The following is a 57,378-nucleotide window of genomic DNA, read 5'->3' as shown; positions in this document are numbered from 1 at the left end:
TCGAAATCCCCGCGGTTCAGCTCAGGGATGATCAGTTCATAGAGTTTCAGGCGTCGCGCGGCGATCACCTTCTCGCGCAGGCCGCCGATGGGCAACACCAGGCCGGTCAGGGTCAGCTCGCCGGTCATCGCCACGCCCTTTTTCGGCGCCTGATTACGCGCAAGCGACAGCAATGCGCTGGCCATGCTGATGCCGGCGCTGGGGCCGTCCTTCGGTGTCGCGCCTTCGGGCACATGCATATGCACGAAAGCTTGATCGAAGAACTTCGGATCGCCTTTGAATTCCTTCAAGTGCGCGTTCACATAGCTGAAGGCGATTTCGGCCGACTCCTTCATCACATCGCCGAGCTTGCCGGTGAGTTTGAACCCGCGGTTCAGCGTATGGATGCGTGTCGCCTCGATCGGCAGTGTGGCGCCTCCCATGCTGTTCCAGGCCAGCCCCGTGACCACGCCTACACCGGTGAGCAATTGTTCGGGATGCCAGAACGGCATGCCCAGATAGCTTTCGACGTTTTTCGGGCCGATCTTGATCTTGCTGTCTGGCTCGTCGAGCAGCTTGACCACCGCCTTGCGCACCATCTTGCCAAGCTGCTTGTCGAGTTGGCGCACTCCTGCTTCCCGCGCGTACCCCTCGATCAAATGGCGCAATGCACTGTCGCTGATGGACAGGCGATTTTTAGGTACGCCGGCCCGCTCCAGTTGCCGCGGCCAGAGATGGCGCTTGGCGATGGCGAGCTTTTCTTCGGTGATGTAGCCGGACAGCCGAATGATTTCCATCCGGTCGAGCAGCGGTCCGGGAATCGAATAGAGGCTGTTGGCTGTGCAAACGAACAGCACCTTGGACAGATCGAGACGCAGATCCAGGTAATGGTCGAGGAAGCCAACGTTCTGCTCGGGGTCGAGGGTTTCCAGCAGCGCCGAGGCCGGGTCGCCCTGATGGCTGTTGCCGAGCTTGTCGACCTCATCGAGCATGATGACTGGGTTCATCACCTCGACTTCCTTCAGCGCCTGCACCAGCTTGCCGGGCAGGGCGCCGATATAGGTCCGGCGATGGCCTTTGATTTCCGCTTCGTCGCGCATGCCGCCGACGCTGAAACGATAGAAGGGCCGCCCCAGCGATTCGGCGATGGACTTGCCGATGCTGGTCTTGCCTACGCCTGGCGGGCCGACCAGCAGCACGATGGACCCGGCGATCTCGCCGCGGAACGCACCGACCGCGAGAAACTCGATGATGCGGCTCTTGATGTCGTCCAGCCCGGCGTGGTGATCGTTGAGTATTTTCCGTGCGCGTTCGAGGTCGAGCTTGTCCTCGCTGTACAGGCCCCAGGGCATCGAGGTTGCCCAGTCCAGATAATTGCGCGTCACCGCGTACTCCGGCGAGCCAGTTTCCAACACGGACAGCTTGGTCAGCTCATCGTCGATGCGCTTCTGCGCGGCGGGCGGCAACACCTTGCCTTCCAGTCGCGAGCGGAATTCGTCGGCGTCGGCGCTGCGATCGTCCTTGGTGATGCCCAATTCCTGCTGGATGATTTTCAGCTGTTCCTTAAGGAAGAACTCGCGCTGACGCTCGCCGATCTTGCGATTGACCTCGCCGGTCAGTTCCTTCTGCAGCTTGGCGACCTCGACCTCCTTGCGCAGCAGTGGCAGCACCTTTTCCATGCGCTTGAGCACGGGTACGGTGTCGAGCACTTCCTGCAATTCCAGGCCGGGCGCCGTAGTCAGGGCCGCGGCGAAGTCGGTCAGGGGCGACGGCGCGTTCGGGCTGAAGCGGTTGAGGTAGTTCTTCAGCTCCTCGCTGTATAGCGGGTTGAGCGGTAGCAGCTCTTTGATCGCGTTGATCAGGGCCATGCCGTACGCCTTGACCTCATCGCGCGGGTCCTCGTCGCTCTGCGGGTAATCCACCTCGACCAGGTAGGGAGGCTTGCGCCGCAACCAGCCGCGAATGCGCACGCGAGCCATGCCTTGGGCGACGAACTGCAGCTTGCCGCCTTCCTTCGATGCGTGGTGCACGCGGACCATGGTGCCGTGCTCGGGCAGGCTGTCCGGGTCGAAACTGGCGGCGTCCTGCGCCGGCGTGTCCATATAAAAGAGGGCCAGGCCCTGGTGCGGCGTCTTGCCAACCAGTTCCAGCGTGTCGGCCCAAGGGTCTTCATTGACGATGACCGGCAAGACTTGAGCGGGAAAGAAAGGCCGGTTATGTACCGGAATGATGTACAGCTTGTCCGGCAGGTTCTGATCCGGCAGTACCAGTCCAGTGGATGAATCGTCCTGCTCGAATTGGTGATTGATGTCGTCGTTCATGCGGCACCTGTTGCGAGTACGTGCTCTTTAGATGGGTCTGCGGCAAATGATTTCAATCCAATTGGCCGCGCATCCCCGTCAACTGTAAAAAACCGGTCGGCTCCGGTAGAGTGCGGCGACAAGCCAGGTACCCCGCCATGCTCAACGCACGTCTGCTTCGCCTCGATGATCAGGCCCACGAACACGCACACGATTACCACCAATTGGTGCTGTCGCTGTCCGGCAGTGCGGAGTTCGAAGTGGATGGTTCTGGTGGGGAAGTCTGCCGCATGCGCGCCTGCCTGGTGCCGGGTCATGCCGAGCATGAGTTCGCCGGCAAGGGTGACAACCGCATGCTGATCATCGATCTCGACGAGCAGGACCTGAGCGCCGATGATCCTTGGCTGCTGGCCCAGCTGTTCGAGACCCCGCGTTATCCGGCGCTGGATGCCGATTTTCAGAATCTGCTCAATTACGCCGGTGCCGAACTGGCCCGCTACGGCAGCGATCCATTGCTGGCGCGTGCCCTGGGTGGCGTGCTGCTGCGGGCATTGCATCTGCGAGTGTTCGGTGAATCGACGCGTCGGCCGACCGGCGCAATGGACATCGCCCGCCTGGATGCCCATATCGAAACCAACTTGGCGCGCCGCATTACCGTCGCCGAACTGGCCCAGATCGCGTGCCTGAGCCCCAGCCACTTCCACGCGCAGTTCAAAGACAGCGTAGGCCTCACGCCGCATCAATACCTGCTGAAAAGCCGTCTGGATCGCGCCGCTCGGCTGCTGCGCGAGAGTCCGCTGCCATTGGTACGGATTGCGGAGGAGTGCGGTTTTTCCAGCCAGAGTGCGCTGACTACCGCGACCCGGCGCTATCTTGGACTCACGCCAAAGCGCCTGCGTAGCAGCGAACGCTGAAGTTTTCTGGCTAACGCTGAGACGTGCGGTGCAGTCTTGAAATCCCGTAGTTTTTTGCAAAAGTTCAGTAGCTTCGCGCAACAACACAAAACCCTCTCGCCGTAGATTCCCCTACCGTTTGGCGTCCGCTGCGGTGTAATCACTGGCGTGCGTGTCCGCTAATCTGATTCGAACAACACTCCACGAGAGGAGCGGCGCGATGTTCAAAGCCGGTCAAGTCTTGCAGGGCGATTTCGCCAATCTGAAAGCCGCCGAATTCTTCCCCGCCATCAGCGCCAATTACAGCGTTGACGAGGCGGCCTACCTGAACGAGTTATTGCAGCTGGCCGACCCCGGCGATGCGGGCATCGAAGCCATCCGCCGTGAGGCACGCAGCCTGATCGAGGCGGTGCGCGGCCGTGATAACGCCGTCGACACCCTCGATGCGCTGCTGCGTCAGTACAGCCTGGATACCCACGAAGGGCTGATGCTCATGTGCCTGGCCGAAGCGCTGCTGCGCGTGCCGGATTCGGCCACCGCCGACGCGCTGATCCGCGACAAGCTCAACGCCGCCGAGTGGGAACGTCACCTCGGCCAGAGCGACAACGTGCTGGTTAACTTCGCCGCCTGGGGCCTGGTGATGACCGGCAAGGTGGTCGACCCGGACAACACAGATGGCCGTCCTAAGAATGTCATCGGTCGCCTCATCAAACGCTCCGGCGAGCCAGTAATCCGCGCGGCGATGAACCAGGCCATGAAGCTGATGGGCAAGCAGTTCGTCCTGGGTCGCACCATCTCCGAAGCGCTGAAGAACGGCCGTCCAGAGCGTGAGAAGGGCTACACCTATTCCTTCGACATGCTCGGCGAAGCGGCACTGACCGCCGAGGATGCCGCCAAATATATGGCTGACTACCGTCAGGCCGTTAAAACCGTCGGTGCCGAGCCGCAAGTCGGACCCGGCCCGCGTCCGTCGGTATCCATCAAGTTGTCCGCACTGCATCCGCGCTACGAAGTGGCCCAGCGCGAACGCGTGCTGACCGAATTGTTCGAGAGCGTCCGCGAGCTGGCGATTCTGGCTCGCTCGCTCGATGTCGGCATCACCATCGATGCCGAAGAGGCCGACCGCCTCGAACTGTCGCTGGAACTGTACGAAAAACTCATGCGCGACCCGGCCATTGCTGGCTGGGGCGAGTTCGGTCTGGTCATTCAGGCCTACTCCAAGCGTTGTCTGCCGGTGCTGGTCTGGCTGACGCTGCTGGGCAAGGAGCTGGGCGCGCGCATTCCGCTGCGTCTGGTCAAGGGCGCCTATTGGGACAGCGAGATCAAGCAGTGCCAGGTCCAGGGACTGGATGGCTATCCGGTCTACACCCGTAAGGAAGGCACCGACACCTCCTATCTGGCCTGCGCGCGTTACCTCCTGTCCGAGCACACCCGTGATGTGATTTATCCGCAGTTCGCTAGCCACAACGCGCATACCGTCAGCTGCATCCTGAATATGGTCGGCGAGCTGAAGGCGCCGCGTGAGTTCGAATTCCAACGCCTGCATGGCATGGGCGACGCGCTTTACGACACGGTGATCGAGAAGTACCGCAAGAACGTACGCATCTACGCGCCGGTCGGCGCTCACAAGGACCTGCTGCCGTATCTGGTGCGACGTCTGCTGGAAAACGGCGCCAACTCGTCGTTCGTCCACCAACTGGTCGACCCGCGCGTGCCGGTGGAAACTCTAATCGATCATCCGGTCACCCAGCTGCGTCAGTTCAAGACCCTCGGTAACCATCGCATTCCGCTTCCGCCGGCGCTGTACGGCAACCGGACCAACTCGCAAGGCATCAACATGAACATCCAGACTCAGTGGAACGAACTGTCCAGCGCCTACCAGACTTTCCTTGATCGTCAGTGGCAAGCGGCCCCGGTCATTGGAGGGCAGACGCTCTCCGGCACACCGAGCAAGGTGCACTGCCCGTATGACTTGGGCAAAGAAGTCGGCACCGCGCAGTTCGCCACCGCCGAGCAGGCCAAGCAGGCCGTTGACGGTCTGGCCGCGTTCTGGCCACGCTGGAACGCCACACCGGTCGAGCAGCGCGCGCGGATTCTCGAGCGTCTGGGTGATCTATTGGAAGCCAACCGTGCCGAGCTGATGTCCATGTGCACGCTAGAGGCCGGCAAAACCCTGCAGGACGGCATCGATGAAGTGCGTGAAGCTGTCGACTTCTGCCGTTACTACGCGCAGCAGGCGCGTCTGAAGCTGGGTCGCGAAGAACTCAAGGGCCCGACCGGCGAGCGTAACGAGCTGTTCCACGAAGGCCGCGGCGTGTTCGTCTGCATCAGCCCCTGGAACTTCCCGCTGGCGATCTACCTCGGTCAGATCACCGCGGCCCTGGTTGCAGGCAACACCGTCCTGGCCAAGCCGGCCGAGCAGACCAGCCTGATCGCTGCGCGCGCATTGGAACTGATGTTCGAAGCCGGCCTGCCGAAGGACGCGCTTGCCTTCCTGCCGGGCGACGGCGCCACCCTGGGCGGCGTGTTCTGCCGCGATCCACGTGTGGTGGGCGTGTGCTTCACTGGGTCCACCGACACGGCGCGCATCATCAACCGCCAACTGGCCGAGAAGGAGGGCGCCATCGCCACGCTGATCGCTGAAACCGGCGGCCAGAACGCGATGATCGTCGATTCCACCGCGCTGCCCGAGCAAGTGGTCAAGGATGCCGTCGGCTCGGCTTTCACCAGCGCCGGCCAGCGTTGCTCGGCGCTGCGCGTGCTCTATGTGCAGCGCGACATTGCCGACCGTGTCATCGAACTGCTCAAGGGCGCCATGGCCGAGCTGAAAGTCGGTCCGACTCATCTGCGCGAAAACGACTTGGGCCCGGTGATCGATGCCGACGCCCGTGATGGTCTGCTGGCGCATATCCAGCAGCTCAAGGCCGAAGGCAAGCTGATCGCCGAAGCCAAGCTGCCGGGCAGCCACAATGGCCATTTCGTCGCACCGGTGGCGTTCGAGATTGGCGGGATCCACGAGTTGAAGAAGGAACACTTCGGTCCGGTGTTGCACGTGGTGCGTTTCGATGCGGCGGATCTGGAAAAGGTCGTCGCCGATATCAATGCCACCGGTTACGGCCTGACCCTCGGCATACACAGCCGCAACGAGGAAACTGCGGCGCGCATCGAGGCCTTGGCGCGGATCGGCAACCTCTACGTCAACCGCAACCAGGTCGGTGCGGTGGTCGGCGTGCAGCCCTTCGGTGGCTGCGGCCTGTCCGGCACCGGCCCGAAGGCGGGCGGCCCGAGCTACCTGCTGCGTTTCACCAACGAGCGCACCACGTCCACCAACACCACTGCCGTAGGCGGTAACGCTTCGCTGCTTTCGCTTGGCGACGACTGACGGAGGAGTGCTTCGGCAGGCCAGGCGGCCCGCATTCGCCGCGAGGGCGCGCCTCCCACGGGGGTAGCGGTGCGCACTTGCCGCTTTTGTGGGAGGCCCGCCTCGGGGCGAAGCTTTTGGGCTTCAGGCTTTCTTTGCGGCACCTGGTTTCACTCCGGCCGCCTCGGCGGCCGGATCAAACAATAGAACAGTTGGCGGATCGCTCTTCCGCCACTGATGGACCCGATTGGGTCCGTCGTCGGTGATGGCGCGAACCGCCATCGCCCTCTGCCAGATGGGATCGGGAATACCCTCGCGCCCATCAACAATAACTAACGAGGGAACAAGATGAGCATCAGTACACCCACTCTGGTCACGTTCGTGATCTATATCGGCGCGATGCTGTTGATTGGCTTCGTCGCCTATCGCGCCACCAAGAACTTCGACGACTACATTCTCGGCGGCCGCAGCCTCGGCAGTTTCGTCACGGCCCTGTCGGCTGGTGCTTCGGACATGAGCGGTTGGCTGCTGATGGGCCTGCCAGGGGCGATCTTCGTCGCGGGCCTTTCGGAAAGCTGGATCGCGATCGGCCTGATCGCCGGTGCCTGGCTGAACTGGCTGTTCGTGGCCGGACGCCTGCGCGTGCACACCGAGCGCAACAACAACGCACTGACGCTGCCGGATTACTTCTCGCACCGTTTCGAAGATGACAGCCGCATGCTGCGCATTTTCTCGGCATTGGTGGTTTTGGTGTTCTTCACCATTTACTGCGCTTCGGGTGTGGTCGCTGGCGCGCGTCTGTTCGAGAGCAGCTTCGGCATTCCCTACGACGTCGCGCTGTGGGTCGGTGCCGCTGCAACCATCCTCTACGTATTCATCGGCGGCTTCCTCGCGGTGAGCTGGACCGACACCGTGCAGGCCACGCTGATGATCTTCGCGCTGCTGATCACGCCTGTGTTCGTCGTGCTGGCGCTGGGCGACATGGGCGCCGCGATGGATACCATCGCCACCCAGAACCCGGCTGCCTTCGACATGTTTAGCGGCCTGTCCTTCGTTGCGATCATTTCGCTGTTGGCCTGGGGCCTGGGCTACTTCGGCCAGCCGCATATCCTGGTGCGCTTCATGGCAGCCGACTCGGTGAAATCCATTCCCAATGCCCGTCGCATCGGCATGGCCTGGATGATCCTTACCTTGGCGGGAGCCGTGGCGGTGGGCTTTTTCGGGATCGCCTATTTCGCAGGGCATCCTGAATTGGCCGGGCCAGTCAGCGAGAACGGCGAGCGCGTGTTCATGGAGCTAGTGAAGATTCTATTCAACCCTTGGGTCGCCGGTATCATCCTCTCCGGCGTACTGGCCGCGGTGATGAGTACCCTCAGCGCGCAGCTGCTGGTGAGCTCCAGCGCCCTGACGCAAGACTTCTACAAAGCCATGCTGCGCAAGAACGCGTCGCAGACGGAACTGGTCTGGGTTGGCCGGGCGATGGTGCTGCTGATCGCGTTCATCGCGCTGGGCATCGCGTCCAATCCGGACAGCAAGGTGCTGGGGCTGGTGTCCTATGCTTGGGCCGGCTTCGGTGCTGCGTTCGGTCCGGTAGTGCTGATTTCGCTGCTGTGGAAAGACATGACTCGCAATGGTGCGCTGGCCGGCATGATCGTTGGCGCTGTCACCGTGGTGGTGTGGAAGGAATTCATCGGCCTGGGGCTGTACGAGATCATTCCGGGCTTCATCCTCGCCAGCATCGCCGTCGTCGTCTTCAGCAAGATTGGCCAGGGCGCCTCGCCCAGCATGATCAAACGGTTCGAAGAGGCAGCGAGCGAATACCACGGCCGCTGATTGAAGGTCGTTGAAAAGACAAACCCCGCTGTCGTTTACCGGCAGCGGGGTTTCTTTTTGTCGGGACGCCGCCGGGTGCGTTCAGTCGTCGGCGATCAGATTTTCGCGATCATCCTTGGCGCCTGCCGCTATCAGGTGTTCGGCCTGGTCTTCGGTGACATGCGTGTTGGCACCGTCGATATGCGCGACCGACATGCGCGCGGCGGGATCGGTGCTGACTCGCACATCCATTATCGCGCTGCGGTAGGTGGTGCCCTGAATGACGGCAGAGCAGGTGCCGGTCGGAATATCGAGAGTGACTGTCATGGCAAGCCTCCGAAACGCTTTCGATGGAGCCGCAGCACGAGCGCGGCTGTTGCAAGTGAGACAGTGCCGGGCGCGATCCGTTTTGCACGGCGGGTCGCGTGTTGGGCTGACCGGCAGGAAATCGGCCTGTCAGGGTCGGCCTGAAGCCGACTGGTCGGTAATTGTCGATACCGCCTGGTCACAAGCGCGGACGGCGCCGAAACGCTATGCTTTCGGCCTGTCGACCATCCGTTTACCAGCACTGCGCAGCCTAGCGCTCGCGCTTCGTCAGTGGAGACGGGGGACAACCTCCGCAGCACAAGGAAATAACAATGAATGTGAGCACCCCAACACTGATCACTTTCGTGATCTATATCTTGGCGATGATCCTCATCGGCTTCATCGCCTATCGCGCGACCAAGAACTTCGACGACTACATCCTCGGTGGCCGTAGCCTCGGCAGCTTCGTCACGGCGCTGTCGGCGGGCGCTTCGGACATGAGCGGTTGGTTGTTGCTGGGCCTGCCCGGCGCGATTTTCGTTGCCGGTCTGTCCGAGAGCTGGATCGCCATCGGCCTGATCGCCGGTGCCTGGCTCAATTGGCTTTTCGTTGCCGGCCGGTTGCGCGTGCATACCGAGCACAATCACAACGCGCTGACGCTGCCGGATTACTTCTCGCACCGCTTCGAGGACACCAGTCGACTGTTGCGGATTTTCTCCGCGCTGGTGATTTTGGTGTTCTTCACCATCTATTGCGCTTCGGGTGTGGTCGCTGGCGCGCGCCTGTTCGAGTCGACGTTCGGTATGTCTTACGATACGGCGTTGTGGGTAGGCGCTGCGGCGACGATTCTCTATGTGTTCATTGGTGGTTTCCTCGCGGTGAGCTGGACCGACACCGTGCAGGCGACGCTGATGATTTTCGCGCTGCTGATCACACCGGTGTTCGTCATCCTCGCCCTCGGCGATGTAGGCGCAGCCATGGACACCATCGCCGCGCAGGATCCGTCGAACTTCGACATGTTCAAGGGCCTGTCCTTCATCGCGATCATTTCATTGCTCGGCTGGGGGCTGGGTTATTTCGGCCAGCCGCACATTCTGGTGCGCTTCATGGCCGCCGATTCGGTGAGGACCATTCCCAACGCCCGCCGCATCGGCATGACCTGGATGATTCTGACACTGGCCGGCGCGGTGGCCGTAGGCTTCCTCGGGATTGCCTATTTCGCGGACAACCCAGCGCTAGCGGGTGCGGTGACCGAGAACGGTGAGCGAGTCTTTCTGGAGCTGGTAAAGATCCTGTTCAACCCCTGGGTCGCGGGCATCATTCTTTCTGGCGTGCTGGCGGCGGTGATGAGCACGCTCAGCGCACAGCTGCTGGTCAGCTCCAGCGCCCTGACACAGGATTTCTACAAGGCATTCCTGCGCAAAGGCGCGTCGCAGACCGAGTTGGTCTGGGTCGGTCGCGCCATGGTGCTGTTGATCGCGCTTATCGCCATCGGTATTGCGTCCAACCCCGAGAGCAAAGTCCTTGGCTTGGTTTCCTACGCCTGGGCCGGCTTCGGCGCTGCCTTTGGACCGGTCGTGCTGATCTCGTTGCTGTGGAAGCGCATGACCCGTAACGGCGCGTTGGTCGGCATGCTGGTAGGGGCGATTACCGTGGTCGTCTGGAAGGAATTCATCGGCCTGGGGCTGTACGAGATCATTCCTGGGTTCATCCTTGCGAGCATTGCCATCTATGTCGTGAGCCTGATGGGCAAGGAGCCGGCTGCTTCCATTCAGCAGCGCTTCGAAACGGCTGACGCGGAATACCGTGCCGGTTGATCGCGACGATGGACGTCTAGTCCGCCACAAGCATTACCTCGTCACCTGAACTGGCGGCGAATACAAAAACCCCGGGCTCGCTCCCGGGGTTTTTCGTTTCAGACCGAACACAACCGCTGCCAGCGCGAAGCAAGGCCGGTTACTAGCGTCCGAACAAATACTTAATCGTTACGATATAACATGTTAGATTCTCCGCCGCTCAGGAAGCTCGTTCCTGCATCACCACAGCCCGGCTGCCTTGGACGGCGCCATTGCATTCTGGAGAGTCGTATGAAACCGAAACATCACCCACTGGCCTGGGCGATCAGCCTGGCCGTCGTCCCCGCGGTCTGGGCGGCCGATCCGGTCGAACTCGAACCCGTCGTGGTCAGCGCCAGCGGTCTGGCCAAGCAGAGCCATGAGATGACGACACCGGCGGCGGTCATGGAGGGCGATGAACTGGTGCTGCGGCGTGAGGCGACCTTGGGCGAAACCCTGGAAAGCCTGCCTGGTGTACGTTCCAGCAGCTTCGGTGCCGGTGCGGCGCGCCCGGTTATCCGTGGCCTGGATGGCGCGCGCGTGAAAGTCCTGAGCGATGGCATCGAATTGCTCGATGCTTCCACCATCAGCCCCGACCACGCCGTCACCAGCGAGCCGCTACTGGCCGAGCGCATCGAAGTGCTCAAGGGCCCGGCAACCTTGCTCTACGGCGGCGGCGCGATCGGCGGTGTGGTCAACGTGATCGACAAGAAGATTCCCACCTACGTCCCGGAAAAGGGCTACGAGGGCGAACTGGAACTGCGCACCAATAGCGTGGCGAACGAAGGCGCTGGTGTGTTCGGCATCACTGCTGGCAGTGGAAACTTCGCCGTGCGCGCCGAAGGCACAAAGCGCCAGGCCGATGAGTACGAGATTCCAGGCTCGCCGGACAAGCAGGCCGGCTCCTACAACGACACCGACAGCTTCACCCTTGGCGCCAGCTTCATCGGTGAGCGCGGTTACATCGGCATGGCCTATGGCGAGCAGAACAACCGCTACGGTTTGCTGGCCCATGAACATGCCGATTGCCATACCCACGGCAGCGACTGGCATTGCGGCGGTCACGATGATCATGATGATCACGACGAGCACGGCCACGATGAGCATGACCATGAGCACGGCAGCGTCCCTTACGTCGACATGCATCAGAAGCGCTGGGACCTGCGCGGCGAGCTGAGTGACCCGCTGCCGGGCTTCGAGCTGGCGCGCCTGCGTGTTGGACACAGCAACTATCAGCACGAGGAAATCGAAGGTGGGGAAGTAGGCACGCGCTTCAATAACGATGCCACTGACGCGCGCCTGGAACTGACCCATCAGCCGCTGTTCGGCTGGCGCGGCGTGGTCGGCGCACAAACGCTGCGTCGCGACTTCGAAGCGTTGGGGGAGGAGGCCTACGTGCCGCCGACGCTGACCCGCAACCACGGGCTGTTCCTGCTCGAGGAGTACACCGCCGGGGCGTGGCGCTACGAGTTGGGACTGCGGCATGAGTGGCAGGACATCGAGGCCGATGGCCAGCGGGACACCGATCACAGCGGCACCTCGATTTCAGCCGGTGCGGTCTGGACCTTCGCGCCGGAGTATTCCCTGGGCTTCTCGCTGTCGCGCTCGCAACGCCTGCCCACAGCCGAAGAGCTCTACGCCAATGGCCCGCACGCGGCGACTCGCACCGTCGAGCTGGGCAATGTCGATCTCGAAGAAGAAACCTCGCATAACGCCGAACTCACGCTGCGCAAGTTCGCAGGCCGCGCCACCTTCAGTTTCAGTCTGTTCCGCAACGAGGTAGACGACTTCATCTATGCCGCCGATACCGGGAACGACATCGGCGGCGGCTATCGCGAGATCGAATACCGCCAGCGCGACGCCGTGCTAACCGGCGCGGAGGGCGAGGTGCGTTTCCAAGCCACCGATGCCACCGCCCTGACCCTGTTTGGCGACCACGTGCGCGGCAAGTTGCGCGACGGCGGCGGCGATCTGCCGCGCATCCCGTCAGATCGTCTCGGGGTGCGTGTAGATCAGCGCTTAGCCACTGCCCTGAGCGGCCAGCTGGAGTTTTATCGCGTGCAGCGTCAGGACGAGCTGGCCGACTACGAGACCGAAACCGGCGGCTACAACATGCTTGGCGCTGGTCTCAGCTACAGCGGCTCGTTGCAGCAGACCGACTATCTGCTCTACCTCAAAGCCAACAACCTGCTCGATGAAAAGGCGCGCCAGCACACCTCGTTCATCAAGGACGATGTATTGCTACCCGGTCGCAACCTGACCGTTGGTATGCGCTTGGCTTTCTAAGGCCCTTAAGGCGGGCAATGTCGTCATTGCCCGCCGACTCGCTCGCGCACATCGGAATCCCACCCTGATACCGGTCCCGTTGCCTTTATAAGCGCGCCGGCAGTCGAGATATTCCCAATACGACTCACCGGTCGTCTCCTCGGCATTTCCTGCATTTGACAGGTCCTAGCTTTCTGCCACGTTTAGTCGAAGTGCGCGTAGTGCTTCGCTTGGCAGTTCTGGCAAAAGCTCGCATCAATAGAACAAAAACAATAATTCAGGAGACTTCCCATGCTTCCAAGCAAGTTGGCTTCAGCCTGTGCGCGCGTCATTGCCGGCGTGATGCTGGTGGGTACGATCGGCATCGCCGCCGATGTTCAGGCTCGGTCGAAACCCATCAAACCACCGGTGTCCCACAGCGAATCACGTGAGCAGGATTCGCGCATCTTTGTTCCCATCGTATCGCCGCTGGCGGCGTTTCCTGGGCTGCCCAGTGAGCGCTGGACCGGCATTTACCAAGGCTCGTCCTACCAGATCGAAGTACCGCCGAACTGGAACGGCATGCTCGTCATGTACGCCCATGGCTATCGTGGCACTGATCCCGAACTTACCGTCGGACCACCCCCGTTCCGCCCATGGCTGCTGCAACAGGGCTACGCCTGGGCCGCATCCAGTTACAGCAAGAACTACTACGATGTGCGCGCCGGCGTCGAAGATACCAACGCCCTGGCGCTGGCCTTCAGCAACCTGACCGGCAAGCCGCAGCCGACCAAGACCTACATCACCGGGCATTCCATGGGTGGCCACGTCGCGGCAGCGGCAGTGGAGGCGGAAACCTATGCAACAGCCAACAATCGGGTCCGTTACAGCGGCTCGGTGCCCATGTGTGGCGTGACCGGCGACGTCTACGAGTTCGAATACCTGATGCACTTCACCCTGGCTGCGCAGCATCTGGCCGGCCTGGGCCCGACCATGTTCCCGGCGACGGACTTCCAGGCGAAGCTGCCGCAGATTATCGGCGCGCTGTGGAATAGCTACCCGACCGAGCCATCAGCTCAGGGACTCAAACTCGAAGGCATCGTGCGCGAACTCAGCGGCGGTGAGCGCCCGATCTTCGCCGAAGGCTTCCGCACCGGCCTGCAGAGCGTCGTACTGGGGACCGGCGGCCGGGATGGCTCGGTAGACGGAATTCTCGCCGATTCGCTAACCGGCAACCTCGCCACCCGCTATCAGTTCGACACGAACAAGGCGATGTCTCGCGAGGAGCGCGAGTTCAACGACTCGATCATCCGCGTGATCGGCCATCCCCCAGCCAACAGCATCCGCCCGGACGGCCTGCGCTGGATTCCGGTGGTGAACGGCCAGTTCAACGTCCCGGTGGTCAGCATCCACACCCTGGGCGACCTGTACGTGCCGTTCAAACACCAACAAATCTACCGCCGCAACGCCGAAGCCAACGGCAACGGCGACCTCCTGGTGCAACGCGCCATCCGCGCACCCAGCCACTGTGATTTCACCTATCAGGAACAGGTCGAAGCCATGGCCGCGATGCTGCAATGGGAACAGCAAGGCATCAAACCGGCGGGTGATGATGTGATCAATCCACGTGTCGTTGCCAATCCCGCCTATGGCTGCCAGTTCACGCGTAACGATGGCACTCAGAACCGGACGTCGCTGCCGGCTTGTCCGGAGATTTGAAACATTGGCGCCTAGGCGATAAGCCCTGCACATGCAGGGCTTTTTTATTAATCCGAATACTCTGGTCAGGCTGGCTTTTCTTTGTGAGGGCCGACGCATGACCGAACGCTCAGCAGCATGGGAATTCGTAGCGCCTGGACTTGGCCAACGCCGACGCTGGTCCCTGCGTAACAATTCAGCGTCGTGGTCGAGAGAACCTTCCGCGAGCTGCGCGGCACGCCTCGCCTTGAACTGGAAGACGTCGCGCCACCCAAACAGGAAATCTGCTGCTTGCGCATGTTCGGCGACCGCCTACGCGAACTCGCGCCTATCCGCGAAGCCGTTGCCACCTACTCGGCCCGCGCCTGTGAAAAGCTGCGCGCCCAACAGTCTTTGTGCAAGCGCGTGCGCGTCAGCATCCGCACCGGCATGTTCAAACCCGACGAGGCCAGGTTCGCCAAAGGCATCGTCTGCGAACTGCCATACCCCACCGACGACATCCGGTATATCACCCGCGCCGCCATCGCCGGGCTGGAGCTGATCTACGAGAGGGCTTCGCCTTCAGCAAAGCTGAAGTGCTGCTGATGGACCTCTGCCAACGCGGCGAATACACCGACGACCTCTTCACCGAAACCCAACCCGCCGCGTCTGAACGCGTCATGGGCGTGCTCGATGCGGTCAACGCGAAGTGGGGGCGGGATACGCTCACGCCGGGCCGCATCCCTATGACGCCGGATTGGGGGATGCGGCGGGAGATGATGAGCCAGAGTTTTACGACGCGGTTGGATCAGTTATGGGAGGTGCGGTGTAGGTAAAAGGCCCAGCGAATAAAAGCTATGCGAGTGCAGGGCTTTATCTGAAGGGCGAAAGGGAATCGAACCCTTTTGCTTGGTGTGTCGTTCCGTCTGTAAGCGGGTCGTTATGCGGTTCCCGGCTGATTCGCCTGCTCGTTTCGGCGCAGTACGTCACAGTGATTTCGACACTTTTCGACAAAACTGGAATGCGGCAACGCCAGCCGGTTTCTTCGGCATCACGGTTCGCTAAAGTAAGAAGCATACATCGAGGCAAGGAACATCGCCGCTTAGAGCTCAAGGCAAGCGAAACGCGCAGCATACAGTTGTTTCGTAAACTCTCTTCGAAGGAACTTCTTATGCTTAGGCTAGTGGCTCTGGCCTTCCTCTGTCTGTTGATACACGTCGCTTTAAGTATGGCGGATTCCGGCATGGTTGAACTCAATACTAGCCGTCTGAATTTCTCTCTCTCTGGTGACTCATTGTGGGCTGGCTACATTTTGGTGGCTGCTGCGTAGGTACTCGGGCGCATCGTCCCACTCCGATCTCATGCCGCCTCCTTGCTCAATGATTCGGGTTGTAAATAAATCTGTGCCCTTTGTTCGTTTAATATTTAAAACGTTTTTCTGGAATAATGCCTAGCTTCTTAGCTAAGGCGGTAACCTTTTTTAAACGCCACTTAACTGTTGCTAAGGTCAGTCCCTCGCCAGCAATTTTAGTAAATACCTCTAGGCAAGGCTGGCCATTATTAATTGCTTCCCACAAAGCCGCATATCCATCGTCAAGCAGTTGCCCTGTTAAAGCTTCAGCCAATTCATCAGTGTCGGAAACAGCTAGTTGAGTTCCTACCAGAACACCGGAGTTTCTCAGGTCTCCTTTCGCTTTTATACCTTCTTTGTCTGTCGGATCAATCCCATCAATCAGCTGTAATGTCACGTCCTTCATCTTCGAAAAGGAGGTCACAGGGAAGAACAGTCCTTTGTTTCCTGATCTCAGTCCAGAAATCTGCTTTAAGTTCCCGAGCTCTGCAGCTGCTTGCGCATGACTATAATCCGTTGTTCTAAGGATTCCGTTTTTGTCTACCGTAAGAATTTTTAGGGATAGAAGCCACGATTTCAAAATAGTAGAATAAAGTCGCCAGGTATTATCTGATGCTTCGATATATGGATATGATGTCGAAAATAGGCTTGGGAGGTCATTCTCAAGAATCTGTTCCCCTGCTAGCAGTCTGCCCAACAGGCTTTCTACAAGAGTGTTGTCCATAAGCTTGCGCCGAAGATATCCGGCTAGTTGACCTTGAGAGTACAGGTCTTTGATTTTTGCCGGAATAATCCATTGTCCTGTTGTAGAAGCCTCAACAAGGTCCAAGTTCCTAAATTCTTTGACAAGATTAAAAGCATACCCCTCACTTACGTCAAGTTCATTCTTCAGATAATCGATATTTATGTGGTGTGCGGAAATGACTTTTCGGAACAAGCTGATCACTGCACCCGGATACATTCTGTAAATTGTAAGAAGTCGAAATTCAGGAAGCTTTTGATATATAAGATATTCTTTGAATACGTCGTTATAGGTATCGTAAGTGGAGCCGCTTAGCCTGACTAGCCGCGACGTCGTAAGCTTGTCTAAAACCTTAACAAGCATCGGGTCTTCGTCAAATTGATACTGGAGTTCTTTGAAGTCCGCCGGTAGCTTTGATGCAATTTTAGTCAAGTATCCTTTTTCAAATTCATCCAATCCTTCGAGTTCTTCTTCAAAAAGGTCGTTTAGTTTAAGACCTGATCCGATAAGGTCGCGATGGGAGTCTCCCTGTTTTGTAAGTTTGAGGACATGTGCAATTGTTCGTTTGAGTAACCATGGGAAGCCTTGCGCGAATTCGATAATATATGGAAGAATTTCTTTACTTAAAACGTAGTTATTGTTCTCATTAATTTTTTCAAGAAGAAGAATTGATTCGTCTCTTTCGAAGTCGGGCAGTGTGTAGCTTTTTGAGATGCTGTTTATCCGCCCCAAGGATACCTTTGTATCGTCATATGTAGTGAGTTGGTCGTTTTTTCTGGCTACGACAATGTAGGCGCTTCCGTTTAGTTTTGTTAAAGCGCTTGCAATGTATTCGTAGCAGTCATATATCTCGGGGTTGATGAATGTTGATTCGAATTGATCAACAAAGAAAACCGCTTTTCGCCCATTGAGCCGTTCTTGTAGCTCAGCAAGAGCCTCATCTATTTCAATATAGCTAGTCGGTATTTTTAAACTTTGAGTAAATCTAGCGACTAGCGAGAATATGTCATAGACAGTTTTTACATCTCGGGAGTCATGAAGCTCAGTGACATGGCCTAGGGAAGACAGTTTATTTTCAAAGAAAGAAATTACTGAGCTTTTCCCTACGCCGGAACGACTCTTCACTTGAATTACATTTGGGATATGATTGCCTTCGATATGCTCGCTAAGCTCTTCTACGAAGGCTTTCCTGCCAACAAAAACTCCGGGCCCTGCTGGCAGCCTGTAATCAGCCCAATCTGTACCGACCGGCAGGCCCCTTTGGATTTCTCGAGGCCGGTTTTCGTTCGTTATAGTTTTGCTACTGGCTGAAATAACGGCTGGTTCTAGTCCGGAAAGCTCCGGAAGGCTGTCTCTTAATTTCTCGCAAAATATTTTGTCTTGGACAAAATCTCCGCTTTCTGAAAAAACAGCAAAGGAAGATGGAGTGCCTGAATCAGTTCGTTTCAATATGGCGAGCTTGTAATATCCATTCTCTGTAGTAAGAATATTGTTGGCGACTATGCTGTGGGAAAGTCGTTCGATTTTTTTTGCCAGCTCAGTCTCAGAGGGTAGCTTAAGAGATGTGGAAATTTCATCATATAGTGTGCTGCCGGTCTTAGCGCTAAGGCCTAAATCTTTAACTGTTGAAAAATAATTGTCAGCTTCGGGCGTCATTGGCGACAAGGAAAGAAAAAGACCGTGAATTCTTTTGTTTAGCAAGCCTAGAGGGATCAGCTTTCCAACGAATGCAGAAACAACTTGTCCAGACATGCTTTTGCTATGTGCTTTTGCTTCGCCGATAATTTTTTGTCCGGTGGCTCTGGATGTCCCTTCTATGTCGTATTCTAGGCTGGCGTGTTTTTTTCTTAATTCTACGTTGTAGCCCGATTGATCTAGATATGCTGCTAATAGCTTTTCAAAAAGGGTTCCCTTATAGAATGAGGCATTTTCCTCAGTTTGCAGTCCATGAAAAAAAAGAAACATATATATCCTAAGGCCTCAAACTGAACGCAACATTTGTGTTAGAAATCGATCCATAAAGTCGATGCATCGTCCCATTTACTTTATAGCCGTATTTTTAGTTTTTCGGCAATATAATCTAATAGAGCATCAAGTTCTGCATGCGGTATGTCCGTATCTAGGCTAAATCAGAGAGGCTGACAATGGTCTCTTTATGGCCAAGCCGTATTGCCTTTGAAATCGCCCCTATGGCCCGTTTTAAGGAAAAAGGGGACAGATTTATTTTTCCACCAAGCCCGGCGGCAACCCCTCAGAAACAAGCCAAACCCTAAACGAAAAAGCCCCGCAAATGCAGGGCTTTTCAAATCTGGAGCGGGCGAAGGGAATCGAACCCTCGTCATGAGCTTGGGAAGCTCAGGTAATGCCATTATACGACGCCCGCGTAGGCAGCCTTTGTACCAGAAGGGTGGGGAGAGGAGAAGCGGGTGAGGCGTTTGGGTCGAGGAATGTTTCAGACTTGAGCAATTTCCGAAGGCGTCAGGCTGCGGTACTGGCCGGGGGCAAGGGTGGGGTCGAGCAGCAGCGGGCCCATGCGTTCGCGGTGCAAGGCGATGACCTTGATATTGAAGTGGCCGAACATGCGTTTGACCTGATGGTAACGGCCTTCATGCAGGGTCAGGCGGGCTTGATGCGAGCCCAGCAGTTCAAGTTCGGCGGGCCGGGTGGTGAGGTTCTCGAAGCGAAAGTAGAGGCCTTCGGCGAAGCGGTCGACGCAGATCGGATCGATGGGGTCTTCCGTTTCCACAAAGTAGGTTTTACCCAGCAGGCTTTCCGGCTGGGTGAGGCGCCGGGACCAGAGTCCGTCGTTGGTGATGATCATCAGTCCGGTGGTGTTGAAGTCCAGCCGACCGGCGATGTGCAGTTCTTCCTTGTCCTGTTCGTTCAGCAGATCCAGCACCGTGGGGTATTGCGGATCGGCGGTGGCGCTGACGCAGCCGACCGGTTTGTTCAGCATAAAGAAGCGCGCGGGTTTGCCTGCCTGCAGCACCTCGCCATCCAGCTCGATACGATCGAAGACACGAATGTCATGGGTGCCGTCGCAAACCGTCTTGCCATTTACCGAGGCGCGGCCCGAGGCCAACAACAGGCGTGCCTGGCGGTGGCTGCAGTGAGGTAGGTTGGCAAGGAAGCGGTCGAGGCGCATCAGGGTTTGGTAGGTGACTCGCCGCTGGCGCAGCGTGGGCAGATGCAGGCCCTGTTTCGCGCGTCGTCGGGAATGCGTTCACGGGCTTCGGGTGCGATCTCGGCGGTGAAGCACCAGCAGGGCTGGGTAGCGGTCGCGGGATTGGCTAGGCCGCAGCTATTTGGCTGTCCACAGATTGGGCAGCGGCTGGCGTCAGGTGAATCAGTCATAACCGCCTCCGGGCAGTGGCAGTGCTTGATGCGGTGAACCTGTTGTGAGCGTGAAAAAGAAGCCCGGCATTGCACCGGGCTTCTCGTACTACGTCCTTACTTGACGCGCTGACCCGGCTTGGCGCCGCTGTCGGGGCTGAGCAGGTAGATGTCTTCGCCGCCAGGACCGGCGGCCAGCACCATGCCTTCGGAGACGCCGAACTTCATCTTGCGCGCCGCCAGGTTGGCAACATAGAGGGTCAGGCGGCCTTCCAGCTTGCTTGGGTCCGGGTAGGCGCTCTTGATGCCGGAGAACACGTTGCGCTTGGCGTCGCCAATGTCGAGGGTCAGGCGCAGCAGCTTGTCGGCACCTTCAACGAACTCGCATTTCTCGATCAGCGCGATACGCATGTCCACTGCGGCAAAGGCGTCGAAGGCGATTTCCGCAGCAATCGGTTCCTTGGTCAGTTCACCGTTGCCAGCCTCAGGGGTTGCGCCGGGCGCGGCGGTTTCGGTGGAGGCGAGGTCTTCCTTGGATGATTCGATCATGGCTTCGATTTTGGCAGGCTCGATACGGGTCAAAAGCGGGGTGAAGGCGTTGAGCTGGTGGTTGGTCAGCAGCGTTTGCAGGTCAGCCCAGCGCAGCGGCTCGACGTTCAGAAAGCGCTCGGCGTCAGCGGCTAGGTTCGGCAGCACCGGCTTGAGGAGGATCACCAGCTGGCGGAACAGGTTGATGCCGGTGGCGCAGATCGCCTGGACTTCATCCTGCATGCCGTCCTGCTTGTTCAGTGCCCAGGGCGCCTTGTCGGCGATCCAGGCGTTGGCGCGGTCGGCCAGCGCCATGATTTCGCGCATGGCGCGGGCGAAATCGCGGTTCTCGTAAGCGTCGGCAATGGATGGTGCGGCGGTCTGGAAGGCGTCGGTCAGTTCCGGCGCGGCATTGCGGTCGACCATCAGGCCGCCGTTGCCCTTGTGGATGAACCCTGCGCAACGGCTGGCGATGTTGACGACTTTGCCGACTAGATCGGAATTGACCTTTTGCACGAAGTCTTCGAGGTTCAGGTCCAGGTCATCGACGCCACGACCGAGCTTGGCCGCGTAGTAGTAGCGCAGATACTCGGGGTTCAGATGATCGAGGTAGGTGCGCGCCTTGATAAAGGTGCCGCGCGACTTGGACATCTTCTGCCCATTCACCGTCAGGTAACCGTGCACTGCGACGGCGGTGGGCTTGCGGTAGCCGGCGCCTTCGAGCATGGCGGGCCAGAACAGGGTGTGGAAGTTGATGATGTCCTTGCCGATGAAGTGATACAGCTCGGCGCTGGAGTCTTTCTTCCAGAAGGTATCGAAGTTCAGCTCCGGGCGGCGTGCGCACAGGTTCTTGAAGCTGGCCATGTAGCCGATGGGCGCATCCAGCCAGACGTAGAAGTACTTGCCGGGCTCGTCCGGGATCTCGAAACCGAAGTAGGGCGCATCGCGGGAGATATCCCACTCGTGCAGGCCGCCATCGAGCCATTCGGCGATCTTGTTAGCGACGGAATCCTGCAGGCTGCCGCTGCGGGTCCATTCCTTGAGCATCGCCTCGAAGTCGGGCAGCTTGAAGAAGAAGTGCTTGGAGTCACGCAGCACCGGCGTGGCGCCGGAAATGGCCGAGCGTGGGTTCTTGAGTTCGGTGGGCTCGTAGGTCGCGCCGCACTTTTCACAGTTGTCGCCGTATTGGTCCTCGGCCGCGCACTTCGGGCAGGTGCCTTTGATGAAACGGTCGGCGAGGAACATGCCCTTTTCAGGGTCGAAATACTGGGTGACCGAACGCGTGGCGATGTGGCCGGCGTCGCGCAGCTTGGTGTAAATCAGGCTCGACAGCTCGCGGTTCTCTTCGGAGTGGGTCGAGTGGAAGTTGTCGAAGTCGACCAGGAAGTCGGCGAAGTCGGCGCTGTGTTCAGCCTGCACATTGGCGATCAGCTGCTCCGGCGTGATGCCTTCCTTTTCAGCGCGCAGCATGATGGCCGAGCCGTGGGCGTCGTCGGCGCAGACATAGATGCACTGGTTGCCACGCAGTTTCTGAAACCGCACCCACATGTCCGTCTGGATGTACTCGAGCATGTGGCCAAGGTGAATCGAACCGTTGGCGTAGGGCAGGGCACTGGTAACGAGGATCTGGCGAGCTTCGGACATTGGGAAAATCTGCAGTCGGGGTTGCGAAGTGAGTCGGTCACTATAAAGGTGCGAGGTTTTTTTTTCACCCGCACTGGCGCGGCTGGTGCCGGTCGAATACCGAGTGCCGCGCCATGTTGACGCGGTTGATGGGCCCATACGGCACCACGGGGTAAGATGCCCGTCTGTTTTACTAGGTTTTCTTGGGAGTAGTCATGACCGTCACACGCGAAGCTGTCGAAGCCGTACTGCGCCAGTACACCGACCCGAACTTGAACCAGGACCCGGTGAGCGCCGGTTGTGTACGTTCCATCGAGGTTCAGGGCGATCGCGTGGGCGTGCAGCTCGAGCTTGGTTATGCCGCTGGGCTGTTTCGCAGCGGTTGGGCGCAAATGCTTGCGATGGCGATCGAGCAGCTCGAAGGCGTGACGCGTGCTGACGTCCAGGTTGACTGCGTAATCAAGCCGCACAAGGCGCAGGACCAGGTGCCGGCGCTGGCCAATGTGAAGAACATCATCGCGGTGGCCTCCGGTAAGGGCGGTGTTGGCAAGTCCACCACGGCGGCCAACCTGGCGCTGGCGCTGGCCCGCGAAGGCGCGCGTGTCGGCGTGCTGGATGCCGATATTTACGGGCCGAGCCAGGGCATCATGTTCGGCATTCCCGAGGGGACCAAGCCGCAGATTCGCGACCAGAAATGGTTCGTGCCGTTGGAGGCGCATGGTGTGCAGCTGATGTCCATGGCGTTTCTGGCCGACGACAAGACGCCGATGGTCTGGCGCGGCCCGATGGTTTCCGGGGCCTTGTTGCAATTGATCACCCAGACCGCCTGGAGCGATCTCGACTATCTGGTGGTGGACATGCCGCCGGGTACCGGTGACATCCAGCTGACCCTGGCGCAGAAGGTCCCGGTGACCGGTTCGGTAATCGTGACCACGCCGCAGGATCTGGCGCTACTCGACGCCAAGAAAGGGGTCGAGATGTTCCGCAAAGTGAATATTCCGGTGCTGGGTGTGGTGGAGAACATGGCCATTCACATCTGCTCAAATTGCGGCCACGCCGAGCATTTGTTCGGTGAAGGGGGCGGCGAGAAGCTGGCGGGCGAATACAACGTCGACCTGCTGGCTTCGCTGCCGCTGTCCATGGCTATCCGCAGCCAGGCCGATGCTGGCAAGCCGACTGCAATTGCTGACCCGGAAAGCCAGATCGCCATGATCTATCAGGAAGTGGCGCGAACAGTCGGTGCGCGAATCTCGCAGAGCGGGCAGATCATCGCCCAGTCGATGCCGAACATTGTGGTGTCCGACGACTGATCCGTTTCACGGCGGCGGAAGCCTTTAGCGGCAGGGCACGGTAAAAGCAGTTTTGCGGGTTGGTATGGTTTCGGTGTAAGGCGTGGTTCGCGGCAAGCGACACAAGTGCCTGCGCCGATTCCATTCTAGAAAGCCAATCCGCAATTTCAGCCAGCGTTCCGCTGGGCAGGTATGCGCTTGTGATCGTGTCTTCAGCCAAATCGCAGGCACAAAAAAGCCCCGCCGAAGCGGGGCTTTTTCAGAGAAGACTCAGGTTAGATAACCTGAACTTCCTCAGCTTGCATGCCCTTCTGGCCGCGAGTAGCGACGAAGGAAACTTGCTGGCCTTCTTTCAGGCTCTTGAAACCGTCGCCTTGGATGGCGCGGAAGTGTACGAAGAGGTCGTCACCGGATTGCGGAGTGATGAAGCCGAAGCCTTTTTCATCGTTGAACCACTTAACGGTACCGGTTTGGCGATTGGACATTTGAATGTCTCCTTGAACAATGTAGAGATGATTTGAACGGGCAAATACCCCGAACGGTGACTGTGTGCAAGGAGTTAGGAGTCGTAGCAATGATCGGATCGAAATCTAAACATGTAGCGATTCACGGTGACACATGCAGCAGCAGCCAAGGAAAGATACTCCATTTCTGTCGCAATGCGAGCATTATTTTCAGTTTCCGGCCAAAGCGTCAGAGATGCGACGCAAGGTCCTGAGTCACGGCCTTTGAACCGGCTTCATGGCCTCGGTAAGATGCGCACCTTATCTAACGCCCACCAGCCAAATCAGGACGCCCGCCATGAGCATCAAATCGGACAAGTGGATTCGCCGGATGGCCCAGGAGCACGGCATGATCGAGCCCTACGTTGAGCGCCAGGTGCGCACCGAGGGTAACGAAAGGCTGATTTCTTACGGCGTGTCCAGTTATGGCTACGACGTGCGCTGCGCCGATGAATTCAAGGTTTTCACCAACATCAACTCGGCGACCGTCGATCCGAAGAACTTCGACGAGAAGAGCTTTGTCGATATCAAGAGCGACGTCTGCATCATTCCGCCGAATTCCTTTGCGCTGGCCCGTACCGTCGAGTACTTCCGCATTCCGCGTAACGTCCTGACTATCTGTCTGGGTAAAAGCACCTATGCCCGCTGCGGCATCATCGTCAACGTGACGCCGCTTGAGCCGGAGTGGGAAGGGCACGTGACGCTGGAATTCTCCAACACCACTACGCTGCCGGCGAAGATCTATGCCAACGAGGGCGTCGCGCAGATGCTCTTCCTCGAATCGGATGAAGAGTGCGAGACGTCTTACCGTGATCGCGGCGGTAAGTATCAGGGCCAGCGCGGAGTGACGCTGCCAAAGGCGTAAGCCTCAAGCCCCGGATCGCTGGTGGATCCCTCGATGCGAGTGATGACTAACGTTGCCACTCGCATCGTCGTTTCTGGCGTCTGAACGGCACCGGTTCATTGCTTCACCAAGGCAATGGCTCGCCCTGATAGTCAATGAAGCGGTGACCGCCCTGACCGGCAGCGCGCTTGACCTGCTCGACCATGCCGCGGCAACTGGTTTCGACGTCCAACGGTGCCTCCGCTCCGCCCATATCGGTCCTGACCCATCCCGGATGCATCGACAGCACCGTAAGGCGCGTGTCTTCGCCGAGTTCGGCTACGAAGGTTCGGGTCAAATGGTTGAGGGCCGCCTTGCTGGCGCCGTAGAGCGGCATGCCCATGCCGGGGCCGGTTTCGACGCTGCCCATGATCGAACTCATGAAGGTAATAACGCCGGTGCGCGGATTGACCAGCGGCAGCATGTGCCTGGCCAGCCGCACCGGCGCGATCGTGTTGGTCATGAACAGCTGGCTAATGTCTTCGGGTGTGGCGGTGTCGGCTGAGAGCGCGCGCGAGCCGGAAACGCCTGCATTTATGTAGAGCACGTCCAGGGTGATGCCGGACAACCGCTGGGTGAGGGCGTCAACGCCGGCGACATCGTCTATGTCCAGCGCTTCAATACGAACATTCGCGACGGTCTTCAGCGCATCCGCACGCTGTGGATCGCGGACGGTCGCGATCACGTGCCATCCTTCGTTGGCGAACTGCTTGGCCAGGCCCAGGCCGAGACCGCGTGATGCGCCGATGAGCAACACTGTGTTGGACATTGGGAAAGCTCCGAGAGAGACGGGCTGACAAGCATAGTCGATACCGTCTAGGCATTCGCCGGGACCCGGCAGCTGCGCGTGTGCCTGAAACGAAAATGCCCGCATCACCGGGATGCGGGCATTTCGGTTGCGAGCGCCACGGAGCGGGGTGAGCCGTCCCGTGTTGCTAGCGTGGCGACTCAGCCAGCGAAGTTCTTCGCGACGAAGTCCCAGTTGACTACGTTCCAGAATGCTTCGACGAACTTCGGACGCGCATTGCGGTAGTCGATGTAGTAGGCGTGTTCCCAGACGTCGCAAGTCAGCAGCGGCTTGTCACCAGCGGTCATCGGGTTGCCGGCACCGATGGTGCTCGCCAGGCCGACGCTGCCGTCGGACTTCTTCACCAGCCAGGCCCAGCCGGAGCCGAAAGTGCCGATGGCGGTCTTGGTGAACTCTTCCTTGAACTTGTCGAAGTCGCCGAAAGCGGCGTTGATGGCATCAGCCAGGGCGCCGGTCGGCTGGCCACCGGCGTTCGGTGCCATGCAGTTCCAGAAGAAAGTGTGGTTCCAGACCTGAGCGGCGTTGTTGAAGATACCGCCGGACGAAGTCTTGATGATGGTTTCCAGATCCTTGCCTTCGAACTCGGTGCCCGGGATCAGGTTGTTCAGGTTGGTGACGTAAGCCTGGTGATGCTTGCCGTGGTGGTATTCGAAAGTCTCGGCGGAAATGTGCGGCTCGAGGGCATTCTTTTCAAACGGAAGCGGCGGCAATTCGAAAGCCATGGTGTATCTCCTGCTCAGGTGTCGAGAATAGATGCGGCTCGGAAGGAGGCAGTCTGCGCTGGTGATCAGCGCCTCGCGGAACGGGGAAACTACTGCACTGATGTTCGTCCGTTGACGCCTGTTGTTCCCTTCGCTCGCTACATGCGTGCGTATTCTTTCGGCCGTTCACGGGCACGACCGTAATGGCGGGCTGAAGCATTCCGCTCCATACCCGCGAACCAGGGATCATAGCACCCACCCTGTGGCAAAACCACGCGCCAACTGTGTGGAAAACCGAAGCCAGAGCGCCCCAGTGAAGGCCAGGGCAGGGTGTGGTGGTGCCGTAAGCCCTCTGCGTGGACACCCGATCCGGGCGGGTGTTCCTCAGGCGTAGACAACCAGTTGTGCGGCAATGGCGAACATCATTCCCGCCACTCCCAGATCGATCAGCCGCCAGGTCATCGGTCGCGCAAGCCAGGGTGCAAGCCAGGCCCCTCCGAGCGCGAGAATCAGGAACCACAGGGTCGATGCGCTCGCAGCACCTAGAGTGTAAGCACCGGGCTCGGGCTGCTGGGCACCGAGGGAGCCGATCAGCAGCACTGTATCGAGATAAACGTGCGGGTTGAGCAGCGTGACCGCCAACGCCGCAAGCAGCACGCTGCGCAGTGAGCGCGGAGCGCGCTGGGCATCTTCAAGCAAGGCTTGCGGTCGGGCCGCACGGCGCAGGGCGATGACGCCATAAAACAGTAGGAACGTGACGCCACCCCAACGGGTGATTTGCAGCAGCAACGGGTTCTCTGCCAATACAGCGGCGAGACCGAAGACCCCGACGCTGACCAGCAGGATGTCGCAGAGAATGCACAGCGCGGCGACAGGCAGATGGTGTTCGCGTCGTAGGCTCTGGGCCAGGACGAAGGCGTTTTGCGCGCCGATGGCGATGATCAAGCCCGCCGTGACCAACAGCCCATTGAAATAACTCTGCCACATGTCGTGCTGCCTGTTTCCATTGAAAGACGGCTCGCAGTCTCGGCGGCTCTTGCGTATAAGGAAAACGAAATATGCTGATGACATATAAGGAAATCTGATGTTCGATTACAAACTGCTGGCGGCTCTGGCTGCGGTGGTCGAGCAGGCTGGTTTCGATCGGGCAGCGCAGGCGCTGGGACTGTCCCAATCGGCGATATCCCAGCGCATCAAATTGCTCGAGGCTCGGCTGGGCCAGCCGGTACTGCTGCGCGCCTCGCCACCGCAGCCGACCGAGGTGGGCCGACGTCTGCTCAATCATGTGCAACAGGTGCGTCTGTTGGAGCGCGATTTACAGGGTCAGGTGCCGGAGCTGGATGAAAACCGTCTGCCCGAGCGGCTGCGCATCGCCTTGAACTCCGACAGCCTCGCGACTTGGTGGGCAGAAGCGGTGGCTCCGTTCTGCACCGAGCACGGGGTTGTGCTCGATCATGTGTTGGAAGATCAGGCGGTAGGTCTCAAGCGTATGCGAGCCGGGGAAGTGGCTGCCTGTGTTTGCGCTGTGGAGCGCCCCTTGGCCGGAGCTCGCAGTCAGTTTCTTGGTGCCATGCGCTATCGCGCCCTTGCCAGCCCAGCATTTATTGCGCGTCACCTCGCTAGCAACGCACCGGCGGAAGCCTTGTTGCGGGCCCCGGCCATTGTCTTCGGGCCGGATGATCAGCTGCAGCATCGCTATCTGGCTTCGCTGGGTTTGAGCGGCGCCTTCAGCCACCACCTTTGCCCGTCGTCGGAGGGATTCGTTCGCTTGTTGGAGAGTGACTTGGGCTGGGGCCTGGTGCCTGAACTTCAGGTGCGCGCCGAGCTTGCCAGCGGAGCTCTGGTGGATGTGTTTCGTGGTAAGCCGATCGACGTGCCGCTCTACTGGCATCATTGGCGCAACGGTGGTGAGTTGCTCGGTGAACTTACCCGGCAGCTGACGCGCTCGGCGAGGCAATGGCTGGTGGACTGAGCGCTCAGCCGAGAACCCGTTGCCCGCGATAGATACGTACCGAAGGTTCACGCTTGCCGCCATCGCCGATTGAGGCCGGTTTAGCTGTAACTGGCGTATGTGTGTCGGTGAAGGTGGCCAATTGTCTGCCGAGTTCGCGCGTCATTTCATCTGTTGAGCGGAGGCAGGCCGTCAACATTGCCTGAATGGCATCGGGCTGGCTCAGGCGGATGTCCAGCTGCTGCTCGTCGCGCAGCCGGCGGCGCAGGTTCCGCATGCAATCCAGTAAAGCCTTATTGAACTCCATGGCGATTCGTCCTTCTGATGCTGCCGCAGAACACGAATTTCAGGGCCCGACATCCATGTCGGAAAGCGCTATCCAATGGCAAGACTGACAAAGCAATGGGCGTACCAAGTCCAGCTTTAGCAGCGCCCACATCGGTGGGATTTCCTTGTCAGTCCCGTCGCGTCTGGGTTTGACGGTTTCGCCTTGTTTCAAGAGCAACGGAGCAGTCCCGTTATCGCACCGCATTGTTGCGCCTGGACTGCACGATCTTGAGCCGCGGCCGCGCCAAACGCGTGATCGAGGTGCACTGATTGCCTCATTCACACCGCTGAAGTGGCTCCACTGAATCGTTATACTGCGCGCTGTCTCTCGCTTCGCGCTACCAAAGGTATCCCATGCGCAACGATGCTCACGACGAACTGGACCACGTACCCAGCCTCACCGCCGGCCGTGACCGCGACCCCTATCCTGCGCCTGAACTCGATCCGGTCATCCGGCCTGCCAGTGGCCGTACCGACGATGTGCGGCATAAGCGCCGTGCGGCCAGCACCGCGCCGTTGTGGATCATGATCGTGGCGCTTTTCGCCCTGTTGGCGGCGCTGGGCTGGTGGAGCATGCAGCAGATTTCCCGGCTGGAAGTGCAACTGGTTGCCACGCAGGAAAGCTTTGCGCGCATCAGCGAGGACGCCGCCGGCCGGCTGCAGGATATTTCCGGAAAGATGGTTGCCACCGAGTCCAACGTGACGACCGAAGGCGAAGCCTTGAAGTTGCGCATCAAGCAATTGGAAAAACAGGCGCTGGATCTGGCCGAGCAGCAACGTGCGATCACGACCCAACAGCAGAGCCTGACCGGCAAACAGGGCAATCAGGACCAGCGCCTGGATGAGCAGGGGATACGTATCGGTCGCGTCGCCACCGACGTGCGGGATCATCAGTCCGCTACCGCAACGCTCACCGAGACCGTCAAAGGCGTTGCCGGTGAACAGGCTGGGCTCAAGTCTTCGGTAGCGAGTCTGCAGGGCTCGGTGGCTGAGCTGAACAAACTGTCGGCGCAGATCGATGGGCTGAGTAATTTGTCTGCCCGGATCGACGGGTTGAGCAAGGACATCGCAGCGCTGAAACAGCGAGGCGACGGCAGCCAGGCGGTCAGTCGGCTGGAGCAGGACATGTTGATTCTGCGCAGTGAGCTGGACAACCGGCCCTCTGCCACGCCTGGCGTCAATACCGCCGAATTCGATGCCTTCCGGGCGCAGATGACCCGCAATATCAGCACCCTGCAATCGCAAATTGCCAATTTGCAGGGGCAAATCAGCGGTCGTTGAAGCTGGCCGAGGAGCAACGGCGGGAATTTGCTCTGAGCGGCAGTATCAAGCCGTTCATAGAAACGCTACCGGCCAAGCTGCCCCCGGTGCAATGGTGAGATCTCCGCGCCCGGCCTTGGCCGGGCGCGCTGTACGGAATTCAACGGTCGTCGTTCACGCCGAAAACATGTTTGAGATAGGCGACGAAGGCCTCGTCGCGACACATGGTTTTGCCTGGCGAATCGGAGATCTTGGCCACCGGTTGGCCGTTGCAGCTGGTCATCTTGATCACCATGTTGGTTGGCTGCACGCCTGGTATGTCACAGGTCAATTGGGTGCCGATACCGAAGCTGGTGTTGCTGCGTCCCGCCAATGCGCGGTAGATGCCAAGCGCTCTGGGGAAGTCGAGACCATCGGAGAACACCAGTTGCCGCGTCATCGGGTCGATACCGAGACGGCGATAGTGGGCGATGGCCTTTTCTGCCCATTCGATGGGATCGCCCGAGTCGTGGCGCAGGCCATCGAAGAGTTTCGCCAGATACAGATCGAAATCTGCGGTGAAGGCATCCATGGTGATGCAGTCGGTAATGGCGATGCCCAGCGCGCCGCGGTATTCACGCGCCCAGCAATCCAGGGCGGCACTCTGGCTGTCGATGAGTCTGGGCCCCAGCTGCTGGTGCGCCATGATCCATTCATGCGCCATGGTGCCCATGGGCTTTAGATCGAGCGTCCGGGCGAGATGAACATTGCTGGTGCCGACGAAATTACCGGGAAATCGGTGCTTCAAGCGTTCGACGATCAGCGCCTGCACGGCAAAGGAGAAGCGTCGGCGGGTGCCGAAGTCGGCGAGATTGAACCCCGCCAGCTCTTCATCAGTGGCTTCGTCGCGCAGCCACTGGAGTTTTTCGTCGAGCCGCGCGCTGGCCTGTTCGAGCGTTACGTTCGGGTAGCGGGCTCGATTGCGCACCTCGCTGATGATGGCCAGCAGCGGCACTTCGAACAGAATCACATGGAGCCATGGCCCGCGTAGGTAGATCACCAGTTCGCCTGCTTCGAGTTCGGCGCGCACGTAGCGCAGGTCGAAGCGGAACAAGCCGAGGAAACGGATGAAATCCGGCTGCATATAGGGGATGCGATCGAGAAAGGCGAGTTCGTCCTGGCTGATTTTGAGTTCAGCGAGCGCCTCGATCTGCTGACGAATGTCGTTCAGGTAGGGCGCCAGATCTTCCTTGGATCGGCTGCGGAAGGCCCATTCGACCTCGGCGTTGGGGTAGTGATGCAGCACCGCTTGCATCATCGTCAGTTTGTAGTAATCGGTATCCAGCAAGCTCTGAATGATTCGGTCGGAGAAAATGCTGGCGCTCATTGGCTGGCTCCTGATGCTGGAAAGGCTGGTATCAGGCCCCGCCGATACCTTCGATCACCTTACCCGTGCCGCCACAGTTTTGACATTCTCCTGACTCGTTGCGTCCACTGCCGTTACATATCGGGCAGATATTTTCACCAGTTCCCGGTGTGCCCGGAACGGCTTCATCGCCTGGATTGAGCGGCGGCGTTTCGTTGGTTATTTGGCTCATGTCCTGGGGCCTTTTCAGTTCTTTATTTATTAATTAATGGCTCATATAGGTCGTTAATCGTTGCGTCGGTTTATTGTCGTGATGCTAATAACGATTATTTAACCAGATAAACAAAAAGGGCAAAGGTTTTACCCTTTGCCCTTTTTGTAACGAGGCGCATCAGCTGTTGCTGTTGCGTCCACCGCCGTGGCTGTTCTGACCACCTTTGCGGCCTGCTTCAGAGGCCTTTTCACGGTCGTTGGCGAAGTTGCCGCCGCTGTTATGGCCGCCCTTCTTACCAGCTTCAGACGCCTTTTCGCGGTCGTTGGCAAAGTTGCCAGGATTTTTGTTTGCCATGTCTTTTTCTCCTCGATGGATAGAGACTTTCTGCGGGGCTGTACTACTTCACCAGCCTTCATGGATACAGAGCTTGGTTGCGTCTCAGGAGTTTCCAGAAAAGAACAAGCGGCAGACGAATGGTTACTAACTGCTCTTTATTAATGGCGTTATGGTTGCACAGCGAAACGGCAACATCGAAGTTTTATAAAGTTATTAAGCGGCCAGCGTTAACTGACGCTGTGCCAGTAACCGCATCACATAGCCGATCTTGAGTGCGGTGGGGCCCAGAATCACCAGCGCATGGCAGCCGACCACCGCGCCCAGAGCCAGATGCCGATCGAAGACGTAGGCACCTGCAACGCCGAACAGAAGCAGAACCAGGCCGATCGCCATGGAGAGATTGGCGATGCTGAGCAGACGGTGCGGGTCGAGCGGTTGCAGGGTCATCGTAATTACCTCGTGACGATGGTGCGGATGACGGGCCGGTGGTAAGCGGCCCGTCCGGGTTGAATCACTCCAGCGCTGACGCCGGCCCGAAAAACTCGTAGCGGGCTTGGTGTTCCGGTACGCCGAGCGCTCGCAACTGTCGACGAATCGCCGACATGAAGGGTTTAGGACCCAGGAAATAGGCGTCCAGATCGCGATCGGCAGGCAGCCAGGCGTCCAGCCGCTCCTCGGTCATCAGGCCGACGGCGTCTGGTTGGCTGTCGTCGCCCTGATGCTCGTCGTAACAATAGAAACGCTTGAGCTGGCCGTGCCGCTTGACCAGCGTGTCGATGGTCCGGCGGAACGCATGAGCGTCGGCATTGCGGGCGCAGTGAATGAAATGTATCGGTCGAGCCGTCTTGACCGCTTCCTCGAGCATCGCCAGGGTCGCCGTGATCCCGACACCGCCACTGATGAGCACCAGGGGCTTGTCGCTGTGCTGTAGGGTGAAATCGCCAGCAGGCGCGAACAAATCGAGGCTTTGGCCTTCCTCCATACGGTGCAGCGCGTTGGAGGCGACGCCGTTAGGCTCGCGCTTGACGCTGATGCGGTAGTCACGACCGTTGCCCGCAGCGGAGAGCGAATAGTTGCGGCGTATCTCCTCGCCATCTACCAGCAGGCGCAGGCCGATGTACTGGCCAGGCTGGTGTGCAACGACCGCGCCGCCGTCTTCGGGCTCCAGATAGAACGAGGTGATCTCACTGCTCTCGACTACCTTGCGAGCAATCCGGAACGCGCGTGCGCCACGCCAGCCGCCGGGCGCCTCGGCCGTCACGCTGTACATCTGTTCTTCAGTGTCGATGAGGATATCGGCGAGCTGTCCATAAGCGGCGGCCCAGGCATCGATGACCTCGTCGGTCGCAATCTCTTCGCCCAGCACTTCGCGAATCGCTCGTAGCAGGCAGGAGCCAACGATAGGGTAGTGCTCCGGCAGTACTTGCAGGGCCACGTGCTTGTTCACCACCTGGGATACCAGCCCGCCGAGCTGATCCAACCGATCGATATGCTTGGCATACATAAGCACGCCGTTGGCCAGTGCTCGTGGCTGATCGCCGCTGGCTTGGTGCGCCTGATTGAACAGGGGACGCACTTCTGGGTGCTCGGCCAGCATCAGCTTGTAGAAGTGATTGGTCAGGGCTTCTCCACCGGTCTCCAGCAACGGGACGGTGGCTTTGATCAGGGCACGTCGTTCAGCACAAAGCATGGATAACTCCAGTAATTGGGAGGGCCCGTCTCTCTTGTGTTCGCAATCGATGCGCAGCAGCCGGACGGGTCGTAGTGACCCTTGCGATATTCGTTCCAGGCGGGAATTGACCGGAATCAAGGGCGCCGCAACGGCCCTTGGTGAATACAACCCTGATAGGTGCGGTTTTAATGACCGTCTACGGTCATGGTTACCCTGCCCATTCGCCGCAACGTATCGAACCGCTACGCGCGCCCGCGTTCCAAGCTTCGACTATCGAGAAGCTTATGGAGGCAACTATGGAGAACTACCACATCACGCACGACGGCGATCGCTGGGTGCTGCGCGAGGAAGGGGACAAGCGGGCGTTGCTGGAGGCGTCGACCAAGGAGGACATCGTCAACGAGACGCGGGACTACATGAAGCTGCGTACCGCATCGGTGAAGATTCACACCCTCGACGGGCAGATCGAAGAAGAGCGGACCTACCCGCGCGATCAGGATCCGCGTGCGACCAAGGGCTAAACGCGTTCACTTCGCCTGGATCGCCAGCGCTGTCCCAGCGCGACCAGCCAGCAAGCCATGATGAATGGCATGGTCAGTGGCGGCAGACCCAGCCGGTCGAATCCCGCCCTGAGCAGCACTGCCGCGATGATCGCCAGCAAGGGCGCCACCCACGAACGATGGACCTGGCTGACCGCCAGCGCGGCGAGGGCCGGGTTGTAGCCGGCCAATCCTGCGAGGGCCTGCTGCTCCGAACCGCCTGCCATCAGCACCAGGGCAAGGCCACCGACCGAGCCGCAAAGCATCCAGGCCGCTGCTTTGCGATCAGCCAGCCATACGGCCACCAGCAACAACAAACCGGCCAGCGGTTGGCCGAGGAAGATCACCTGTCCGGTACCCGAGGCGACCGCGAAGAGCAGCCCCGGGCCATCCAGTATCAGCGGCGCGTCGAGCCGCGCCTGGGTGACCAGATCGAGTGCCCCCGCCAGGCCCAGCGCAAGCCAGCCGAACAGTACGAAGGGCAGGGTGAAGCCGGGCAGCCAGTTGCGTTCGCGCATGGCAGCCATCAGGCGCACCTGCAGCAGATTGGCGATTACGGACCCGAACGCAATCAGCCCAAGCGTGAGCACCGACAGCCCCAGCAACAGCACGAACAGCAAGCCCAGCAGCGCCGCGTTGTAGCCGTAGAGTCCGATATCGATATCGGACTGGCGATAACCCAGTGCGACGGCGCTGGAGGTGCCCACCAGCGCGCCGATCACTGCTCCGACCACCAACGCGGGCGCATGAAAAGCGATAGCCAGCAGGATCAGGAACCCGCAGCCGGGATGTGCCTGCAGAAATATCTGACTGAAGCCGTTCAGAACGGCAAGAGTGCAACGCGATGGGCTAAGAGTGGGCATTTGCTGTTATGGCAGGAGGTGAGTGGGCTGCGTTGCAGGAAGGAATCGCGCTGGTAAACGAAGAACGACGAGCCGAAGCTCGCCGTTCTGGATGAACACAGTCACAAGGCCCGTAGGGTGCGCTCCGCGCATCGTATAAGGACTCAAAAGGGCCGCGTCTGCAGACACAGTTCGTCGCTGGCCTCGACTCGCTTGGTGCGCGGAGCGCACCCTGCATGTAACCGGCCTCAGTTGAGCGTTTCGATCCTTAGCGAGTTAGTCGTCCCCGGCTGGCCGAGCGGCACCCCGGCGGTGATCAGCACCGTATCACCGGTGCCGGCCATGCCTTGGGTGCGGGCCAGTTCGAGTGCGTTGAGGCAGACATGCTCCATGTCCTGCATCGGCGCATCGATCACCGAGTAGACGCCCCAAGCCACGGTCAGCTTGCGCGCGGTGGTGACGTTCGGCGTCAGGCTGAGGATCGGCGTGCTGGGCCGCTCGCGTGAGGCGCGCAGGCTGGAGCGCCCGGACTCGGTGTAGTTGACCAGCACCGCGATCGGCAAGATGCCACTGATCCGGCGGATCGCACAGCTGATGGCATCGGGTAACGTCGCTTCGGCGCTCGGGCGGTTTACATCAAGCTGAGCCTGGAAGTCCGGGCCGCTTTCGACCTGGCGGATGATCTTGCTCATCATGCTCACAGCCTCCAGCGGATAGTCGCCCGACGCGGTTTCCGCCGAGAGCATCACCGCGTCGGCACCTTCTGCCACGGCGTTGGCCACGTCGGTGACTTCGGCGCGGGTCGGAGCCGGGGAGAAGCGCATGGATTCGAGCATCTGCGTCGCCACCACCACCGGCCGGCCGAGCTGGCGGCAGGTGCGGACGATGTTCTTCTGGATGCGCGGCACGCTTTCGGCCGGTACTTCCACGCCCAGATCGCCACGCGCGACCATGATCGCGTCGCATAGGCGGGCAATTTCGCGCAGGTGCTGCACCGCGGACGGTTTCTCGATCTTGGCCATCAGGAAGGCGCGGTCGCCGATCAGTTCGCGTGCTTCGTGAATGTCCTGCGGACGTTGGACGAAGGACAACGCCACCCAGTCGACTCCCAGTTCAAGACCGAAGCTCAGGTCGCGGCGGTCCTTCTCGGTCAGCGGGCTCAGTTCCAGCACCGCCTCGGGCACGTTGACGCCCTTGCGGTCGGACAGCTCGCCGCCGGCCACCACGCGCGTCTCGATGGCGTCTGCATGCTTGGCGATCACCGTCAGGCTGAGACGCCCGTCATCCACCAGCAGGCTCATGCCCGGCTGCAGGGCGTCGATAATTTCCGGGTGCGGCAGGTTGACCCGGCTGGCATCGCCAGGCGTCGGGTCGAGGTCCAGGCGCAGGGTCTGCCCGCGCACCAGTTGCACCTTGCCTTCGGCGAAACGCCCGACGCGCAGCTTCGGCCCCTGCAGATCCATGAGGATGCCGATCGGCTGGTTCAGCTGGCGCTCGACCTCGCGAATCCAGCCGAAACGCTCGGCATGGTCGGCATGCTCGCCGTGGCTGAAGTTGAGGCGGAACAGGTTGACCCCAGCTTCTACCAGCGCGCGCACATCATCGATGCTGCGTGTGGCCGGGCCGAGGGTGGCGAGAATTTTGACCTTCTTGTCGGGTGTCATGGCAGGCTCTATCGGCAGTTGTTGTTATGGGACGCGCGTAGCTGGCGCGCGCAGCAGACACGCGCTGGATCCATCTTCAGGCGGACGGTGGCAGTACCAGAATCGCGCGGAAATCGTTGACGTTGGTGCGGGTCGGGCCGGTGATCAGCAGCGCGTCGAGCGCCTGGAAATAGCCATAGCCGTTGTTGTTGGCCAGTTCGTCGGCCGCGCTGAGCCCCTGCGCCGCGGCGCGGGCGTAGGTGTCCGGGGTCATCAGCGCGCCGGCATTGTCTTCCGAGCCGTCGATGCCATCGGTATCGCCGGCCAACGCATAGACGCCGGGCAGGCCCTTGAGATTCTCGGTCAGGCTCAGCAGAAACTCGGCGTTGCGCCCGCCGCGACCTTCGCCACGGATCGTCACCGTGGTTTCGCCGCCGGAGAGAATCACGCAGGGCGCCGGGAGCGGCTGGCCGTGAAGTACTACCTGACGGGCGATGCCGGCATGGACCTTGGCCACTTCCCGCGACTCGCCTTCCAGATCACCGAGGACCAGCGGCGTGATGCCGGCGGCACGGGCTTTCACGGCGGCCGCTTCCAGCGATTGCTGCGGTCTGGCGATCAGCTGGAAATGACTACGCGACAGGCAGGGGTCGTCTGCCTTCACCGTTTCCGAGCGTGGGTCTTCCAGCCACTGGCGCACGTTGGCCGGAATCTCGATGTTGTAGCGGGCAAGGATTTCCAGGGCTTCGGCGCTGGTGGTCGGGTCCGCTACCGTCGGGCCGGAGGCGATCACCGTGGCTTCATCGCCGGGTACGTCGGAAATCGCGTAGGTGTAGACGCTGGCCGGCCAGCAGGCCTTGGCCAGGCGCCCACCCTTGATCGCTGAAAGATGCTTGCGTACGCAGTTCATTTCGCCGATGTGAGCGCCGGAGCGCAGCAGCGCCTTGTTGATCGCCTGCTTGTCGGCGAGGCTGATGCCTTCGGCCGGCAGCGCCAGCAAGGATGAGCCGCCACCAGAAAGCAGGAAAATCACCCGATCACTTTCTTGAAGATTGCTGACCATCTCCAGCACGCGGCGGGCGACGCGCTCGCCGGCATCGTCCGGCACCGGATGTGCGGCTTCCACCACTTCGATCTTGCGGCAGTCGGCACCATGACCGTAACGGGTCACCACCAAGCCGGAAATCTCGCCTTCCCAGGCCGCTTCGATGGCTTCGGCCATGGCGGCGGCGGCCTTGCCCGCGCCGATGACGATGGCCCGTCCGCTGCGGTCGGCGGGTAGATGGTCGGCCAGCACCTGGCGTGGATGGGCGGCATCAATGGCGGCGGTGAACAGCTCGCGCAGCAGGGCTTGGGGATCGAGGGTCATGTGAAGTTCCTTGTATGAGGTCTGGGGCCGATTCCAGACCTTAGGGCTCGTCAATGCAAGCCCTAAGGTTTGGAATCGACCCACCCGGCAATCGGGCCGTGACTCCTTCTGCCGAGCGGGTCGAAAGGGGTGCCGTCCGAAAACGGCGGTGAACGCCGGCTGCGCAAGGGCCTGGTCGTGGGGGACGCTGTGATTCCGGCCTTGCACACCCGTGTTCAACTCTCGGAGCGCCGCTGAGGTCGAGTATCGCGGTAACCCACCACCTGGGTTCTGTCTGTCCTGAAGGTGGGTGCGCTAGTTCGACTCAGCGGGCTCGGAGCTGTTTCAACCCTTGCGGATCGAGAAGTTGGACATATGCTCCAGGCCCTTGATCAGCGCCGAGTGGTCCCAGCCGCTGCCACCGAGGGACGCGCAGGTGCTGAACACCTGTTGCGCATTGGCGGTATTGGGCAGGTTCAGGCCCAGTTCGCGGGCACCGGCCAGCGCCAGGTTGAGGTCCTTCTGATGCAGGTTGATGCGGAAGCCCGGATCGAAGGTGCCCTTGATCATGCGCTCGCCGTGTACTTCGAGAATCTTCGAGCCGGCGAAACCGCCCATCAGCGCTTCGCGAACCTTGGCCGGGTCGGCGCCGTTCTTGGCGGCGAACAGCAGCGCTTCGGCTACGGCCTGGATGTTCAGCGCCACGATGATCTGGTTGGCGACCTTGGCGGTCTGGCCGTCGCCGTTGCCACCGACGCGGGTGATGTTCTTACCCATGGCTTCGAACAGCGGCAGGGCGCGGGCAAAGCTTTCTTCGCTGCCGCCGACCATGATCGACAGGCTGCCGGCCTTGGCGCCGACTTCACCGCCGGAAACCGGGGCGTCGAGGTACTGCGCGCCAGTGGCGTTGATCTTCTCGGCGAACTGCTTGGTGGCGCTCGGGGAAATCGAGCTCATGTCGATCACCAGCTTGTTCGGGCCAACGCCTTCGGCGATGCCGTTTTCGCGGAACAGCACGTCTTCTACATGCGGGGTGTCCGGCACCATGACGATGATGAACTCGGCTTCCTGGGCCACTTCCTTCGGGTTGGCCAGGGCCACGGCACCGCCCTCGACCAGTGCGGCCGGAGCGGGATCGTGATGGGTGGAAACGAAGATACTGTGACCGGCTTTCTGCAGGTTCTGAGCCATGGGCAGGCCCATGATGCCGGTGCCGATAAATCCGATTTTAGCCATGAGTGTTCTCCTCTTTATTCGTCTGGGTCGCGTCAGTTCAGATCGCGTTATGCGCTTTCATCCAGCCAAGGCCGGCTTCGGTGGTGGTGGCCGGCTTGTATTCGCAGCCGATCCAGCCCTGGTAGCCGATGCGGTCCAGATGGTCGAACAGGAAGCGGTAGTTGATCTCGCCCGTGCCCGGCTCGTTGCGGCCAGGGTTGTCGGCCAGCTGCACGTGGTTGATCACCGCCAGGTTGTTTTCCATGGTGCGGGCCAGGTCGCCCTCCATGATCTGCATGTGGTAGATGTCGTACTGCAGGAACAGGTTGCTGCTGCCGACCTTGTCGCGAATCTCCAGCGCCTGAGAGGTGTTGTTCAGGAAGAAGCGCGGGATGTCGCGGGTGTTGATCATTTCCATGACCAGGCGGATGCCGGCCTCTTCGAGCTTCTTCGCCGCGTAGCGCAGGTTCTCGATAAGGGTCATCTCCAGCTTGCCGATGTCGGCGCCCTTGGGGGCGATGCCGGCCAGGCAGTTGACCTGGGTATTGCCCAGCACCTTGGCGTAGGCGATGGCCTTGTCGACGCCGGCGCGGAATTCCTCGACCCGCTCCGGATCGCAGGCGATGCCACGATCGCCGCCTGCCCAGTCACCGGCTGGCAGGTTGAACAGCACCTGGGTCAGGCCGTTGGCGTCCAGCTGAGCCTTGATCTCCTCGGCGGGGAAGTCGTAGGGGAACAGGTACTCGACACCGCTGAAGCCGGCCTTGGCGGCAGCGGCGAAACGATCCATGAAGTCCAGCTCGGTGAAGAGCATGGACAGGTTGGCGGCAAAACGTGGCATGGGTATCTCCTGTCTGTAGGGACATTTCCGGACGGGTTGGAAGCTACTGCGCTCGGCGATGCGGCGTTGGAAGCGAACTCGAAATGCTCATTTACATGCGTAAACTCCGCTTTCTCCTCCGCTTCCGCCTTGCCTCGCCGTCGCTCGTGACGCTTCCAATCCTGCCTGGTAGTTATTCGGTGGATAGGCTTCGCGATATCCACCCTCGGCTTACTGCCTGTTGCGTTGCTAAATCAGTCCAGCAGTGCGACCGCGGTCGGCGCATCCTCGCGACCGTTGGCCAGCTCTTCGAACTCGTTGATGGCGTCGATCTCGGTGCCCATGGCGATGTTGGTCACACGCTCCAGGATCACTTCGATCACCACCGGTACCTGATGCTCGGCCATCCAGGTCTGGGCCTGTTCGATGGCCGGTTGCAGGTCTTCCTGCTTGAACACGCGGATCGCCTTGCAGCCCAGACCCTCGACCACCGCGACGTGGTCGACACCGTAGCCTTCCATGCCGCTCTGGTCGGCGTTGATGTTCTCGAAGCCCAGCTGCACGCAGTAATCCATCTCGAAGCCGCGCTGTGCCTGGCGAATCAGACCCAGGTAGGCGTTGTTCACCAGGATGTGGATGTAGGGCAGCTTGAACTGCGCACCCACCGCCAGCTCCTCGATCATGAACTGGAAGTCATAGTCGCCCGAGAGCGCCACGACCTTGCGCGACGGGTCCGCCGCAACCACACCCAGCGCTGCCGGAATGGTCCAGCCGAGCGGGCCGGCCTGGCCGCAATTGATCCAGTGGCGCGGCTTGTAGACGTGCAGGAACTGCGCGGCGGCGATCTGCGACAGGCCGATGGTGCTGACGTAGCAGGCGTCCTTGCCGAAGGCGTTGTTCATGCACTGGTACACGCGCTGCGGCTTCATCGGCACGCTGTCGAAATGCGTCTTGCGCAGCAGGGTGCGCTTGCGCTCCTGGCAGTCGGCAGCCCATGGCGTGCGATCTGGCAGCTTGCCGGCAGCCTTGCGTTCCTTGGCCACTTCGACGAACAGCTTCAGCGCGGCGCCCGCATCGGAAGTGATGCCGAAGTCCGGCGAGAACACCCGACCGATCTGGGTTGGTTCGATATCGACGTGTACGAACTTGCGGTCCTTGGTATAGACCTCGACCGAACCAGTGTGGCGGTTGGCCCAGCGGTTGCCGATGCCGAGCACGAAGTCCGAGGCCAGCATGTTGGCGTTGCCGTAGCGATGGCTGGTCTGCAGACCGCACATGCCGGCCATCAGCGGATGGTCATCGGGAATCGAACCCCAGCCCATCAGGGTCGGGATCACCGGCACGCCAACGGTCTCGGCGAACTCCACCAGCAATTCTTCGGCACCAGCGTTGTAGATGCCGCCACCGGCAACGATCAGCGGGCGCTCGGCGGCGCAGAGCATGTCGATGGCTTTCTCTACTTGCTTGCGGGTCGCTGCCGGCTTGTAGACCGAAAGCGGTTCGTAGGTGTCGACGTCGAACTCGATCTCGGCCATCTGCACGTCGAATGGCAGGTCGATCAGCACTGGGCCGGGACGACCGGAGCGCATCACATGGAAGGCCTGCTGGAACACGCGCGGTACCAGTGCCGGCTCGCGCACGGTGACGGCCCACTTGGTGACCGGTTTGGCGATGGATTCGATATCTACGGCCTGGAAGTCTTCTTTATACAGACGGGCACGTGGCGCCTGGCCGGTGATGCAGAGAATCGGGATGGAATCGGCCCAGGCGGAATACAGGCCGGTGATCATGTCGGTGCCGGCCGGGCCGGAGGTGCCGATGCACACGCCGATGTTGCCGGCCTTGGTGCGGGTGTAACCCTCAGCCATGTGCGAGGCACCTTCGACGTGGCGCGCCAGGATGTGGCGGATGCTGCCGTCAGCGCGCAGGGCGGAATACAGCGGGTTGATCGCGGCACCGGGGATGCCGAAGGCGGTGTCGATGCCTTCCTTGCGCAACACCGCGACGGCAGCATCAATTGCTCTCATTCGGGCCATGGGTCGTTCCTCCTGACTTTTAGAATTTTGTTCACGATCTGCTGCGCGTCGGCCCTGCTGCGTTAAAACCAGGCTCGGAATGCTCATTTGCACCAGCAAACTCCGCTTCCTCGCCTGCTTTTGCCTTGCAGGTCTCTAGCTCGCAAGATCGTGGCTGTTTTCTTGTTCGATAGTTTTTATACGTGGCCCAAGGATGCAGGGCTGGAACGAAAGGCGGAATTGGTCGAAACTTCAGTTCTGTCGATATCAGGAGTATCGAATGGATCGTTACACAGCCGTACACAGTTTCGTACTGGTCGCAGAAGCCGGTAGCTTCGCCGCCGCTGCATTGAAGGAGGGGGTGACGCCTGTCGTCATGGGTCGCCGGCTCGATGCGCTGGAGCGTCACTTAGGCGTCAAGCTGATGCACCGCTCCACACGTGGGCTGGCGCTGACCGACCTGGGCGAGCAATACCTGGAGCGTGCGCGCGGGTTGCTCAAGGACTTCGACGAGGCCGATGCCAGCATCGCCAAGGACCGCACTTCGGTGCGCGGCCATCTGGTGATCTCGGCGCCGGCGGCATTCGGTCGTCGGCATATCGGCCCGCATGCGCCGGCCTTCCAGGCGCGCTTCCCCGATCTGCAGCTGTCCTTCAACTTCACTGACAGCGTGGTTGACCTGGTGCGCCATGGTTACGACATGGGCATCCGCATCGGCGAGGTCACCGACCCCAACTACGTGGCGGTCAAGCTGTTTCCCAATCGACGGGTGGTCTGCGGCGCGCCGGATTACTTCGAGCGTCAGGGCGTACCGCGCGAGCTGGAAGACCTGGCGCGGCACAACTGCCTGGCGTTCAACCTGCAGGGTGGGCAGCAGCGCGGCTGGACTTTCCTGCGCGACGGCAAACAGGTGGCGGTGCGGGTGGCCGGCAACCTCGACTGCAACGATGGCGAGCTGCTGTTCGACTGGGTCAAGCAGGGCCTGGGCATCGGCTGGCGCTCGACCTGGGAAATCCAGGCCGAACTCAAGCGCGGCGAGCTGGTGACGGTGCTCGACGAGTACGCACTGCCAGCCTACGACATCCAGGCGGTCTACCCGCAGCAGCGCTACCTGCCGGCCAAGGTGCGCTTCTTCATCGATTACCTGAAAGCGATCTACAACGCACCGGGCTATTGGGAAACTCGCTGAGCCGAACCTCGATGTTGGGGTGGATCGGAGCACATTCCGACCTTCCATCCTCGTCTTCCAGGGCGCTTTTGGTGGGCTGAAGCGGAGCGCCGCCCGACCCACCCTACGTCTGAGCCGAACTACGTAGCGCCGTAGGGTGGGCTTCAGCCCACCGTTATCGCCGAAAAGGCGTGTCGTCCTGCAGAGTTCCACGCAAGGCCAGCTGACGCGAACCTCGCACCGTCACCGCGAGTCACAACAGGGTCATCTATCGGTGCGAGGCAGCCTGTGGACTCCCTGAAAATCGCCACCTTCAACATCAACGGCATCCGTGCGCGCCGCACCAATCTGCTCGAATGGTTGGAGCGTGAGCAGCCCGACGTGGTCTGCCTGCAGGAGCTGAAGGCGCAGGACGCCGACTTTCCCATCGACGATATCCGCGCCGCCGGCTACGGCGCGATCTGGCACGGGCAGAAATCCTGGAATGGCGTGGCGATCCTGTCGCGCGGCGACGATCCGCTGGAGATCCGCCGCGGTCTGCCGGGCGATCCGGACGACAGTCACAGCCGCTATCTGGAAGCCGCAGCCCACGGCATCATCGTTGCCTGCCTCTACTTGCCCAACGGCAACCCGCAGCCGGGACCGAAGTTCGAGTACAAGCTGGCCTGGTTCGAGCGCCTGATTCAGCATGCCGGAGGGCTGCTGAATAGCGGACATCCGGTGGTGCTGGCCGGCGATTACAACGTGGTGCCCACCGACGAGGACATCTACAACCCGCGCTCGTGGACCAAGGATGCGTTGCTGCAGCCGGAAAGCCGCGAGTGCTATCAACGTCTTCTAAGCCAAGGCTGGGCCGACGCCCTGCGTGCCAAATATCCCAACGAGCGCATCTACACCTTCTGGGACTACTTCCGCCAGCATTGGCAAAAGAATTCCGGCCTGCGTATCGATCATCTTCTGCTCAGCAAAGACCTGGCGCCGCGCCTGAAAGACGCTGGCGTGGATCGCTGGGTTCGCGACCAGGAACACGCCAGCGATCATGCACCAACTTGGGTCGAATTAGCCTCTGACGCGCCGCCAAAAAAGCCGACCAAGCGCCGGTCGTCGACGAAAGCGGAGTAGCTCAAGAAGGGCACTAGGCTCAAAACAAGGCTCTGCTGCGTATTTCTCTGAAGCCGCCAAGGCGCCTTGATTCTTCCGATGGAAGATGGCGAGGGATGGTTATGTTGAACCGCGATTCTGATGGGGTTACCGGCAGCGATATGTCGTTGATGGTCGACGGGTTTGAGCGTGGCAGGCTGTCCATTGGCGAGATGCTTACCGAGGCGCTGGAGCTGGTTCGCCAGCATCTACGAATGGAAGTGGCGTTCATTGGAGAATTTCGGGACGGAAGGCGGGTATTTCGTTATATCGAAGGGCAATACCGCTCGATGTCGCTGGCCGTCGGCGACGGCAGATTGCTAGAGGAAAGCTACTGCCAGCGCATCGTCGATGGACGTTTACCGGAACTCATCCGCAACGCTGGCGAATTACAGGAAGCGCTGGCACTCCCGGCGACCCGGGCGTTGCCCGTCGGTGCACACATGAGCGTACCGATTCGCTTCAGTGATGGTTCGCTTTACGGGACCTTTTGCTGTTTCAGTACGCAAGCCGACGAAACCCTGAACGAGGCCGACCTGGAAACCTTGCGCCTGTTCGCCCGTTTTGCCGGAAGAGTACTCGAGCGACACGCGCTCAGCGAACAGCAGCGCAATGAAAAACTCGAGCGCATCAAGGCGGTGATCGCCCAACGTGATTGCTGGATGGTCTACCAGCCGATCTTCCATCTGGTGCACAACACCATCATCGGCTACGAAGCACTGGCGCGCTTTCGTCCCGAGCCATACCGCTCACCGGACTTCTGGATGGGCGAGGCAGGCGAGGTCGGGCTTCGCACGAAACTTGAAGTCATGCTGCTCGAAACGGCGCTCGAGGCGCTGCCGTTGATTCCCGAAGATGTGTACCTGTCCCTGAATGTCTGCCCCGATGCATATTGGATGGCTCGGTAGTGGCACTGCTCGCCAAGCAGCCGCTGCATCGCCTGATGCTGGAGGTAACGGAGCACAGATCCATCGTCAACTACGCGCTGCTCGCCGCGATTCTCGAACCGCTACGCCAAGGTGGGCTGCGGCTGGCAGTCGACGATGCGGGCGCCGGCTATGCCAGCTTTCGCCACATCCTCAAGCTCAAGCCTGATGTCATCAAGCTCGACCGCAGCCTGATCAGCAACGTCGATAGCGACAACGATACCTGCGCGCTGGCTGCTGCGCTGATCCGCTTCGCCGAACAGACCGGCAGTAACATCATTGCCGAGGGCGTCGAGACGGATGCAGAGCTGACGACCCTGCGCGGCCTGCAGGTGACCAAGGCGCAGGGCTTTCTGCTTGGAATGCCGAAGCTTTTGGACGAAGCGGCAGGCTGAGCGTCCAAACTGCTGAATGTCTGGTTACCTTGCCGAAGAAGTGCGCGCGTTCGGGATACGGGCGGGCCAGTTCTATCGTCGTGGCGTGGTGCGCACCAACCGGGAAATCTACAATCCAATTCGCCACGCACCGCCTCCAGAGCCGTTATTCAGTCATTGCTCTGTGAGATTGCCGTGTTTTCGTCCTGCCGGAGCTATCAGTTTCCCCATGCACCGTCCCCGTCGCGCCCCGATCTGGATAGCCGCTCTGGCCCTGCTGCTGCATCTGTTTGCGATGCCGTTAATGGGGAGCGGTGCTCTGGGCATGTCCGGGCACTGTACGATGGCCGAGGCCAGCGGGCACGTTTCTTCCCATTTCACCGCGCATAACGGCTACGCGACGGCTATTGACCACGCGGCGCAGGGCAGCGAGTCCGCACCGAAGCCACTGCATCACCTCGGCATGCCTTGCTGTTGTGCCGGCTCGGCATCGATGGCTGCAATCCCCGCCACCGCGACGGAGCTGCACGAGCGGCGACTGATGCAGCGCAATGCCTTGCCGTTCGACCTGGCACCGCCGTTGTCGCTGCGTTATCGCTGGCCCAGCCTCAACCCTCGTGCTTCTCCGCTCACCTGATCGTATCTGCTGAATCTGACCACCGCGGGTAGCGGTCGTCCGCTTCGCCAATCCTGCAGCGCCGGGTTGGTTGTATTTCTCGATTCGAGTGAGCTTTCATGCCGTCTTCCCATGCCCAGCCTGAGGCACCGCCTCTTGCATCCCGGATGCAGCGACCCTTGCTGACGCTGCTGATCCGCCTGCACCTTTACGTTGGCCTATTCGTCGGGCCTTTCATCCTCATCGCGGCCTTGAGCGGCTTGATCTATGCGCTGACGCCGCAGTTGGAGAGTCGGCTCTATGCCGAACAACTGTTCGTCGACAGTGGCGGACCTTCGCTGCCCCTGGCACGGCAAATCGAAGTCGCACAAGCGCACATCGGCGAGGCGGCGACGCTGTCGGCGGTGCGTCCGGCACCGCGGCCCGGCACCACGACACGGGTGATGTTCAGCGCGTCGGAGCTGGGTCCGTCGGAGAGCCGTGCTGTATTCATCGACCCGGTAACGGCTGAGATCCGCGGCGATCTGCTGGTTTACGGCACCACCGGGATATTGCCGCTGCGCACATGGCTAGATCAGTTTCACCGCAGCCTGCTACTGGGCGAGCCAGGCCGGATATATAGCGAGCTGGCCGCCTCCTGGTTATGGGTCGCAGCGCTGGGTGGGTTGGCGCTCTGGGTTATCCGGCGCCAGGGTAATCGCAAGGCGAGCGTGGCCAGGACGCAACCGCTGCGCCGCTGGCATGCCACGTTGGGACTGTGGCTGGTGGTGGGCTTGTTGTTCTTTTCTGCCACCGGGCTGACGTGGTCGCGCTGGGCGGGGGACAACATCAGCGTCGCGCGGGCGGCGCTGGGGATGTCCACGCCGAGCGTGTCCACTGCACTGACCGGCGAGCCGGTGGCACCGACGGGTGAACATGCCCATCACGCCGGAATGCAGATGGCTGCGACAGAACCTAGCGACTCCGCGCTGTTCGATGCCGTGCTGGCGGCGGCCCGTCATGCTGGAATCGATGCCGGCAAGCTGGAAATCGTCCCGGCGGCAGGCCCTGATCGAGCTTGGACGGTGACCGAGATCGACCGCAGCTGGCCGACTCAGGTCGACGCGGTAGCCATCGATCCGCGCTCATTGACGGTCACCGATCGCATCGATTTCGCCACTTTCCCGCTGGCGGCCAAGCTGACGCGCTGGGGCATCGATGCGCACATGGGCTCGTTGTTCGGCCTGGCCAATCAGCTACTGCTTGCCGTCACCGCGCTCGGCCTGGTGACGCTGGTGATCTGGGGATACCTGGTGTGGTGGCGCCGCCGCTCGCCGGTGCGCAGCGCGGGTGTGCTCACGGCGCTGCGCGATCTGTCGCCGGCAGCTCGGGCGCTGACGGTGGCACTCGCGGCGCTGTTCGGTTACTGCCTGCCGGTGCTCGGCGGCAGTCTGCTGGTATTCCTCGTCGTCGAATTGGCACTCGGCGGAGCCCAGCACACGGATCGCAAGGCCCTGCGTCAGCCGGGCTGAGCCCTCAGCGACTGGGCTAAGCCTTCAACGCTCGGTGGTGGCCTGCCAACCACCGCCGAGTACCTGATAAAGGCTGATCAGCGCATTGAGCTGGCTTTCGCGCAGTTGCACGGCGGTCAGTTCGGTATTGAACAGATTGCGCTGGGCGTCGAGGGTTTCCAGATACGACGAGTAGCCTGCGCGGTACCGATCCTCAGCGAAGGTCAGCGAGCGCTCAAGAACTGCGCGGCGAGCCTCGACGCGCTCGATCTGTTGCCGCAGATTGCCCACCGCCGAAAGGCTGTTTTCGACCTCCGCGAATGCTTGCCGCGCAGTCGCGCGATAGGCGAAGGCCGCTTCATTGCGTTGCGCGACGGCGATGTTCACGCCCGCTTCGAGGCGCCCGGCGTCGAAGATCGGAGCCAGCACGCTGGCACCGATATCCCAGACGCGGACCGGGTCGTAATTGAGTGAATTGACGAACAGCTGGCCGAGGCTGGCTGACACCTGCACCTGTGGCAGAAAGCGGTCGCGCTGGGCTTGCAGGTTGAGGTCGCTGGCCGCCAGCAGCAGTTCGGCCTGATGGATATCCGGCCGCCGCCGCAGCAATTGCGAAGGTAATACGCCAGGCACCTGGGGAGGATCGAGTGCGAGCAATCCGACGCCGCGCTGCACCGTGCCCGGTAACGCTCCGGTGAGCAGACGCACCGCATTTTCCTGCTCGCGAATCGCCTGTTCCAGTTGGGGCAACAGCTGCGCTGCGGCTTCGTATTCGGACTGCGCCTGCGTCAGTTCAAGCTGCGAAGTGTAGCCGAGGCTGGCGCGGTCTTCGGCGACGCGCAGCGCCTGCAGGCGCGACTCGATGGTTTCGCGAGTCACGTACAGCTGCCGGTCCAGCGACAGCAGCGAGACATAGGCGCGTGCCGTGGTGCTGGCGACGGCCAGGCGCACGGCGTCGCGTTCGGCCTCGCTGGCCTGATATTGCAGTTCCGCGGCTTCGCGCAGACGCCGTAGCCGGCCCCAGATATCCAGCTCGTAAGACACCTGCAGCGAGGGCTGCACTGCCATGGTGTGGGCGATGCCGAGCACGCTGAGCTCGCGCGTGCGTTGCGCACCCAGCACCGCGTCCAGATTCGGCAGCAGCGAGGCGTGGGACAGACGGATCTGTTCGCGTGCCTGTTCGACCCGCGACGCGGCGATCAGCACGTCGGTGTTATGGGCCAGCGCGGTTTCGATCAAAGTCGTCAGCTGGGGATCACCAAACGCCTGCCACCAGTTCGCGGAGATTTCGGCTGTGCGCGACGCCTCGTCGCGCCATTGCGCTGGTGGAGTAACTGTGGCGTCAGCTGGCAGCGGCTGCCTCGGTGGCATGCAGCCCGCCAACATGATCAGCAACAGGCCCGACAATAATCCCGGAACGCGAAACTGACGATTCATCGCCTGTCATCCGCTGCCGTTTCGGCGGTCGTCACGTCGCCGCTGGTATCCACATGAGTAACCACCGACAGCCCCGGTCGCAAACGCTGGCTCAGCGGCTGGTCCGGATCGATGGAAATGCGCACCGGTATCCGCTGCACCACCTTGGTGAAGTTGCCGGTCGCATTATCCGGGCGCAGCACGCTGAATTCCGAGCCGGTGGCCGGTGCCAAACGCTGTACACGCCCGCTCAGGCGAGCACCGTCCAGCGCATCGACCTCAATGGAAACCGGCTGGCCTGGGCGCATGGCGAAGGTTTGGGTTTCCTTGTAATTGGCGATGATCCAAAGTTGCTCCGGCACTAGATAGAGCAGCTGCGAGCCGGCCGCGACGTACTGGCCCTGGCGCACCGTGACTTCGCTGACCTGGCCGTCGCGCGGCGCTTCGATGACCGTGTTGTCCAGGTCAATCTGAGCCCGCTTCAATGCCGCTTCGCCAATCTCCACTTGCGCCTGAAGTCCGCCGCGTGAGACTTCGCTAGCCTTCAACGTCTGCTCGGCAATGGCGATGGCAGCCTGGGCCTGCTTCACGTTCGCCGCCGCTGCGCGGGCGCTGGCGCGGATCTGGTCGCGTTCGCGAATCGAGACCGAGCCACGTTCGGCCAGCTCGTTGACGCGTTTTTCGTCGGCCAGGGCGCGTTGCAATTCGGCTTCAGCGGCGGACAACTCGGCGCGGCGTGACGCCAGCGTGGCGCGGTTGGAGGCCAGGGTTTGTTCGAGGTTCTCCAGTTCGAAACGCTGCGCAGCCAACTCGGCACGGCGCTGCTCGACCAGCTGGCGATACTGTCGATCATCGATGCGCACCAACGGCTGGCCGCGCGCGACTTGCTCGAAATCCTGCACCGGCACCTCGGTGACGTAGCCGTTGACCTGCGGCGCGAGCACGGTGATCTGCCCGCGCACATAGGCATTTTCGGTGACCGCGACACGGTTGCTGAACGGCCACAGCTGCCAGGCGTAGAGGATCGCCAGGATGCCGGCCAGGGCGACCAGTACCATCAGAATGACCGTGCGCCGGCTCGGCTTGATCGTCTTCGGCGGATCGTCCGGCGCTGGGCCGGCGTCCGTCATCGCGGCTGAGGGCTGCGGTGGTTGAGCCGTCTGCAAGACTTCTTCTTCGTCGGGTCGTTTGGTTTCACTCATGGAGGCGGGGCATTCCTGTTCTGCCGCGCGATGCGCAGTGTGTGGTAGAGCGTCCAGCCGAACACGCCGATGGCGAGCATGCCGATCAGCCGGAATACATCATTGAAGGCCAACACGTTGGCTTCGCGCGTGGTCGCTTGGCTCAGCTGCGCCGCGCTCTGTGCCTGGCGCAATTGAGGGTCGCTCTGGCGCGGCGCCAGCGCCTGGCTCTGGGCTTGCAGCCGTTGCGCGATGCGCGGATCGCCCGGCACCACCTGCTCGGTCAGATGGCTGGAATGGTATTTCTCACGCATCACCTGATAGGTGCCGAACAACGCTGGCGCCGCGAGCCCGCCGAGGCTTTGGGTCATGGTGAACAACACGATGAAGCTGACCAGGTAATTCGGCCCGTTGCGCAGCGCCTTGCCGATCCCGGTGATCAGCAGCGGGCCGAGGAACATGCCACTGGCGAAGGCCAGCAGGCCCTGGCTAAGAAACATGTCGTGCGGGCGGGTGAGGTTGGTGGCGTCGATGTCGAGGAAACTGGCGATTGCGATCAGCACGATCGACAGCAGGATTTGTGGCAGGGCGGTGGTCGGGCTGAAGGTCATCGCGCTGCCGGCGATACCCATGCTCAACCCGAGCAGAATCACTGCATACAGCGGCTGTAACTGCTCAGTGCCCATGCCCAAAGTTTGCAGCAGGCCGACCGCGCCGTAGGTCTGCTCTGACAACAACAGACGCAGCGCCAAGGCACCGAAGGCGAAGCGCAGCATTTCAGCGGTGCCGAGCCAGCGGGTATGCAGCAAGGGATTGCGTCTGTGGTGTTCGATCATGAACGCTGTGCACATAAGCACCAGCGCGACGATCAGCGCGTAGCCGAGCCAGGGCTGCTCGGTCCACCAAAGTATTCGACCCTGGGCCAGCACCGCAGCGATCAACGCCAGCGCCGGGGCGAGCAGGGCGAAGGTGAGAAAATCCAGCGGCTCGAAGACCTTGATGCGTTCGCCTAGGGGCAACTTGAGCACCACCACCGCCGCCAGCGAACAAAGCGCCAGGCCGCTCTCGAACACGTAGAGGCGGTGCCATTCGCCCATGTCCAACAATGCCGGCGACATCAGCCAGGCCAATGGCGTGCCGAGCTGAGAAATGCCGAAACCGAGGATCACCCCCTTTGGCAGATCCGCTTTGCGGAACGCCTGCAACATGTAGAACAGCCCGAGGGAAGAGGTGGTGGCCGCCGCCAGGCCACTGGCAGCGCGAACGAACACCGCCATTTCCAGCCCTTCGACGAAAACGTGAGCGATGCTCAGCAGCGCATAGAGCGTCAGCCCGATCTCGGCGAAGCGGCGCAAGCCGTACTGCTGGCGGAACTTGATCATCAGCAAATTGGCGGAGACGTTGACCATGAAATACGCTGCCGGCAGCCAGGCGGCTTGCGACGGCGTCAGGCCAAGGTCGCCCTGAATGCTCGGCAGGTTGGCGATGAACAGCGCGTTGCCCAGGCCGCCGGTCAGCCCGACCAGCACGGCGACACAGGCATAGGCGATGCGCATCGGCATCGGATGCAGCAGGATCGCCGGCGAACCGGGCATGGATGGACGTTCGTGGGGTTCCCAACGGGGAACGGGGGCGAGGTATTCCGGCATGTTTCGCAGGGCTCGACGGCGATGGCTCAGGGTTATGTGCGCTTGTGCCGGGGCGGCAGTCATTCTTGGGACAATCGCGAGCGCGAAACGGTTGATCGAAGTTATCGACAGGCACATCGCGGAGGCAGGCGGGCTGAACCTTTGACGAAGCGGGGCAGTCGACTTAACAGGTTGGCCGTGCTGTTTCCGGCCGTTTTAGCAAGCCCCAGGAGGACTATTCAATGGATACCAAAGACACCATTTCCGTGCTCAACGATCTCATCGAAACCAGCAAGGACGGCGAGAAAGGCTTCCGCGAATGTGCTGAGGACCTTAAGAACCCCCAGCTGAAGACCACCATGACCCAGCGTGCGCAAGACTGCGCCACGGCCGCCGCCGAACTGCAGCAACTGGTGCGTACCCTGGGCGGTGATCCGGAGACTTCCACCAGCGTTGCGGGAGACATGCACCGTCGCTGGGTCGACCTCAAATCAATGGTCACGGGTAAAAGCGACGAAGCGATTCTCAACGAATGCGAGCGTGGCGAAGACGTGGCCCTAAAGAGCTATCGCAAGGCGCTCGAAAAGGACCTGCCAGCCGATATTCGCGTGGTGGTCCAGCGCCAGTTTCAGGGCGTGCAACGCAACCACGATCAGGTCAAAGCCTTGCGCGACGCAGAACGCGCCCGTAGCTGATCGTTCATTGCTTCGAAAATTGCCGGCTAACGCCGGCTTTTTTTTGGAAGATAATTGGTGGCAGGCGGCATAGCGGGTCAACAACAGCTACGCTGATTCCCTTCGCATCAAGGAGCCTGCCCATGAATTCATTCATCGCTCCGTCAGACGATGAAACCCTGGCACAGCGCGCCGAGCTGGCGCAGCTAGTCGAACGTTTCGTCGATGGCGATGGCGTGCACCCGACCGCCATTGATCCCCTGCATCTGATTTGCTGCGCGGAGCCGGGCGAGCCGGTCTGGGGCGTGCACAAGCCGGCGCTGTGCATCATCGTGCAGGGCGGCAAGGAAGTGCGTTTGGCCGACGAGCTGTACTGCTATGACCCGCTGCATTACCTGGTGGTCTCGGTCACGCTCCCGGTGGGAGGTTGCGTAGTGCGCGCCTCGCCGCAAGAGCCTTACTTGTGCATCAGACTCGACATCGATCCGTCGCTGATTGCCGGGTTGATCAGTGAATCCGGCCAGCTCGCTGCAGTGGACGAGGCACCAGGGCGCGGCCTGTATCTGGACCGTATCGACGCGTCGTTGCTCGACGCGACCCTGCGTCTGGTGCGCTTGTTGGATAAGCCAAAGGACATTCCGGTACTGGCGCCACTGGCGCTGCGCGAGATCTTCTATCGCCTGCTCTGCGGGCCACAGGGCCAGCATCTACAGGAGGTCGCATTGCAGGGTAGCCAGTCGCATCGGGTAACCCGTGCCATCGAGTGGCTCAACCAGAACTATGTCGCGCCGCTGCGCATCGAGGATCTGGCGCGGCGGGTCAATCTCAGCAGTTCCAGCCTGCATCACCGTTTCAAGGCGCTGACCGCCATGAGCCCGCTGCAATACCAGAAACAGCTCAGGTTGCAGGAGGCTCGGCGGTTGTTGATGGCCGAAGGGGTGGAGGTGTCGGTCGCGGGTTACCGGGTCGGCTACGAAAGCCCCTCGCAATTCAGCCGCGAATACAGCCGGTTGTTCGGCGCCTCCCCGATCAAGGACATGGCGCGGCTACGCAGTATCGCCTGAGCCTCAACGCGTCGCTGTCGGGTCCGGCACTTCCCGCAGCGCTTGCGCCGCATCGATGGCGCGCGGAAAACCAGCGGTAACGGTGGTCAGATAGATCACCTCTTTCAGTTCATCGCGCGTGACCCCGAGCCGCAGCGCATAGCCGGCATGGACCTTCAGGTACGGCAGGTTGCCTTGCGCGGCGAACGCAGCAACGGTCGCCAGCTGGCGGGTGCGATCATCCAGACCTGGGCGAGCCCAGACATCACCGAGCGCGTAGGCGGTAACGCCCTCGGCGAGAAAGGGATAATCCTGTTGCAACGCATCGAGCACCGGTTGCCCGGCGCCGCCGGAGAGCCGCTCCATCACCTTCAGGCCTCGCTCGTGCCGCTCGCTCTCGTCGGCTGCGCAGGAAGCGGCCGTCGACAAGCCAGCGAGCAATGCCAGTCCAGCTGCTATCAGGGTTCTGCTTGCATTGCCATTCATGGGCGTGTCCTCAGTAGGGGCTGGCGGTGGGGCGGACGATCAGCTCGCTGACATCCACATCGGCTGGCTGATCGATGGCATAGGCAATCGCACGGGCAATGGCCTCGGCGGGAATGGCGATCTGGCGGAAATCGCGCATGGCCGAGCGCGCGTCTGCATCAGAGATGCTCTCGGCCAGTTCGGATTCGGTCACGCCGGGGGATATCAACGTGACGCGGATGTCGCCACCGACCTCCTGGCGCAGCCCTTCGCTGATGGCGCGTACTGCATATTTGGTTGCGCAATACACCGCAGCGGTCGGGCTGACCGCGTAGGCACCAATGGAGGCGATGTTGATGAACTGCCCGCTGCGCTGACGCTGCATCAGCGGCAGTCCAGCGGCGATACCGTGCAGCACGCCGCGGATGTTCACGTCGATCATCCGGTCCCACTCGTCGACCTTCAGCGCTTCGAGCTTCGAAAGCGGCATCACGCCGGCGTTGTTGACGATGACGTCGACACGCCCGAACTGCTGTTCAGCGAAATCGATAAAACCTTGCATCTCGGCGCGGTTCGTAACGTCCAGCGCCCGGACCACCGCACTGCCACCGTCATCGATGATCGAGGCGGCCAGCGCTTCGAGGCGTTGCAGCCGCCGTGCGCCCAGAACCACTCGCGCACCCTGGCTGGCCAGCAGGCGCGCCGTCGCTTCACCGATGCCGCTGCTGGCACCGGTGATGGCGATGGCTTTTCCGTTGATGTTCGACATGCGCAGACCCTCCGATTGCATTCATGGATGCAGCACTGCTGTGCTGTGGAGTGAATGCTAGGGAGGCGCGCAAACCAGGCGTTAGGCGGATTCTGCCCAGTACTTGCCTGATTCTGGCGGTCCGGATCGCTGGGTCGAAGCCTGGGCGCTGACGTCGCGCTCGGGGCGGCATGTATCAGCTGTCAGCGCGTTCGCACGGCCTCGTTGGCCTTGGCCTCGATCTCGAACGCGATGCTCCAGTTATGCAGCGGGTAGGGTTCGTCCACCAGCGCGTCGATATTGGCTTCCGGCCACATGCCTTCGTCCGGTAGATATTCGTAGTGGGCGTCAGCCAGGGTTGGATCGCTGTCACGCAGCTCGCCGGCGCCGCCGACCGCGCGGCTGGCGTAACGGATGCGCGGCGTACCGCTCAGATCACGTCCGGCGGTCAGGCGCACGATCGTACCGGCGGCGATCTCGACCCCTTCGATCGGCACCTCACCCTGCTCGTCGCTCATGGTGAAACCGCGACCGTCGATCATTCGTGCCTGCTGGCCAAGGTAGGGTTCGTCGAAGGTCAGCGGAGGATGCGGGACGTGAAAATCGATGAGGATTTCACGGCCCTCGACCGTGGCGCCAAGCGGCGACAACGGCACCCAGTTGCGGCGCTCGACCACGACTTGGTGATAGACCTTGCCAAGCATCTGGCCGAACCAGCGATAACCGTTGGCCGAAAGATGCGTGCCCTTGTCCACGTAGGGGTAAACCGGGCCGGCCAGGTACCAGTTGGGCTCTTCCTGCGCCAGTTCCCACTGGGCCATGCCGATGTCGAGACTGCCGTCCACGACCGACGTCTTGGCATCGGTCTGGTAGCTGATGAAGGCAGGCATGCGTTGCTGCCCGATGGCCTGCGCGGTGTCGGCGTAGAGGTCATCGCGCAGCTGGCGCATCATTGCCTTGTAGGTTTCCTTGTCGTTGATCCCGCCCTGAACCTCGGCGTAATCGTACTCGCCCTGTAACCAGAACAAAGCGCTGAGGCTGTAGCTCGCGCCTTCGTCATCCGCCAGTTGCTTGGCCTGATCGACGGCTTGCAATACCCGTTGGTACTCGTTGGTGCCACCAACCTTGGACAGTTGGGCGATGGAGCGACCGGACGTTGCGGCGTTGCTGGCGACGAACAGATGCTCGGGATCGGCCTCGACGCGGTGCTTTTCCAGATACAGCCGGCGCGCCATGTTCAGCGCGCCGACTTCAACGGACTCGCCTTCTTCCTGGGCGTGCTTTTCCAGCTTCGCGATGGCATCGCCGTCGAGAATGATCTTGGGATCGCGCTTGAACTGCACCACCGCCTTGAGCGGTTTGAATGCTGCCCCTCCGACCGGTACGAAGCGATCGCCGCTGAAGGTTGCCGAACGTGTTGCATCGCCCAGCATCAGATTGTCGTAGCCCGGCTGTTTCGACAGTGCCGGCCAGCCTTCGGCGGCAGAAGCCAGCGACTGGCCGTAGGTGATGATGTGGTTGTACTTGGCGCTCGGGGCGGGGGAGAGGTGATTGGGCTTGGCCATCAGCTGTTCGGTGAGGCGCTTGTTCTGCGCATCGCGGTCGATTAGAGATTGCGTGTCGGCCAGCAAGGGCAGCGAACAACCCATTAGCCACACGCCCAGCAGCGCTGCGGTGCTCCGTTTAGTGGGGCGGGCAAGCGGACAGGGGATATACCGAGGGGCGGGCATGGACGATTCCTTCTGATTGACAGGCGAACGGCATAAGTCAGGGCGAACCGCAGCGGCTCGGAACACGCGTTTCGACGGCCCTGCATGTGGTTAGTTCGCGACGCGGCGAGTCTCGTCGGACAACCGCAGGCGGATCAGAGTGCGGCCAGGCTCGTCAGTTCGGCGCTTTCAATGGCAAGTTTCAACGCCGCGCCCAGCTCTTCGAGGCGGTAGGGCTTGGCCAGCACATGCACGCCTTCGGCCTCCGCCGACTTTCTCGCCGCCTCGGCGTAACCGCTGGTGAGCAGGACGGGAATGCCGAGTTGCCGCGTGTGGATTTCTCGCGCCAGTTCCACGCCGTTCATGCCGCCGGGCATCATCACGTCGGAAAAGACAACGTCTACTCGGTGCCCGTTCGCCAGTGCCCCGAGGGCAGCGGCAGCGCTGCCGGAATGGATCACCTGGTAACCGAGGTGCTCGAGCATCTCGCCCACCAGCGCGGCGACTTCTTCGTCGTCGTCGACCAGCAGGACGCTACCTGCGGACACGTCGGGAGATTCATCGATGCGGGCATCCTCGATGTGCACTTGATCCGGCACATGCGCCGAGCGAGGCAGCATCATGATCACGCTGGTGCCTCGCCCGCATTCGGTATCGAGCCACACCGTGCCGCCGGACTGGCGGGCGAAACCGTAGACCTGAGCAAGCCCCAGGCCGGAGCCCTTGCCGATTTCTTTGGTGGTGAAGAAGGGGTCGAATACCCGTTCGCGCAGATCATCCGGGATGCCGGTACCCGAATCGATCACCGCCAGCCTGACGAAATCACCCCGGCAGCCCAGCACCTGCTCGTTCGGCGCATTGGTTGCCTGCAGCAGAATCGAGCCGCCTTCGGGCATGGCATCGCGAGCATTCACCGCCAAGTTGAGTATCACCAGTTCCAGCTCACCGGGATCGACCTCGATTGGCCACAAGTCCGGCGCAAACTGCACCTGAACATGAATATCTCCACGCAGGCTACGGTCGAGCAGCTCACGCATCTGACTGATGCGCAAGGCAAGGTCTACCGGCTCGGGAGCCAGTGACTGGCGTCGCGAAAATGCAAGCA

At 60.9% G+C, this 57,378-nt stretch carries 47 protein-coding genes, 1 tRNA gene and 2 pseudogenes (2 of these 50 cut by a window edge); 20 read left to right on the top strand and 30 right to left on the bottom strand.

Annotated elements, in window-relative coordinates; all coding sequences use genetic code 11:
* A protein-coding gene (lon, locus tag E0D86_RS13850) for an endopeptidase La (RefSeq protein ID WP_131650621.1) crosses the window boundary here: on the bottom strand, positions 1-2,300 show its 5' portion. Its footprint begins 82 nt before the window's first position; the window shows 2,300 of its 2,382 coding nt (coding positions 1-2,300); the start codon lies at positions 2,298-2,300; its stop codon lies beyond the left edge, outside the window.
* 137 nt (positions 2,301-2,437) lie between these two features.
* On the opposite strand from lon, the gene E0D86_RS13845 reads away from it, so the two are divergent.
* The 3 genes from E0D86_RS13845 to putP (E0D86_RS13835) all read left to right on the top strand — a co-directional run bounded on the left by E0D86_RS13845 (position 2,438) and on the right by putP (E0D86_RS13835) (position 8,366).
* On the top strand, positions 2,438-3,193 hold the full coding sequence (locus tag E0D86_RS13845) for an AraC family transcriptional regulator (RefSeq protein WP_131650620.1): 756 nt from the start codon (positions 2,438-2,440) through the stop codon (positions 3,191-3,193).
* Between the two features lie 199 nt (positions 3,194-3,392).
* Positions 3,393-6,554: a bifunctional proline dehydrogenase/L-glutamate gamma-semialdehyde dehydrogenase PutA gene (gene putA / locus E0D86_RS13840; RefSeq protein WP_131650619.1), complete on the top strand. Its 3,162-nt coding sequence runs from the start codon at positions 3,393-3,395 to the stop codon at positions 6,552-6,554.
* A gap of 327 nt (positions 6,555-6,881) precedes the next feature.
* The gene (putP, locus tag E0D86_RS13835) at positions 6,882-8,366 is read left to right on the top strand and encodes a sodium/proline symporter PutP (RefSeq protein WP_131650618.1); all 1,485 of its coding nucleotides are present in this window, start codon (positions 6,882-6,884) and stop codon (positions 8,364-8,366) included.
* A gap of 81 nt (positions 8,367-8,447) precedes the next feature.
* Here putP (E0D86_RS13835) and E0D86_RS13830 read toward each other — a convergent pair whose 3' ends face one another.
* The gene (locus tag E0D86_RS13830) at positions 8,448-8,672 is read right to left on the bottom strand and encodes a DUF3203 family protein (RefSeq protein WP_131650617.1); all 225 of its coding nucleotides are present in this window, start codon (positions 8,670-8,672) and stop codon (positions 8,448-8,450) included.
* Positions 8,673-8,983: 311 nt separating this feature from the next.
* Between E0D86_RS13830 and putP (E0D86_RS13825) the strand changes: the two genes are divergently transcribed.
* From putP (E0D86_RS13825) to E0D86_RS13810, 4 genes and pseudogenes are all read left to right on the top strand, one after another.
* The gene (putP, locus tag E0D86_RS13825; protein WP_131650616.1) at positions 8,984-10,468 is read left to right on the top strand and encodes a sodium/proline symporter PutP; all 1,485 of its coding nucleotides are present in this window, start codon (positions 8,984-8,986) and stop codon (positions 10,466-10,468) included.
* 270 nt (positions 10,469-10,738) lie between these two features.
* Positions 10,739-12,772 carry a TonB-dependent receptor gene (locus tag E0D86_RS13820; RefSeq protein ID WP_131650615.1) on the top strand — a complete coding sequence of 678 codons (2,034 nt, stop codon included), beginning with the start codon at positions 10,739-10,741 and terminating at the stop codon, positions 12,770-12,772.
* A gap of 270 nt (positions 12,773-13,042) precedes the next feature.
* The gene (locus E0D86_RS13815) at positions 13,043-14,449 is read left to right on the top strand and encodes an alpha/beta hydrolase (RefSeq protein ID WP_131650614.1); all 1,407 of its coding nucleotides are present in this window, start codon (positions 13,043-13,045) and stop codon (positions 14,447-14,449) included.
* A gap of 88 nt (positions 14,450-14,537) precedes the next feature.
* Positions 14,538-15,243, top strand: a pseudogene (locus E0D86_RS13810) (DUF4113 domain-containing protein); the annotation flags it as partial.
* A gap of 582 nt (positions 15,244-15,825) precedes the next feature.
* On the opposite strand, the gene E0D86_RS13805 reads toward E0D86_RS13810, so the two are convergent.
* The 5 genes from E0D86_RS13805 to metG form a co-directional block, all read right to left on the bottom strand.
* The gene (locus E0D86_RS13805; protein ID WP_131650613.1) at positions 15,826-18,465 is read right to left on the bottom strand and encodes a restriction endonuclease; all 2,640 of its coding nucleotides are present in this window, start codon (positions 18,463-18,465) and stop codon (positions 15,826-15,828) included.
* A 344-nt stretch (positions 18,466-18,809) separates the two neighbouring features.
* Positions 18,810-18,883, bottom strand: a tRNA-Gly gene (locus E0D86_RS13800).
* A gap of 69 nt (positions 18,884-18,952) precedes the next feature.
* Positions 18,953-19,645: a pseudouridine synthase gene (locus tag E0D86_RS13795; RefSeq protein ID WP_131650612.1), complete on the bottom strand. Its 693-nt coding sequence runs from the start codon at positions 19,643-19,645 to the stop codon at positions 18,953-18,955.
* Positions 19,645-19,854 carry a cysteine-rich CWC family protein gene (locus tag E0D86_RS13790; RefSeq protein WP_131650611.1) on the bottom strand — a complete coding sequence of 70 codons (210 nt, stop codon included), beginning with the start codon at positions 19,852-19,854 and terminating at the stop codon, positions 19,645-19,647. Before E0D86_RS13790 ends, E0D86_RS13795 begins: the two co-directional genes overlap by 1 nt.
* Before the next feature lie 96 nt (positions 19,855-19,950).
* A complete protein-coding gene (gene metG, locus E0D86_RS13785) occupies positions 19,951-22,005 on the bottom strand; it encodes a methionine--tRNA ligase (RefSeq protein WP_131650610.1) in 2,055 nt (684 codons plus the stop codon).
* Positions 22,006-22,199: 194 nt separating this feature from the next.
* Between metG and apbC the strand changes: the two genes are divergently transcribed.
* On the top strand, positions 22,200-23,294 hold the full coding sequence (gene apbC, locus E0D86_RS13780; protein ID WP_131650609.1) for an iron-sulfur cluster carrier protein ApbC: 1,095 nt from the start codon (positions 22,200-22,202) through the stop codon (positions 23,292-23,294).
* A gap of 254 nt (positions 23,295-23,548) precedes the next feature.
* Here the strand turns inward: apbC and E0D86_RS13775 are convergent, their stop codons facing one another.
* On the bottom strand, positions 23,549-23,758 hold the full coding sequence (locus E0D86_RS13775) for a cold-shock protein (protein ID WP_003282211.1): 210 nt from the start codon (positions 23,756-23,758) through the stop codon (positions 23,549-23,551).
* Between the two features lie 316 nt (positions 23,759-24,074).
* On the opposite strand from E0D86_RS13775, the gene dcd reads away from it, so the two are divergent.
* Positions 24,075-24,641, top strand: coding sequence for a dCTP deaminase (gene dcd, locus E0D86_RS13770; RefSeq protein ID WP_021207353.1), 567 nt, complete (start codon positions 24,075-24,077; stop codon positions 24,639-24,641).
* A gap of 103 nt (positions 24,642-24,744) precedes the next feature.
* Here the strand turns inward: dcd and E0D86_RS13765 are convergent, their stop codons facing one another.
* From E0D86_RS13765 to E0D86_RS13755, 3 genes are all read right to left on the bottom strand, one after another.
* Complete coding sequence (locus tag E0D86_RS13765; RefSeq protein WP_131650608.1) at positions 24,745-25,428, bottom strand: SDR family oxidoreductase; 684 nt, start codon at positions 25,426-25,428, stop codon at positions 24,745-24,747.
* Between the two features lie 179 nt (positions 25,429-25,607).
* Positions 25,608-26,189, bottom strand: a complete 582-nt coding sequence (locus tag E0D86_RS13760; RefSeq protein ID WP_037023489.1) for a superoxide dismutase — start codon at positions 26,187-26,189, stop codon at positions 25,608-25,610.
* Positions 26,190-26,552: 363 nt separating this feature from the next.
* On the bottom strand, positions 26,553-27,155 hold the full coding sequence (locus E0D86_RS13755) for a LysE/ArgO family amino acid transporter (RefSeq protein WP_131650607.1): 603 nt from the start codon (positions 27,153-27,155) through the stop codon (positions 26,553-26,555).
* Positions 27,156-27,252: 97 nt separating this feature from the next.
* Here E0D86_RS13755 and E0D86_RS13750 point away from each other — a divergent pair, with 97 nt between their 5' ends.
* On the top strand, positions 27,253-28,140 hold the full coding sequence (locus tag E0D86_RS13750; protein ID WP_131650606.1) for a LysR family transcriptional regulator ArgP: 888 nt from the start codon (positions 27,253-27,255) through the stop codon (positions 28,138-28,140).
* Positions 28,141-28,144: 4 nt separating this feature from the next.
* On the opposite strand, the gene E0D86_RS13745 is transcribed toward E0D86_RS13750, so the two are convergent.
* On the bottom strand, positions 28,145-28,426 hold the full coding sequence (locus E0D86_RS13745) for a hypothetical protein (protein WP_131650605.1): 282 nt from the start codon (positions 28,424-28,426) through the stop codon (positions 28,145-28,147).
* Positions 28,427-28,800: 374 nt separating this feature from the next.
* On the opposite strand from E0D86_RS13745, the gene E0D86_RS13740 reads away from it, so the two are divergent.
* Entirely contained in the window at positions 28,801-29,727 is a 927-nt protein-coding gene (locus E0D86_RS13740; protein WP_131650604.1) for an ATPase, read from the top strand.
* Positions 29,728-29,866: 139 nt separating this feature from the next.
* On the opposite strand, the gene pncB is transcribed toward E0D86_RS13740, so the two are convergent.
* From pncB to hmpA, 5 genes and pseudogenes are all read right to left on the bottom strand, one after another.
* Positions 29,867-31,072, bottom strand: a complete 1,206-nt coding sequence (gene pncB / locus E0D86_RS13735) for a nicotinate phosphoribosyltransferase (protein ID WP_131650603.1) — start codon at positions 31,070-31,072, stop codon at positions 29,867-29,869.
* Positions 31,073-31,103: 31 nt separating this feature from the next.
* The gene (locus E0D86_RS13730) at positions 31,104-31,283 is read right to left on the bottom strand and encodes a hypothetical protein (RefSeq protein WP_131650602.1); all 180 of its coding nucleotides are present in this window, start codon (positions 31,281-31,283) and stop codon (positions 31,104-31,106) included.
* A 159-nt stretch (positions 31,284-31,442) separates the two neighbouring features.
* Positions 31,443-31,601 (bottom strand): annotated as a pseudogene (locus E0D86_RS13725) (general stress protein); the annotation flags it as partial.
* A 213-nt stretch (positions 31,602-31,814) separates the two neighbouring features.
* Positions 31,815-32,048 carry a hypothetical protein gene (locus E0D86_RS13720; protein ID WP_131650601.1) on the bottom strand — a complete coding sequence of 78 codons (234 nt, stop codon included), beginning with the start codon at positions 32,046-32,048 and terminating at the stop codon, positions 31,815-31,817.
* Between the two features lie 64 nt (positions 32,049-32,112).
* Positions 32,113-33,291: an NO-inducible flavohemoprotein gene (gene hmpA, locus E0D86_RS13715; RefSeq protein WP_131650600.1), complete on the bottom strand. Its 1,179-nt coding sequence runs from the start codon at positions 33,289-33,291 to the stop codon at positions 32,113-32,115.
* A 278-nt stretch (positions 33,292-33,569) separates the two neighbouring features.
* Here hmpA and E0D86_RS13710 point away from each other — a divergent pair, with 278 nt between their 5' ends.
* Positions 33,570-33,794: a DUF2188 domain-containing protein gene (locus tag E0D86_RS13710; protein WP_131650599.1), complete on the top strand. Its 225-nt coding sequence runs from the start codon at positions 33,570-33,572 to the stop codon at positions 33,792-33,794.
* Here E0D86_RS13710 and E0D86_RS13705 read toward each other — a convergent pair.
* From E0D86_RS13705 to gcl, 6 genes are all read right to left on the bottom strand, one after another.
* Entirely contained in the window at positions 33,791-34,675 is an 885-nt protein-coding gene (locus E0D86_RS13705; protein ID WP_131650598.1) for an urea transporter, read from the bottom strand. The two genes, E0D86_RS13710 and E0D86_RS13705, sit on opposite strands and share 4 nt — an antisense overlap.
* Positions 34,676-34,902: 227 nt before the next feature.
* Positions 34,903-36,318 (bottom strand): pyruvate kinase, encoded by a 1,416-nt coding sequence (gene pyk / locus E0D86_RS13700; RefSeq protein ID WP_131650597.1) that lies wholly within the window; start codon positions 36,316-36,318, stop codon positions 34,903-34,905.
* 76 nt (positions 36,319-36,394) lie between these two features.
* Positions 36,395-37,666, bottom strand: a complete 1,272-nt coding sequence (locus E0D86_RS13695) for a glycerate kinase (protein WP_131650596.1) — start codon at positions 37,664-37,666, stop codon at positions 36,395-36,397.
* Positions 37,667-37,990: 324 nt separating this feature from the next.
* Positions 37,991-38,881, bottom strand: coding sequence for a 2-hydroxy-3-oxopropionate reductase (locus E0D86_RS13690; protein ID WP_131650595.1), 891 nt, complete (start codon positions 38,879-38,881; stop codon positions 37,991-37,993).
* A gap of 37 nt (positions 38,882-38,918) precedes the next feature.
* Positions 38,919-39,701: a hydroxypyruvate isomerase gene (gene hyi, locus E0D86_RS13685; protein ID WP_131650594.1), complete on the bottom strand. Its 783-nt coding sequence runs from the start codon at positions 39,699-39,701 to the stop codon at positions 38,919-38,921.
* A gap of 233 nt (positions 39,702-39,934) precedes the next feature.
* On the bottom strand, positions 39,935-41,716 hold the full coding sequence (gcl, locus tag E0D86_RS13680; protein WP_131650593.1) for a glyoxylate carboligase: 1,782 nt from the start codon (positions 41,714-41,716) through the stop codon (positions 39,935-39,937).
* Positions 41,717-41,975: 259 nt separating this feature from the next.
* Between gcl and E0D86_RS13675 the strand changes: the two genes are divergently transcribed.
* From E0D86_RS13675 to E0D86_RS13655, 6 genes are all read left to right on the top strand, one after another.
* A complete protein-coding gene (locus tag E0D86_RS13675; RefSeq protein WP_014853737.1) occupies positions 41,976-42,884 on the top strand; it encodes a LysR family transcriptional regulator in 909 nt (302 codons plus the stop codon).
* 267 nt (positions 42,885-43,151) lie between these two features.
* Positions 43,152-43,985: an exodeoxyribonuclease III gene (gene xth / locus E0D86_RS13670; RefSeq protein WP_131650592.1), complete on the top strand. Its 834-nt coding sequence runs from the start codon at positions 43,152-43,154 to the stop codon at positions 43,983-43,985.
* 104 nt (positions 43,986-44,089) lie between these two features.
* Positions 44,090-44,911 carry a GAF domain-containing protein gene (locus E0D86_RS21645; RefSeq protein WP_256681216.1) on the top strand — a complete coding sequence of 274 codons (822 nt, stop codon included), beginning with the start codon at positions 44,090-44,092 and terminating at the stop codon, positions 44,909-44,911.
* Entirely contained in the window at positions 44,911-45,324 is a 414-nt protein-coding gene (locus tag E0D86_RS21640) for an EAL domain-containing protein (protein WP_256681215.1), read from the top strand. Before E0D86_RS21645 ends, E0D86_RS21640 begins: the two co-directional genes overlap by 1 nt.
* A gap of 208 nt (positions 45,325-45,532) precedes the next feature.
* Positions 45,533-45,940, top strand: a complete 408-nt coding sequence (locus E0D86_RS13660; RefSeq protein ID WP_131650591.1) for a DUF2946 family protein — start codon at positions 45,533-45,535, stop codon at positions 45,938-45,940.
* A 146-nt stretch (positions 45,941-46,086) separates the two neighbouring features.
* A complete protein-coding gene (locus tag E0D86_RS13655; protein WP_218568027.1) occupies positions 46,087-47,430 on the top strand; it encodes a PepSY domain-containing protein in 1,344 nt (447 codons plus the stop codon).
* Between the two features lie 24 nt (positions 47,431-47,454).
* Here E0D86_RS13655 and E0D86_RS13650 read toward each other — a convergent pair whose 3' ends face one another.
* From E0D86_RS13650 to E0D86_RS13640, 3 genes are read right to left on the bottom strand one after another with little or no spacing between them, the layout of a single operon-like run.
* A complete protein-coding gene (locus E0D86_RS13650; RefSeq protein ID WP_131650589.1) occupies positions 47,455-48,846 on the bottom strand; it encodes an efflux transporter outer membrane subunit in 1,392 nt (463 codons plus the stop codon).
* On the bottom strand, positions 48,843-50,027 hold the full coding sequence (locus E0D86_RS13645) for an HlyD family secretion protein (RefSeq protein ID WP_131650588.1): 1,185 nt from the start codon (positions 50,025-50,027) through the stop codon (positions 48,843-48,845). The genes E0D86_RS13650 and E0D86_RS13645 overlap by 4 nt, the downstream gene beginning before the upstream one ends.
* A complete protein-coding gene (locus E0D86_RS13640; protein ID WP_131650587.1) occupies positions 50,024-51,601 on the bottom strand; it encodes an MFS transporter in 1,578 nt (525 codons plus the stop codon). Before E0D86_RS13640 ends, E0D86_RS13645 begins: the two co-directional genes overlap by 4 nt.
* A gap of 275 nt (positions 51,602-51,876) precedes the next feature.
* On the opposite strand from E0D86_RS13640, the gene E0D86_RS13635 reads away from it, so the two are divergent.
* Together E0D86_RS13635 and E0D86_RS13630 are read left to right on the top strand one after the other, a co-directional pair.
* On the top strand, positions 51,877-52,329 hold the full coding sequence (locus E0D86_RS13635) for a PA2169 family four-helix-bundle protein (RefSeq protein ID WP_131650586.1): 453 nt from the start codon (positions 51,877-51,879) through the stop codon (positions 52,327-52,329).
* A 122-nt stretch (positions 52,330-52,451) separates the two neighbouring features.
* On the top strand, positions 52,452-53,372 hold the full coding sequence (locus tag E0D86_RS13630; protein WP_131650585.1) for an AraC family transcriptional regulator: 921 nt from the start codon (positions 52,452-52,454) through the stop codon (positions 53,370-53,372).
* Between the two features lie 3 nt (positions 53,373-53,375).
* Here the strand turns inward: E0D86_RS13630 and E0D86_RS13625 are convergent, their stop codons facing one another.
* From E0D86_RS13625 to E0D86_RS13610, 4 genes are all read right to left on the bottom strand, one after another.
* The gene (locus E0D86_RS13625; RefSeq protein ID WP_131650584.1) at positions 53,376-53,837 is read right to left on the bottom strand and encodes a carboxymuconolactone decarboxylase family protein; all 462 of its coding nucleotides are present in this window, start codon (positions 53,835-53,837) and stop codon (positions 53,376-53,378) included.
* A 10-nt stretch (positions 53,838-53,847) separates the two neighbouring features.
* On the bottom strand, positions 53,848-54,585 hold the full coding sequence (locus tag E0D86_RS13620; RefSeq protein WP_131650583.1) for an SDR family oxidoreductase: 738 nt from the start codon (positions 54,583-54,585) through the stop codon (positions 53,848-53,850).
* 182 nt (positions 54,586-54,767) lie between these two features.
* The gene (locus E0D86_RS13615) at positions 54,768-56,294 is read right to left on the bottom strand and encodes a sialate O-acetylesterase (protein ID WP_371924072.1); all 1,527 of its coding nucleotides are present in this window, start codon (positions 56,292-56,294) and stop codon (positions 54,768-54,770) included.
* A gap of 134 nt (positions 56,295-56,428) precedes the next feature.
* Positions 56,429-57,378: the 3' portion of a response regulator gene (locus tag E0D86_RS13610; RefSeq protein WP_371924077.1), read on the bottom strand. The gene runs 652 nt beyond the window's last position; only the last 950 of its 1,602 coding nucleotides appear in the window; its start codon lies off the right edge, out of view — the gene reads right to left on this strand; its stop codon occupies positions 56,429-56,431.

Source organism: Pseudomonas sp. IC_126 (assembly GCF_004331835.1).
GTDB lineage: Bacteria > Pseudomonadota > Gammaproteobacteria > Pseudomonadales > Pseudomonadaceae > Stutzerimonas.
The sequence above is the reverse complement of the archived record's forward strand: the minus strand, read 5'-3'. Positions and strand labels throughout refer to the sequence as shown.

Excerpts from the sequence above, each read along its gene's own strand:
- gcl (WP_131650593.1), bottom strand. The coding sequence starts at position 41,716 with ATGGCCCGAATGAGAGCAATTGATGCTGCCGTCGCGGTGTTGCGCAAG.
- pyk (WP_131650597.1), bottom strand. The coding sequence starts at position 36,318 with ATGACACCCGACAAGAAGGTCAAAATTCTCGCCACCCTCGGCCCGGCC.
- E0D86_RS13640 (WP_131650587.1), bottom strand. The coding sequence starts at position 51,601 with ATGCCCGGTTCGCCGGCGATCCTGCTGCATCCGATGCCGATGCGCATC.
- E0D86_RS13655 (WP_218568027.1), top strand. The coding sequence starts at position 46,087 with ATGCAGCGACCCTTGCTGACGCTGCTGATCCGCCTGCACCTTTACGTT.
- apbC (WP_131650609.1), top strand. The coding sequence starts at position 22,200 with ATGACCGTCACACGCGAAGCTGTCGAAGCCGTACTGCGCCAGTACACC.
- E0D86_RS13790 (WP_131650611.1), bottom strand. The coding sequence starts at position 19,854 with ATGACTGATTCACCTGACGCCAGCCGCTGCCCAATCTGTGGACAGCCA.
- metG (WP_131650610.1), bottom strand. The coding sequence starts at position 22,005 with ATGTCCGAAGCTCGCCAGATCCTCGTTACCAGTGCCCTGCCCTACGCC.
- hyi (WP_131650594.1), bottom strand. The coding sequence starts at position 39,701 with ATGCCACGTTTTGCCGCCAACCTGTCCATGCTCTTCACCGAGCTGGAC.
- E0D86_RS13830 (WP_131650617.1), bottom strand. The coding sequence starts at position 8,672 with ATGACAGTCACTCTCGATATTCCGACCGGCACCTGCTCTGCCGTCATT.
- E0D86_RS13690 (WP_131650595.1), bottom strand. The coding sequence starts at position 38,881 with ATGGCTAAAATCGGATTTATCGGCACCGGCATCATGGGCCTGCCCATG.
- putP (WP_131650616.1), top strand. The coding sequence starts at position 8,984 with ATGAATGTGAGCACCCCAACACTGATCACTTTCGTGATCTATATCTTG.
- hmpA (WP_131650600.1), bottom strand. The coding sequence starts at position 33,291 with ATGCTTTGTGCTGAACGACGTGCCCTGATCAAAGCCACCGTCCCGTTG.
- E0D86_RS13815 (WP_131650614.1), top strand. The coding sequence starts at position 13,043 with ATGCTTCCAAGCAAGTTGGCTTCAGCCTGTGCGCGCGTCATTGCCGGC.
- E0D86_RS13750 (WP_131650606.1), top strand. The coding sequence starts at position 27,253 with ATGTTCGATTACAAACTGCTGGCGGCTCTGGCTGCGGTGGTCGAGCAG.
- E0D86_RS13625 (WP_131650584.1), bottom strand. The coding sequence starts at position 53,837 with ATGAATGGCAATGCAAGCAGAACCCTGATAGCAGCTGGACTGGCATTG.
- putA (WP_131650619.1), top strand. The coding sequence starts at position 3,393 with ATGTTCAAAGCCGGTCAAGTCTTGCAGGGCGATTTCGCCAATCTGAAA.
- E0D86_RS13795 (WP_131650612.1), bottom strand. The coding sequence starts at position 19,645 with ATGCGCCTCGACCGCTTCCTTGCCAACCTACCTCACTGCAGCCACCGC.
- E0D86_RS13775 (WP_003282211.1), bottom strand. The coding sequence starts at position 23,758 with ATGTCCAATCGCCAAACCGGTACCGTTAAGTGGTTCAACGATGAAAAA.
- E0D86_RS13760 (WP_037023489.1), bottom strand. The coding sequence starts at position 26,189 with ATGGCTTTCGAATTGCCGCCGCTTCCGTTTGAAAAGAATGCCCTCGAG.
- E0D86_RS13720 (WP_131650601.1), bottom strand. The coding sequence starts at position 32,048 with ATGACCCTGCAACCGCTCGACCCGCACCGTCTGCTCAGCATCGCCAAT.
- dcd (WP_021207353.1), top strand. The coding sequence starts at position 24,075 with ATGAGCATCAAATCGGACAAGTGGATTCGCCGGATGGCCCAGGAGCAC.
- E0D86_RS13705 (WP_131650598.1), bottom strand. The coding sequence starts at position 34,675 with ATGCCCACTCTTAGCCCATCGCGTTGCACTCTTGCCGTTCTGAACGGC.
- E0D86_RS13630 (WP_131650585.1), top strand. The coding sequence starts at position 52,452 with ATGAATTCATTCATCGCTCCGTCAGACGATGAAACCCTGGCACAGCGC.
- E0D86_RS13615 (WP_371924072.1), bottom strand. The coding sequence starts at position 56,294 with ATGCCCGCCCCTCGGTATATCCCCTGTCCGCTTGCCCGCCCCACTAAA.
- E0D86_RS13765 (WP_131650608.1), bottom strand. The coding sequence starts at position 25,428 with ATGTCCAACACAGTGTTGCTCATCGGCGCATCACGCGGTCTCGGCCTG.
- E0D86_RS13755 (WP_131650607.1), bottom strand. The coding sequence starts at position 27,155 with ATGTGGCAGAGTTATTTCAATGGGCTGTTGGTCACGGCGGGCTTGATC.
- E0D86_RS13740 (WP_131650604.1), top strand. The coding sequence starts at position 28,801 with ATGCGCAACGATGCTCACGACGAACTGGACCACGTACCCAGCCTCACC.
- putP (WP_131650618.1), top strand. The coding sequence starts at position 6,882 with ATGAGCATCAGTACACCCACTCTGGTCACGTTCGTGATCTATATCGGC.
- E0D86_RS13710 (WP_131650599.1), top strand. The coding sequence starts at position 33,570 with ATGGAGAACTACCACATCACGCACGACGGCGATCGCTGGGTGCTGCGC.
- E0D86_RS13695 (WP_131650596.1), bottom strand. The coding sequence starts at position 37,666 with ATGACCCTCGATCCCCAAGCCCTGCTGCGCGAGCTGTTCACCGCCGCC.
- E0D86_RS13675 (WP_014853737.1), top strand. The coding sequence starts at position 41,976 with ATGGATCGTTACACAGCCGTACACAGTTTCGTACTGGTCGCAGAAGCC.
- E0D86_RS13805 (WP_131650613.1), bottom strand. The coding sequence starts at position 18,465 with ATGTTTCTTTTTTTTCATGGACTGCAAACTGAGGAAAATGCCTCATTC.
- E0D86_RS13650 (WP_131650589.1), bottom strand. The coding sequence starts at position 48,846 with ATGAATCGTCAGTTTCGCGTTCCGGGATTATTGTCGGGCCTGTTGCTG.
- E0D86_RS13820 (WP_131650615.1), top strand. The coding sequence starts at position 10,739 with ATGAAACCGAAACATCACCCACTGGCCTGGGCGATCAGCCTGGCCGTC.
- E0D86_RS13730 (WP_131650602.1), bottom strand. The coding sequence starts at position 31,283 with ATGAGCCAAATAACCAACGAAACGCCGCCGCTCAATCCAGGCGATGAA.
- E0D86_RS13620 (WP_131650583.1), bottom strand. The coding sequence starts at position 54,585 with ATGTCGAACATCAACGGAAAAGCCATCGCCATCACCGGTGCCAGCAGC.
- E0D86_RS13635 (WP_131650586.1), top strand. The coding sequence starts at position 51,877 with ATGGATACCAAAGACACCATTTCCGTGCTCAACGATCTCATCGAAACC.
- E0D86_RS13645 (WP_131650588.1), bottom strand. The coding sequence starts at position 50,027 with ATGAGTGAAACCAAACGACCCGACGAAGAAGAAGTCTTGCAGACGGCT.
- E0D86_RS13845 (WP_131650620.1), top strand. The coding sequence starts at position 2,438 with ATGCTCAACGCACGTCTGCTTCGCCTCGATGATCAGGCCCACGAACAC.
- pncB (WP_131650603.1), bottom strand. The coding sequence starts at position 31,072 with ATGAGCGCCAGCATTTTCTCCGACCGAATCATTCAGAGCTTGCTGGAT.
- E0D86_RS13745 (WP_131650605.1), bottom strand. The coding sequence starts at position 28,426 with ATGGAGTTCAATAAGGCTTTACTGGATTGCATGCGGAACCTGCGCCGC.
- E0D86_RS13660 (WP_131650591.1), top strand. The coding sequence starts at position 45,533 with ATGCACCGTCCCCGTCGCGCCCCGATCTGGATAGCCGCTCTGGCCCTG.